We start from the raw sequence: 57,671 nt of genomic DNA, 5'->3' as shown, positions 1-57,671 counted from the left end.
TCGCATCCATGTACCGCAGGGCGATGATCCGGTTGAACCACCGGTAGGCGTGCCGTTCCGCGGTTCTGGCACGCCCCTGCTCGCCGCCGCCGTTGCCGAGAATCTCATCCTGCAGCTTTGCGAACGCGCGCGGATTGTCCACACTCGCCGCCGAATCCGGCTCCATCGCCGCATCCAGCTTGGCCCGCACCGCCTTCATCAGCTCCATGCGCGCCCCGGCCGCAAAAGCCTGCAACTTACTCGTGTTCATGCTCACTGCTCCTCTCCATCGTCAAGCAGCCAATCCAATGCGTATATCTGTTGAATCCCTTCATGGGAAACCGGACGTTCATCATCCAGTGTGATCAGCATCTTCGGATAATTATCCCGTACCGCACGCAGCGACGACAACTCACGCTCCAATGTATCCGGATCATGCACGGATTCGCTCACTTGGTAATAGCGCGGGCCGTCGGCACCATGGGTGATGAAATCAATCTCACCACCCGCGCTCTGACCGACATACACATCACCTTCCCTGCGCATCAACTCGAAAAACACCACATTCTCCAGAAGACGACCAGTGTCGCGCACCTTGTTGGAACACAACATGCGACGCATGCCTAGATCTACGGCATAATACTTACGCTCCTGCCGCAGAGCACGCTTGCCTTTGACGTCATATCGCTGCACCGGATAGAAGATGAATGCCGCCGCAAGTCCTTCCACATAGTTGGACACCGTAGGCGGCGATATCTTCGTGCCCATCGAGGTCATGGCATCCGCGATGGACTTGGGATTCACGAGATTGCCGACATCGTCGAACAGATAGCGGGTCACCGTTTCCAGCGCCGCAATGTTGGAGACGCCCAATCGTGCGGCTACATCCTTGAACAACACGGTGTTGAGTATGCCGTCAAGGTAATCGTGCAGCATCGTTTCGTTGCCGGAAAAGCCCACCGTGGCGGGAAGCGCACCATCATGCAGGTATTCGGACCATGCGCGCCGCATGGTCGTCCTTGTGTCGGATTGCGCACTCCAGTATTCAGCAAACGAAAGGGGCGTCATGGCGATCTCTACGTATCTGCCGGATATCAAGGTTGCCAGCGTTCCGGATAACAGCATGGCATTTGATCCGGTGACATACAGATCGATGCCGCCCTTGGCCTGCAAGCTGTCAAGCGTTTTCTGAAAGTCCGGCACATTCTGGATTTCGTCGATCAGCACATAACGCGTTCCCTCTCCTTCGCCGCAACGGCGGAGAATTTCCTCATACAGGCGGCGGTACTCGAGAAACGGTTCATTCTCCAACAGTTCGAGGTTGATGTGGACGATAGCCTCCGGCGCAACGCCATACCGTTCAACCAGACGTTGTTTCCAAAGCGTCATCAACGTCGACTTGCCGCATCGGCGCACGCCGGTGATTACCTTGACTACGTCATGGTCTTTCCACATGTCGAGTTTGCGCAGGTACTTCGGTCGGTCGATCATCCACACCATCCCTCATTGAAAACGTATTTTCAATACTATCAGTTTTTGCGTGGATTTAAAACTCATTTTAAATCCACGCAAAAACTGACTCACAGTAAAATGCGTTTACCTTCGCGGATGACGGCCATGAGCTTGCGCCGGTATTCGTCGAGGAACTCATCCACATCGTCTTCCGTGCGCAGCATCGGCTTGGGGCGCGGCGGTGTGACGCGGATGGTGCGCTCGACCGGCTTCGACTCGGCCTGTACCGTCTCGATATGCTTGGGACCGGGCTCGACTGGCGCAACGGTATCGGGCAGCGTCTCCCCAGCTGATGGATTCCGTAAGTCCCGAGACTCCACTGGCTTCCCCGGCTCGTCGTGAACGTCAGCCGGTTCCTGCGGTTCCGGCTGTTCCTTGGCAGCGTCCAACTGGTTGACCAAGGTCAGGTACAGGCTGCCGCGCACGGTGTCCGCGGTCTGCCGGATGTCGGCGATGTACTTCGCCGACTCGATCTTCGCGGCCGCATCATCCAGCGAGCGCAGGGCCTGCCGTTGGGCATCCTCGCGGGCGGCACGGTACGAATCGATGCCGGTGAGGGATTCTCGCACGGCGGCGACGGCTGCCAGCGCCTGTTCGCGTTCCGTGTCGACGAGTTCGCCGAGATGCTGCTGGAGGTCGGTCAGTCGGGTCTTGAACAGGTTGACCCGGTTGCCTTGGAACAGTTTCGGATCGTCCGCCGTGGCACGCGCTTCGTCACGTTCCCGTTGCAGATCGGCGGATGCGAGTGTGAAGTTGGAGTCGTTGGTTTTGATCCAGTCCAGGCCGTTGGCCAACACGTCACGCTGGAAGCCGTTGAGGACCTTGCGGATCGGGGCGATCACGTCCTCTTGGTCGTCCAGCAGTTGATCCGTGTTGTCGTCTTCGTTCTTGGAGGGGAAGGTTTCCAGCATCCACTCCTCCGGCTTGGCGGCAACGGTCTTCAGCCGTTCGAGCGGCTCATCAAGCGCCGTGACGAACGCGAACCGTCCGTTGGCGGCCTTGAGCTGTTCGATCGCGCGTATCTGTTCGCGCAACCCGTCCCTGATGACGCGAGCCATGTCTTCGGCGTCGCCGGGCAGCCTGTCTGCGGTCAGGCCAAGGTAATCGTTGGCGAAATTGCGCAGTTCCCTGAGTTTGGCGGCATCGTAGCGCTTCGGGATCTCCACGCGCATGTTTTCGGTCTTTTTCTGATTGGTCAGATATTTGACCACATCGGTGCGCGGTATCCGATTGCTGTCGATCGTCAGTCGAATCCGTTCGTTGCCATACAGGTAGCACAGACATGCGAGCGTGTCCGCCAGCGGCCAGCCGTACGGTTCGTTCTCGTAGTGCGCAATGACGTCTCTGACCGTCGGCACGAGATTGCGGCGGATCTGCCCGGCCGCATAGTCGTACACGTCCTGTGCCGGCAGATCCAGACGATTCTGCACGGAATCGGTGCCGTCCAGCGACGGCTTGGAGTCCGAAGCATCGGCGAGTACGGCGGGGAGATCACGCTCGGTGTAGGAGAGATCCTCCACCAGTCGGAAGTTGGTGTACAGGCGTCCGATCAGCGTCTGCATCGCCTCCGTGATGATGCCGGTCGCGCTTTCGCGCGCCTTCGTGTCCAACGTGGCGCCGTTGTAGGCGATGACGGCCGAGCACAGCGCCTTGGACACCGTGGACTTCAGTTCCCGTTTCATGATGTTGAGATCGCCGCGCTTGGCGTCGAGGATGTGTTTGCGGGAACCCTGTTCGTTGGCGTGCAGACGGAGATACTTCTCGGTACGTTCGACCATGGTCAGGTCGTTCATGAAATTGGAGTCGTCGTCGTCGAGGATCACGCGCAGTTCCCCGCGTTCGCCGGATGATCGCATGATCTTGGCGTCCAACGGTATGTCGTCCATTGGGGTGACGATGTGCAGCGTGATCGGATAGGTCCGTCCCTGCGCCACGTTGTCGATGGTCAGACCGTACCGGAACCTCACCTTCTGCCGTCCCTGCCCGTATTCGACGGTCAGCGGCTGGCCGAGAATATCCTCGCTGACGATCCTGCCCAAGCGGTCGCGGATCTGCCGGTCCTCGATGTCGACGTTCTTGATTTCACTTTCGACGGCCTGCTCGTCGTTGGTCAGATACTCGTATTCGTCGCCGGTTCGATGCACGTAGTTCTGCCGTTCCAGCATGTTCAGCGTGTCTTGGATGCGCCGTTCCAGTTCGGGCAGATCCTCGCCGAACCGGCCGAGCACAAGAATGCGCAGGTTACGCACGTTGGCCTTGAAGTCATCGACCTGTTTGACCAGCAGCAACGCCTTGAGCAGTGGCAGCGCCAGCTTCTGGACGTCCGGGGCGAGCTCGCGTTCCGCTTCGATGATGCGATGGTTCACCGAGCTCTGGATGGTGCCGGAAATGCCGTCGTACAGGGCACTGAACGGTATCAGACCGCCGATCGCATCGGTTTTGTGTTCGACCAGCGCGCTGCTGATCGTGGACAAGAGCGAACGTTCGCCGACCGAACGATGCTGGCCTTCGAAAAAGCCGGCGTCGCTCATGCCGCGCATCGCGTCCTGGAACAGCAGGAACTGGTAGTTGACGAACGGATAAGTGGCGATGAAGTCCTCTTGGGTGCCGAATCTGAGGTTGTTGAACTGGCGTGCGCCGCCTTCGCCCTGGAAGGTGAACAGGGCGTCAAGCTCGTCGCGGTGGGCCTGCCACAGTTCCTCCGTGGCCGTCTCCCCCTGCTCGTTCTTGGCCAGCAGTCGTTTCTGGATGACCTCGATGGCGTCAGCGCTGGACAGTTTCAGGTTGACGGCGAACCGGCCCTTGATCTTCGTGAAATCAAGCCCCTGACTGACCGAACGGTCGCCGATCACAGCGTCGATGTCCTCCTGCGAGGTGACGATCACCCACACGCGGCCGTTGGTGCGCGCGAACAGCTCCTCCGTCACGGTCTGTAGATTGAGCATGAGATCCGTGCGAGAACCGATGAACTGGCCTACCTCATCCACCAGAAAGATCAGACGACGACCGTCATCCTGCTGCTGCAGCCAGTCGTTCACATCGTCGGCGAAATCGGCGATGGTCGGATTGTACTGTTTCTGGTAATCCTTGAGAATGTCCCTGACCTCGTCGCCGGTGGCCGCGGCGAACGCCCTATCGATCTTCGGTCCGGAAAACGCGGCCTGAGCGCGGCCCTTGGACCACGGTTTGCCGGCGATCGATTCGAACTGACGCACGAACTCAGTCAGACACCCGTTGGCATCGAGATCGCGTTCCATCTTCGCCACGTACTTGTTGGCGCCGTAATAGCCACGGGCCTCGTCGAACACGCGGATGAACGCGTCCATGAGCACCGTTTTGCTGCCCTTCTGCGCCTTGCTGTCGATGTTGAACAGCAGCGAGGTGGCGGGAATGCGCAGGTTGGCGTCCAGCAGTCCCTCAAGCTCGTGATTCTCGGCGTCGCGGGCCTTGGCCTTCATGATGTCGATGACCTGTTCGCGGCTCAGCGATTCGGCGTCGTCCGCGATGAACGGCGCGGGAATATCGCCCAGAATATGCGAGAGCATCTTCAACAGATGGGATTTACCGGAACCGAAGAAACCGGAGATCCATACGCCGTTCGTGTAGTCGGCTGCCGGGTCGTTGTACGTGTCGAGGAACCGTTCGAGATTGGTCTGGATCTCGTTGGTCAACACGTATTCGTTCACCTCATCGGCGAGGTTCCTGTCGTCGCTGGCCTTGATGACGCCGTCGATCTTGTCTTCGATGTTCCTGACGAAGATGTTCCTGAACTGCAATGCGCCGCCTCGAGATTCGCTCGTGTCGTTCATGTCGCTCATGCGTCGGCTCCTTCCATGATCGCGGTGTTGAGACTGAATGCACGGTAGTAGTTGTCCGCGTCGAGCCGGTCGAACAGTCGCATCACCGATACGGTCGACGCGGTCTTCTCGTAGGTTCCCGGGAAGAACACCACCACGGGCGTATGTTCGTCGATGATCTCCTGCACGCAGTTGAGCAGCGCGTGTGTGCGGATGTACGGATACACCTGGCCCACGCCGGTCAGGAACACCAGATCGGCTTCGTGATTCGCCTTCGCCTGCTGGTATCGCGTCTCGAGCGCGTCCTTCAGATCGTCGTTGTCGGGGCCGAGCATGCCGGCGAGCGCCTGATAGAAGTCGTCCTCCTGCAGCGACGGCCATGCGTCGGCTCCGGCATCGTCGGCTTCGCCGTGCATGTCCGGTTCCTGTTCGATGGCGGAGTCGAAGACGTCGTTGTCCTGCATGATCCGGATGGCGAGCTCGTACAGGTTGATGACCAGTATGGCCGGCGCGGCATCATCATCGTCCACGGGGTCCATGCCCTGCAGACGGTTGACGAGAATCGGGATGCGACGTTCGACTTCCAGCTCCTGCTGCGGCCGATACGCGTAAATGTAGTTCGCCGGCTCACCGCCGGTGTCCTCGCCGTCACGAAAACGTTTGGAACGCATGCAACGAAACAGTCCATCGAAGTCCTGCTCGATGTTGGATGACTGCCGTCGTGCGGTGTTGCCCGTCATTGCCTCCCCGCTTCCTTCTGCCGTGCGGATGTCTTGCCTCAACGTTCCCCGATGGGGAAGAATCCGAATGATTCCGGTCTGTGTTCCAGAATACCGGTCAGGGTGTTGCCCAGCAGCGCGGGTTGCAGCGTGTTGTCGGTTTTGTCCACCAATCCGGCTTCGTGTATCGCCTTGAACAGGTTCGAGCGCAGTTTGGCTGCCGTGGTTGTGCTGAGCGTTTCCAGTTCCGGATGCCACATGGCTTTGGCAAGTATGAACCGGTCGTAGTCCTCATAGGTGACGGTCGGCATGCCCATCAGATAACGGTCGCGCAGCACGTCATGGGCGAACTGCCCCACTAGGGCGTAATAGCGGCACATCGCCACCCACATCAGCGCGTGACGATCGGCCGCTGGCGTATCGGCGCTGGCCAGATGGCACAGTTCCGTTCCGCTCAGCGTGCTCAGCCGTTTGATCACTTCGCTGACCATACGCGAGTTCGCCGCCTGCGTGCGAATGGTCAGCGCGTTCTCGTCGATGGCACGCCGGCGGATTCTCGCTATACGTTCCCCCAGTTCGGTTTCATCATGCGCGAGTACATGGGGATCGGCACAGTCCTCATCGTCCACGAACAGCGCGGCGACGATACGCCCCTGCGGCGCGAGCAGTCCGCCGACCGTAAACGACAACCGGTATCGCTGCTCGTTCTGCATCGTTTCGCTTCCGTACGATCCCGGCATTGTCTCTCCTCGCGTCGTATCGTTGCCCGATCTGACAAGAATATTTCAGACTACCCTTTGGACGGGATATATACGAATCGGCATCCACTCATCCGGCACTCCCGCTTTCCATCCGTTTCGCATCTAGTATCATCGTGTTCTTGCCCAGCCAGCTCACTCACTACACTCGTTGGCAGAGGTGATGATCATGCGTTTGCAAATGGCCAGTCGGATCGAGACCGATGGAACAGGGCCGCTGTTCGTGATGTTCCACGGATATGGCAACGATGAGAGCGAGATGATGCGGATCATCGATGCGGTGTATGAGACACGTGAACGCACCGACACCGGCGATGCAACCGAAGTTGGCTCGCGCACCGGACTCGCGGATCATCCAAGTTATCTGTCGTTGCGCGGCATCTATGAGAGACCGTACATGGGCGGCAACTATTGGTATCCGGACGGCTGCGGGGTCGAGGAACGGCGACGCGAATGCGCGGCCGTCGGCAAGGCCGTAGCCGCTCTGCTTGATTGCGCGCTGTTCGCTGGGCGCAGGAAGATACTGGTCGGATTCTCGCAGGGCGGATATCTGTCGTACCGGATCGTCCGGGATTATCCCGATCTGTTCGATGCGGCGATTCTGCTCAGCCCGTCGTTCAAGGGCGAGGAAGGAAACCGGCTGGACTCCACCACGCGATTCTTCCTGGCGTACGGTTCCGAAGACCGTACGATTCCCCTTGCCGACCAGCATACGGCCCGTGCCGTGCTGAGCGCCGCCGGACATCTGACCTTCCATGAATATGCCGGCATGGGCCACGCGATCAGCGATGAGGAAATCGCCGATATACGCGGTTTCGTGCGATCGATATGATTCCGCGCCTCATACGGCCGAGGCGCTGCGAGGCACAGGTCAGTTGCCCTGCCGACTGATACCGCCCTTATGACCGGTGGCCTTGAACGGTTTGGCTCGAGACGAACCGGCCATCACTGGCGACCGGTTTCCTATGATCCCGTGGCTGGCAGCGGCTTCGGCCTTATGCCCGTCCTGGGATTGTCCGCCGACTCCCACGTTAATGCCTTTGGCGCGCAGCGCCTTCATCCATCGTTCGTCCATGCCGTTCATCATACGTCGGAACGGGTGCGGCATCTCTATAGTGGGCAGTGCAGTACCTCATCGGTTCGATAATAGGAGCGATCATGACATTGATGGAACCGCCGGTCATCCCGGTGCGTCGCGCGCATGACGGGCTGGAATTGCCGGCGATCGGGTTCGGCACGTACAAGGTGAACGGCTTCGCCGGCGCCGAGGCGATCAGATCGGCGTTGGAGGTCGGCTACCGGCTCATCGATTCGGCGTTCAACTACGAGAACGAGGGCATCGTCGGCAAGGCGATCCGCGAATCCGACGTGCCTCGCGAGCAGATCATCGTCGCGTCGAAGCTGCCCGGACGCCACCACCAGTACGACCAGGCGCGAACCACCATCGAGGAGTCCGTGGCGCGCATGGGACTTGATTACATCGACCTGTACCTCATTCACTGGCCGAACCCGTCCCAGGGCCAGTTCGTCGAAGCGTGGCAGGCGCTCGTCGACACGCAGCGACAGGGCATCGTCAAGCACATCGGCGTGAGCAACTTCCTGCCCGGCCATATCGATCTGCTCATCCGCGCCACCGGGGTCACGCCATCGGTCAACCAGATCGAACTGCACCCGTTCTTCCAGCAGAACGAACAACGCGCATATGACCAGGCGCACGGCATCATCACCGAGGCGTGGAGCCCGCTGGGCCGCGCCAACCAGATGCTCAAGGACCCGACCATCACGCGCATCGCCGCCAAGCACAGCGTGTCCCCGGTGGCCGCGATCCTGCGCTGGCACCTGCAATTGGGAGACGTGGCGATCCCGAAGTCCATGCACCGCGACCGACAGCGCGCCAACCTCGACCTGACCGGTTTCGCACTCGACGAGCAGGACATGCGCGACATCGCCGCGATGGACAATCCCGAAGGCTACACGTTCGGACAGAACCCCCGCTGGCACGAGGAAGCCTGACACTCAAGCGGGATTCCGGTCACGGATTCGTCAGTGGCGTTCGTCTGGCTATGCGAATCGGGACATTCCGGTTCGCATAGCCAGACGAACGCCACTTTTTGCTTCGTCGCCCAGTCTTCTCTCACACCGTATAGGCGGACCAGCGGCCGCGGGTGTGCTGGACTTCGATGGGCATGCCGAACAGGCTGGACAGCCGTTCGTTTGTCAGGCCGTCTTCGAGCGGACCGGAGTAGACGATGGTGCCGGCGCCGGGGTTGCCCATGACGTCGACGCCTTCGTCGGTGGCGTCCTCGGCCGGGATCGGTTTGCGGCCCATGATGGCGATGTGGTCGAATCCGGCCGGGATCTCCTCGAGCCGGTGCGTCACCAGCACGACGGCACGGTTGGAATCCTCTTGGCCGATGCGGCTCAGCGTGCGCATCACCTGTTCGCGGCCGCCCAGGTCGAGTCCGGTGGTGGGTTCGTCCATGATGAGCAGTTCGGGATTGCCCATGAGCGCTCGGGCGATGAGCACGCGCGTGCGCTCGCCTTCCGACAGTCTCCACATCTGTTTGCCTTCGAGGTAGCTGACGCGGAAGTCGCGCAGCAGCTGACGGGCGCGGGCATACTCCTCGTCCGTGTACGTATCCTGCCAGCGGCCGGTCACGGCGCTCAGTCCGGTGACGACCGCGTCGAGCGGATCCTCGAAGTCCGGGAACTGTCGGCCGAGGTCGGCGGAGGCGAGACCGATGCGCGTGCGCAGTTTGAACACGTCGTATTTGCCGAGCTGGTGGCCGAGGATGAACACGCGGCCTTCGGACGGGAAGGTGCGTGTGGCGAGCATGCCCACCGCGGTCGATTTGCCGATGCCGTTCGGGCCAAACAGCACCCAGCGTTCTCCCGCGTTGATCGTGAGGTTCACGTCGGTGATGATGACGCGTCGGTTGCGGCGGAATTCGACGTTCTCGAGTTTGAGGACTTCGGTGGGCATGGGAGGTTCCTTTATGTACGGATGATCGGAGAAGCAGCCGAAAGCCGTTCTCTCCATATGGATGTATGGGATGTATGAAGAAGAGGGAGAGACGGACTACGCACTCGTCTCTCCCTCCGTCACGCTTCGCGTGCCAGTCCCTCATCGGGAGAAGGCACGGACACGGTTACTTCTGCTCGTCGAGCACGGACTGGTAGACCTTGACGGTCTCGTCGGCGATCGACTCCCAGCTGAACACGTCGCGGGCGCGCTCGTAGCCGGCCTGGCCCATCTTCTTACGCAGCTCGGGGTCGGCCATGATCCTGTTGATCGCATCGGCCATGTCATGCACGAACTTGTCCGGGTTGGTCGGAGTGCCGGTGCCGTCATGCAGCTGTTCGATCGGCACCAGATAGCCGGTCTCGCCGTCCACGACGACCTCGGGGATGCCGCCGGTGGCGGATGCGACGACCGGCAGGCCGCAGGCCATCGCCTCGAGGTTCACGATGCCGAGCGGCTCGTAGATCGACGGGCAGATGAACGCGTCGCAGCCGTGTTCGAGCGCGCTCAGTTCGTTCTTCGGCAGCATCTCCTCGATCCAGATGATGTTGCCACGCTCCTTGTCGAGTTCGGCGAAGGCGTTCTTGACCTCCTCCATGATCTCCGGGGTGTCGGGCGCGCCGGCGCACAGCACGATCTGGATGCCCGGGTCGACGAAGTGCAGCGCCTTGAGCAGGTACGGCAGTCCTTTCTGGCGGGTGATGCGGCCGACGAACAGGAGGGTCGGCTTGCTGCGGTCGATGTGGTAGCGGTCGAACACGCCCCAGCCCGGATCGTCATCGGCCGGCGTGGCGAATTCGGACATGGTGATGCCGTTGTACACGACGACGACCTTGTCCGGGTCGAGGTTCGGGTAGGCGGTGAGGATGTCGTTGCGCATGCCCTTGGAGACGGCGATCACGCGGTCGGCGTGCTCATAGGCGTCCTTCTCGGCCCAGGAGCTCAGGTTGTAGCCACCGCCGAGCTGCTCGCGCTTCCACGGACGGAACGGTTCGAGGCTGTGCGCGGTGATGACCAGCGGCGTGCCGTGCAGCATCTTCGCGAGGTATCCGGCGAGGCACGCGTACCACGTGTGCGCGTGGATGATGTCGGCGTCCACGTCGTTGGCGATCTGCAGGTCGACGCCGAAGGTCTTGAGCGCCGGGTTCGCGTCGGCCAGTTCGGCGGGCGTGTTGTATCCGACGACCTTGAGGCTGCCCTTGGCTTCAGCCGCGTTCGGGATCGCGGGAACGTCGGCTTCGGTGCGCGGGCCGTCGAACGCGCGCACGGTCACGTCGATGCGTTCGGCCAGCGCCTTGGACAACTGTTCGGCATGCACACCGGCGCCTCCGTAGACGTGCGGCGGGTATTCTCTTGTGAGCAGATCAACCTTCATTGGTACACCTCTCCAATCTGTGTAGACAGTGTTATGCCACCAAGTCAACTGTAAGCCATCAGGCAAGAAAAAACGCACAACCGACGCGTTCGTGTTGCGTCAGGCTGTGCGTTTTCCTGATATGCGTGCGGCCAGTCCGATCAGATGGCGGTGCCGTTCTGGTCGAGGTTCGGATTGTGTTTGGAATCGCCGGCCGTGAAGAACAGGCTGAGCACGCCGACGATGAACACGACCGCGACGGTCGCGATCAGCCAAATCGGATGCTGCGGCAGCCACATGACCACGCAGAACGCGACGGCGGCGAGCACGATCAGCACCCAGCTGACCACGCGGAACCATTGGTGTACTGAATGCGGCGCCTTGAACGCCTTCGGATCGCGGTAGTTCGGGTCGGTCTCGAACGTGGACGCGACCTCGTCGGAGTCGAAGTGCGCGGTCGGCTTCCACGGACCGTCAGTGCCCTCCTGGATACGACGGGACTTCTCCTGCAGCGCGTACTCGTCGACCATATGCGCACGGCCACGGCCACGCGTCTGATCGTACTGCTGCGGTACTCCCCTGCGCTGGTCCTTCGCGGCCTTGCGACGTTCTGCACGGTTCGGCATTCCACTACTCCTCTACTGCGAGACGGATAACACTGTGTGCCAGTGTACCGCGCTCCCCCGCCGTACATCGCGCATTGCCCATCGGCACGCCTGCATCGTCACCATCCCATGACGATCATGACGGTGAGTGTCATGATGCCGACGACCGGAAGCGTGACAACGATCATGCCGATGGTGACAAGAACAGCGGCGATGCGCAGAGGCAACGGACGCGCCGCATTGCCGGGCGCATCGTTCGCGCCCGCCTCGACGACGCGCAGCACGGCGACGGCGATCCACGCCGCGTAGCCGACGACGGTGAGTAGCAGCAGTCGCCATATGCCGGGCATGGTGTCGCAATCGGGTTGGGTGAGGTCACAGGACAACGGCAATCCGGAGAATATGTTCGAGACGGCACGGTCGTCGATCCAGCACCATGCGGTCGGCAGTTGGCAGATCAAACCTGCCCACCACAGTATGCGCAGGGCCATACGTTTCGGCATCATCGTTCCGTTCACGTTCACCAAATATAGGCGGGTTCCTCGTTGGATACGATCGCATTGACCATCTCGTGCGCGGTGGCGATATTCAGACCAGCGTAGGCTTCGCCCTGCACCCGATACCACGGGTCGCGATATGTCCAATGGGTGACGGCGCCGGTGGCGTCGGCGTCATATCCGGTGATGACGATCATGTGGTTGGCGTGGGCGAACGACGGATAGAGCGTATGCACATCGATGGCGACGAACACCGGGTATCCGTCGTCGATATCCGTTTTCGCACGTTGCGCGAACGTGCGGGCCACGGCGGGGTCCGTATCCCCTATCTCGACGGTCTGTACACGGTAGCCGGCGTCACTCGGGTTCGCATCGCCGACGCCGAACAGGTACTTGTTGACGACGCGTGCCAGGTCAACGTATTCGGTGCCGGTCTGCGGCTTGGCGCTCATTTCGGAGGCAAGCGCGGATTGGCTGACGTCGATCCCCTTGTACCGCAGCACCATCTGCACGGAGGCCGGCACGCACCAATACCCGGTTTCCTGCACGCTTTGCGGCACGTCGAGACGAACGCTTGTCGCGTTCGCCGACGGGCGACCGTCCGATTCCGGCGGCTGGGCGGTCTCGTCCGATGCATCGACGATTCCTTCTTCTCCACTGGCTTCGCGGAACCATGCGTCGCCGGGATACGAATCGTCCACGCCCATGTTCAGTCCGGCGAGCACGCTCGGATCGAGCAGTTCCGCAGTATTCTCCGTCGGAACATCTGCAAACGGCGGCACGACGGCTCTGTCAAGATCGTCGTGATCGGGTTCGGTCACTTGCGGTGAAGATGGTGACCCGGGTTGAGCCGCATGATGGTTTGTGTCGGCCATCTTCGCGTGCCACGCCGCACCGCCCGCCGCCATTACTGCCACGACGAACAGCGAGCCGATGATCACGGTAAGTTCACGTCGCCTCATCGCGCACCGCCTTCCCTATGGTTCTAGGGTATCCTCCAAACTCATGCGCCACGCGAACCAACCGTGCCCGATATGTGAAAAGCCCTTCCGTCTCGTCGACGGAAGGGCTTTGCGATCATGTCGCCGTCGGAAACCGACGGCGACGGCGCGACGTAACCGATCAGCGCGGCAGCATCATCGGGCGCTGGGAGGCGACGATCGGCGCGGGCAGCTCGGTGGAACCGGTCAGGTACTCGTCCACGGCGGCGGCGCAGGAGCGTCCCTCCGAGATTGCCCACACGACGAGGCTCTGGCCGCGGCCCGCATCGCCGGCGACAAACACGCCGTCCTGCGAAGTGGCGAACTTGTCGTTGCGAGCGACATTGCCACGCTTGTCGAGCTCGACCGGCAGCTGATCCATGAGCGAAGTGGTGTCCGGGTGCAGGAAGCCGACGGAGATGAGCACCAGGTCGGCGGGCAGCACGCGTTCGGTGCTGGGCTGACGGGTGAACGGGCCGTTCTCGCCGGGTGCCACGTCGACGACCTTCAGACCGGTCACGTGACCGGTTGCGTCGGCCACGAAGCCTTCGGTCGCGGTCGAGTTCTCGACGTGCACCTTGGCCTGCTCTTCTTCGGAACCGACGAAGTTGACCGAATCGGTGCTGTACACGTAAGTGCCGCCCTCCTCCATCGAGGAGGTCTTCTGGTACAGGCGGGCGAACGTCGGCCACGGCTGACTGTCGGGTCGCGAGGACGGTTCCTTCGGCATGATCTGCAGCACGGTCACGTCCTTCGCACCCTGGCGGATGGACGTGCCGAGGCAGTCGGAACCGGTGTCGCCGCCACCGATGATGACGACGTGCTTGTCCTTGGCGGTGATGTCGTTGACCGGCTTGACGCCGTACACGCGGCGGGTCGCATCGGGCAGGAACTCCATCGCGAAGTGGATGCCCTTGAGCTCGCGGCCGGGGATCTTCATGTCGCGCGGCACGGTCGAACCGATGGCGACGACGACCGCATCATAGCGGGAGCGCAGATCGTCCCAGCTGATGTCCTTGCCGATCTCCACGCCGGTGCGGAAGCGAGTGCCTTCGGCCTCCATCTGCTTGACGCGGCGGTCGAGCAGTCGCTTGTCGAGCTTGAAGTTCGGGATGCCGTAGCGCATCAGGCCGCCGATCGCGTCGTCGCGCTCATAGACGACGACGGTGTGGCCGGCACGGGTCAGCTGCTGCGCGCAGGCCAGTCCCGCGGGGCCGGAGCCGACGACCGCGACGGTCTGGTCGGTCAGGCGCTGCGGCGGCAGGGGCTTGACGTAGTCGAGATCCCATGCCTGGTCGATGATCGTGCACTCGTCGTTCTTGATCATCGTCGGCGGCTGGTGGATGCCGAGCACGCAGGCCTGTTCGCACAGGGCCGGGCAGATGCGGCCGGTGACCTCGGGGAAGTTGTTGGTGGTGGACAGGCGGTTGTACGCATCCTCCCACTTCTCCTGGCGCACGAGGTCGTTGAATTCGGGGATGATGTTGCCCAGCGGGCAGCCGGTCATGCAGAACGGGGTGCCGCAGTCCATGCAGCGAGCCGCCTGCTCGGTGGTCCACGGCTGCAGGCCGGATTCGGCGTGCACGTCGAGCCAGTCCTTGATGCGCTCGGCGACCGGGCGTTCGGCGAGTTCTCGGCGGGTACGGACCTTCAGGAATCCACGAGGATCTCCCATGTCAGCGCGCTCCTTCCATCACGTGCTCGTACACCTGTTCCCAGGCGCCGGGCGCATTGAAATCGATGTTGTCCTCTTCGGCCTGCTTCATGGCCGCGGTCATGGCGAGGAAGTGCTCGGGCACCACGCGGGTGAAGCGCAGCACGTTCTCGTCCCAGTTCTCAAGCAGTTCCTTGGCGAACGCGGAACCGGTCTCCTTGGCGTGCTGTTCGACCAGATCGCGCACGATCGGCGCGGTCGTCTCGTCGAGCGGCTGGAACAGCAGCGAGCCGTTCTTGCGTCCCTCCGGGTTGACCTGGTTCATGTCGAGGTCGAGCACGTAGGCGTTGCCGCCCGAGAAGCCGGCGCCGAAGTTACGGCCGGTGGAGCCGAGCACGACGACGGTGCCGCCGGTCATGTACTCGCAGCCGTGGTCGCCCACGCCTTCGACCACGAACGTCGCGCCGGAGTTGCGCACGGCGAAGCGTTCGCCGGCACGACCGGCGACGAACATCTGGCCGGAGGTCGCACCGAAGCCGGTCACGTTGCCCGCGATGACGTTGGTATGCGGGTCGAACGTCACGTCGTCGTTCGGACGCACGATCAGTCGGCCGCCCGACAGGCCCTTGCCGGCGTAGTCGTTGACCTCGCCGATCACGCGGATCGTCTCGCCGCTCGGGATGAACGCGCCGATGGACTGGCCGCCGGCACCGTGGAACGTCATGTCGATCGTGTTGTCCGGCAGACCGGCCGCGCCGTAACGGCGGGTGATCTCATAGCCGACCATCGTGCCAAGCGTACGGTTCACGTTGCGGATCGGCAGGTCGATCGTCACCGGCTCCTTGTTCTCGAGCGCCGGCCGGGCGAGCTCGATGAGCTTGTTGTCGAGCGCCTTGTCGAGCTCGTGGTTCTGCGGCTCGGTGTTATGCAGGATGGTGCCGGGAACCGGACCGGGCTGCATGAGCACGTTGGTCAGGTCGATGCCGTCGGCCTTCCAGCGCTTGATGGCCTCGTTCTGGTCGAGGCACTCGACGTGGCCGACCGCCTCCTCGAGCGTGCGGAAACCAAGCTCGGCGAGGATCTCGCGCACCTCCTCGGCGATGTACATGAAGAAGTTGATGACCGACTCGGGCTTGCCGCGGAAGCGGGCGCGAAGCTCAGGATCCTGGGTGGCGATGCCCTGCGGGCAGGTGTTCTTCTGGCATGCGCGCATCATGACGCAGCCTTCGACGATCAGCGCGGCGGTCGCGAAACCGAATTCCTCGGCACCGAGCAGCGCGGCGATGACCACGTCGCGGCCGGTCTTCAGCTCGCCGTCGCACTGCACGACGATGCGGGAGCGCAGGCCGTTGAGGATCAGCGTCTGCTGGGTCTCGGACAGGCCGATCTCCCACGGGGTGCCCGCGTGGCGGATCGCGTTGAGCGGGGCCGCACCGGTGCCGCCGTCGTAGCCGGAGATCAGCACCACGTCGGCATGGCACTTGGCCACGCCGGCCGCGATGGTGCCGACGCCGAACTCGGAGACGAGCTTGACGTGGATGCGCGCCTTCGGGTTCGCCATCTTCGCGTCGTTGATCAGCTGCTTGAGATCCTCGATCGAGTAGATGTCGTGGTGCGGCGGCGGGGAGATGAGCTCCACGCCCGGGGTCGCGTGACGGACCTTGGCGATCCACGGCGGGACCTTCGCGCCGGGCAGGTGGCCGCCCTCGCCGGGCTTGGCGCCCTGCGCGAGCTTGATCTGCAGGTCGGTGGCATGCACGAGGTAGTCGGAGGTCACGCCGAAGCGGGCGGACGCGATCTGCTTGATGCGGCTGTAACGCAGCGGGTCCTCGATGCGGTCGTCGGACTCGCCGCCCTCACCGGAGTTGGAGCGCGCGCCGAGCGTGTTCATGGCGATGGCGAGCGTCTCGTGCGCCTCCTGCGAGATGGAGCCGTAGCTCATCGCGCCGGTGGAGAAGCGCTTGACGATCTCAGAGGCCGGCTCGACCTCGGAGATGTCGATCGGCTTGCGGTCGTGCTTGAACTTCATCAGGCCGCGCAGGGTCATGATGCGGTTCGACGTGTCGTTGATGTGGTGCGAGTACTTCTTGAACATCTGGTAGTCGCCGCGCGCGGTGGACTGCTGGAGCAGGAAGATCGCCTCGGGGTCGTTGAGATGGTCCTCGCCGGTGCGGCGCCACTTGTATTCGCCGCCGGTCTCAAGGTTCATGTGCGGGGTGGCCGTCCACTGGTTCGGGTAGGCGACGCGATGGCGGATGGCGACCTCCTCGGCGATCTCGTCGAGGCCGACACCGCCGACCTGGGAGACGGTGCCGGTGAAGTACTTGTCGACCGTTTCCTTGCTCAGGCCCACGGCCTCGAACAGCTGCGCGCCACGGTAGCTCATGATCGTGGAGACGCCCATCTTGGCCATGATCTTGAGCACGCCGATGGACAGCGCCTTGGTGAGGTTCTTCACGGCGGTGGGCGCATCGACCTTGAGGTAGCCGGTGCGGGCGAGGTTCTCGACGGATTCGAACGCGAGGTACGGGTTCACACAGGCCGCGCCGTAGGCGATGAGCAGGGCGACATGGTGGATCTCGCGCACGTCGCCGGCCTCGACGGCCATCGAGATCTGTGTGCGGGTGTGGCGGCGCAGCAGATGGTGCTGCACGGCCGCGGTGAGCAGCAGCGACGGGATGGGGCCCCACGTGTGGTTCGATTCGCGGTCGGAGAGCACGATGAAGTTGCTGCCGTTCGCGATGGCCTCGTCGACTTCAGAGAAGATTTCCTCGAGACGCTCCTCGAGCGCCTTGCCGCCGCCGGCAACCTGATAGAGGCCCTTGACGACGAACGGACGGTAGTAGCCGCCGAGCACCTTGGCCTTGTCAAGCCGCTTGAGCTGGGCCATCTCGTCGGAGTTGATGACCGGCAGCGGGATGAGGATCTTCTTGGCATGCAGCTCGGAATCCTCGAGCAGGTTCGGTTCCGGGCCGATCGCGGACTCGAGCGAGGTGACGATCTCCTCGCGCTCCCAGTCCAGCGGCGGGTTGGTGACCTGCGCGAACTTCTGGTGGAAGTAGTCGAACAGCATGCGGCTGCGCTTGGAGAGCACCGGCAGCGGGTTGTCGTTGCCCATCGAGCCGAGCGGCTCCTTGCCGGTGTTGGCCATCGGGGCGAGCAGGAGCTTCAAGTCCTCCTCAGTGTAGCCGAACGCACGCTGGCGGCGCTGCACGGACTGGCCGGAGTGGCTCACGTGCTCGCGCTGAGGCAGGTCGCTCATCTCGACCGAGTTGCCTTCGACCCACTGGCGGTACGGGTGCTGCGATGCGAGGCTCTTCTTGATCTCCTCGTCGGGGATGATGCGGCCTTCGTCGGTGTCGACAAGGAACATCTTGCCCGGTTCCAGACGGCCCTTCTCGACCACGTGCGCATCGTCGATCTCGGGCAGCACGCCCGCCTCGGAGGCGAGTACGAGGTAGCCGTCGTCGGTGAGCTGCCAGCGGCCGGGGCGGAAGCCGTTGCGGTCGAGCAGGGCGCCGACCTGCGTGCCGTCGGTGAAGATGATGTCGGCCGGGCCGTCCCACGGTTCGATCAGCGTGTTGTTGTACTCGTAGAACGCCTTGACGTCCGGGTCGAGCTGGTCGTTGTTCTCCCAGGCCGGCGGCAGCATCATCGAGATCGCGTGCGGCAGGGAGCGGCCGGCGAGGTGCAGCAGTTCGAGACATTCGTCGAACGTGCCGGAATCCGAATAGCCGGGCGTGGTGATCGGCAGCAGCGGCTTGAACTCGCCGAGCAGTTCGGAGCTCAGGCGGCCCTCGCGCGCGGACAGCCAATTGCGGTTGCCCTGGATGGTGTTGATCTCGCCATTGTGGGCGAGCAGGCGGAACGGCTGGGCGAGCGGCCAGCTCGGGAACGTGTTGGTGGAGAAGCGCGAGTGCACGATCGCGATCTTCGCCTTCATGAGCGGGTTGCTCAGGTCGGGGAAGAACGGGGTGAGCTGCATCGTGGTGAGCATGCCCTTGTAGGTGATGGTGCGGGCCGACAGCGACGCGAAGTAGATGCCGACCTCATGCTCGACGCGCTTGCGGATGCGGAACGTCTTGCGGTCGAGGTCGATGCCGGCGAGTTTGCCGTCCGGGTCTGCCACGACGAGCGTCTTGAAGCTCGGCATGGAGGCGAGGGCCTGCAGGCCGAGGCCGTCCGGGTTGGTCGGCACGACGCGCCACGCGAGGACTTCGAGGCCCTCCTCGCGCACGATGTTGGCGATGGCCTGCTCCTGCTGGCCGGAGGTGGCAATGTCGCGATCGAGGAACGCGATGCCAGCCGCGTAATGGCCCGCCTCGGGCAGTTCGACGCCGGCGGTGGCGCGCATGAACTCGTCAGGCATGCTCATGAGGATGCCCGCGCCGTCGCCGGTGTTCTCCTCGGCGCCGACCGCGCCGCGGTGGTTGAGGTTGACCAGCACCTCGATGGCGTCGTCGATGATCTTGCGTTCGGGCTGCTTGTTGAGCGTGGTGACCATGCCGACGCCGCAGGCGTCATGTTCGGCGCTGGGGTCGTACAGACCTTGTGATGAATGAATGCTCAGATCGAGCGGGGCGTGGAAAGTCACCGAAACCACCTTCATGTCTATGATTCTTTTTCGGCAGGTCTTGACAACCTACGGTTCTTTAGGTAATGCGTAGGACAGAGTACCGCTGGGATATGTCAAATACGTTTCCCTGTCCATATACCGAGTCGGAGCAAAAGTCAATACCCAATTCTAGAGGATTTTACGAATGTGCGCGGTCACGGTGTCGTCGTGGCGGCCGACGTCTCAGGATATCCCGTATGCCGCGACGCTCCCAGCGAACCGCCGGGCCGGCTGTGGGATAATGGCGGGCAGCGCAATGGCAGACCGTGCCGCACCGGCGGCGCGGGCGCAGGGAACGGAAGTGACGGATATGGCAAGACACAGCGCACGGGCGAACGAGTCTACGGCCCCCTCGGAAGGACTGATGGACTGGCTTCCTTGGATCGTGGTGCCGGTGGTCGCGGTGGCGCTGATCCGCATGTTTCTGCTGGGCACGTACGTGATTCCGTCCGGCAGTATGCTTGACACGATCCAGCTGAAGGATCGCGTGGTCGCGGTCAAGGTGATGAAGCCGCAACGCGGCGACATCGTCGTGTTCGAGGATCCGGACAACTGGCTGTCGGCCGGCAAGGGCAAGTATCTGATCAAACGGGTGATCGGCCTGCCGGGAGACACGGTCAGTTGCGACGGCGACGGCGCGCCGCTCAAGGTCAATGGCGTGGCGATCGACGAGTCGGCGTATCTGAAGTCCGGGGTGAACCCGTCTGATCAGGCGTTCAGCGTCACGGTCAAGGACGGGATGATGTGGATGATGGGCGACAACCGTTCGGGCAGCGCCGACAGCCGGGCCCATCAGGACGATGCCAACGGAGGTCAGGTGCCGATGAGCAACTCGGAGGGCGTGGCCGTGTTCACGTTCTGGCCTCTTGATCGCGTCCATGTGCTCGATTCGCACCATGAGGTGTTCGCGGCCGTACCCGACGCGCGGTGACGACTGGCTCGTTCCGTTTCATATGCGTGTGGCCTTCCCCATCCGGAGGAAGGCCACACGCATATTGTCTTGGATGCCTCGAATCGCTCTCGGCCCGCCGCGGATCACTGGTGGTAGTACGACAGGAAGTCAGTGAGCTTGTCGACCGCGTCCTTGAGCACTTCGATGCGCGGCAGATAGACGATGCGGAAGTGGTCCGGCTCCTGCCAGTTGAATCCGCCGCCTCGCGTGATGAGAATGCGCTTGTCGTGCAGCAGGTCGAGCGCGAACTGTTCGTCGTCGGTGATGTTGAACTTCTTCACATCGAGTTTCGGGAATATGTAGAACGCGGCCTTCGGCTTGACTGCGGTGACGCCGTCGATCGAATTGAGCGCGTTGTAGATGTAGTCGCGCTGGTCGTGGATGCGGCCGCCGGGCACGATGTAGTCGTTCACGGATTGATGGCCGCCGAGTGCGGTCTGCACGATCGACTGGGCGGGAACGTTCGAGCAGATGCGCATGTTGGCGAGCATGTTGAGTCCCTCGATGTAGTCCTTGGCTATGCGCTTGTTGCCGCTCAGGACCATCCAGCCGACGCGGTAGCCGGCGATCATGTGCGACTTCGACAGGCCGGAGAACGTAACGCAGAACAGGTCGGGCGCCATCGAGGCGATCGAGACGTGCTTGAGGCCATCCATGACGAGACGGTCGTAAATCTCGTCAGAGAAGATCATGAGCTGGTGTTCGCGGGCGAGGTCGACGATCTGCTGGAGCACTTCGGGCGGGTAGAGCGCGCCGGTCGGGTTGTTCGGATTGATCAGGACGATCGCGACCGTGCGGTCGGTGATCTTGGAGCGCATGTCGTCGATGTCCGGATACCATTCGGACTGCTCGTCGCACACGTAGTGCACGGCGGTACCGCCGGCAAGGTTCACGCACGCGGTCCACAGCGGGTAGTCGGGGCTGGGCACGAGCACTTCGTCGCCGTCGTCGAGCAGGGCGGACATGGACAGGTTGATGAGCTCGCTCACGCCGTTGCCGGTGTAGATGTCCTCGATGCCGACATTGGGGATGTTCTTGAGCTGCGCGTACTGCATGATGGCCTTGCGCGCGGAGAACAGGCCCTTGGACGCGGAGTAGCCTTCGGTGTCGGTCAGCTGGCGCGACATGTCGTAAACGACCTCGTCGGGCGTGCGGAAGCCGAACGGCGCGGGGTTGCCGATGTTGAGCTTGAGCACGTGCATGCCCGCTTCCTCCATGCGGGCGGCCTCGTCGACGACCGGGCCGCGCACGTCGTACAACACGTTGTCGAGTTTGGTGGATTTGTGGAACTGACGCATGGGGATTCCTTCTTCCGTGAGGATGGTCTGGTGGTCTGACGCCGTGTGCTGAGATGATGCCCGTGTGGTCAACGCCGGTGCGGCGGGTGCCGTGGATAGCTGCGGACCGCTTGACTGCGACATATCATGGCCGAGCAGCCATTCCTCGTCGACGCCGAGCGTATCGGCGAGGAAGCGCAGCGTTTCCGTACGAGGTATGGTCTTGCCGCCGACATACTGGCTGATGTGGCTTTTGCCGAGTTTGATCCCAGCCCGCTGGGCCGCATGGACGATGTCGACCTGTTTGAGATGACGGGCGCCCATCGCCGTCTTCAATCGCGTCGCGAAACTTTCCATGTCACTCCCCCGATCCCGGAAAGTTCAAAGTTCAAAACCATTGGTTCAAACCATAGCACTACATCATCCCCGAAAACACCGTAAGTTCAATTCACGTCACATTCCGGAAACACAAATTGAACCTTTCGATCGGCGTGTGCCCCTCCTCTGCAGGCCGTGTGCAATCAGCGCCCCACGCACCCGGACACGGTGCGAGGATAGACGGACGAACACCCAACCCCGTCAATCGACCGGATCGGGCACATCGGACACGCCGGCATCGCGCAACGATCCGACGAACGCCGCAGCCGAGGGATTGAGCGTGCGCCCTCGTTTCCACACGACGGCGGACGGCACGTCGAGACGCGGCGTCAACGGCACGAACCGCAGGCCGTCTCCCACCTGCCCCACATCGATGCACAGGGCGATGCCGAGGCCGTGCCGCACCGCGGTCGCCGCGTTCAACGGCAGGTTGTAGGTGCCGGCGACGATGATCTCGTCACGCACGCCGCCGAGCCAGCTGTCCAGCATGCCGCGCACCTGCGGACGGTACTGCATCAGCACTTCTCTCCCCCTGAGATCGACGGGAGCGATCTCGCCGCGACCGGCCAATGGATCGCCGTCACGCATCATCACGCCCCAACGGTCCTGATGCGGTAGATGCAGGAAATCGAACCGTTCCGCATCGATCGACCCGCCCATCACGGCGACGTCGGACAACCCCTGCTCCAACCGCTCCTGCATCACGTCGGCCGTCGCGGAGAACAGCGCGAACCGCACGTGCGGGTGCCGCGCCCGAAACGCGACCATGCGATCGGCCAGCCAATCAACGCCACGCAGCTCACCGCAACACACCGCGATCTCGCCGTTCAGCTCTTCAGCCGAACGGTTCGTCACATCGTTCACGGTCTTGTCGGCGAGTTCGACGAGTGCCCGTGCCCGATCGCGCAACAGCATGCCTTCAGGCGTCAGCGCGACGGACCGTTGGCCCCGTTCGAACAGCGTCACGCCAAGCTCGCGTTCGAGCTGCTGCAGTTGGCGCGACATCGTGGGCTGGGATATCCGCAGCAGTTCGGCGCCGCCGGTGATGCTGCCTTCCTCGGCCACCGCCAGAAAATACCGCAACACACGCAATTCCATGCCCCGCTCCATTTCCTCATCGCCCGCATCGTCCCACGCATCGACAGGATGACACTACGACGTCAGCCATACACTCTAAGCATAGACAACCATATGCTCATGCTATTGGACAATGGATGATAGTGGCGGTTCAATGATGGCGATCGTCGGAAGGAATGCATCATGACCGCCAACGCAACCCTCGCCGTCGCCGCCGACGCATCCACTGTCCGCGACGGCATCTCCGATACGGAACCATCGTCCGAACCGTCTTTGCAAACGACGGATCTGCTTGCCCGTGACCGCGGCGGCGAACCGGTCGATCCGCGCGAGCCCGGCTACGACGCCGCCATCGGCACCATCATCCGCGCTACGAAACGTCTGTGCATCGAACTGAACACCGGATACCACGACTCCGAGGAGACTCATGCGCTCTTCGAACGGATCGTCGGCCATCCGGTCGATCCGTCGTTCCGACTCAATCCGCCGTTCTACACGGATTTCGGCCACAACATCACGCTCGGGCGCAACGTGTTCATCAACTGGGGGTGCATGCTCATGGACCGTGGCGGCATCAGTATCGGCGACGATTCGTTCCTGGGGCCGAACGTGCAGCTCATCACCATCAACCATATGAAGGACCCGGCCCGGCGGGCCACGACCGTCAGCCGGCCGATCACGATCGGCAAGCGCGTATGGATCGGCGCGGGCGCAATCATCCTGCAGCACGTGACGGTCGGAGACGGCGCGATCGTCGGCGCGGGCGCGATCGTCACGCACGACGTGCCGGCCGGCACGATCGTCGCCGGCAATCCGGCACACGTCATCGGCCACGTCTGATCGTGGCATCGCTCACATAATGGCATGGCGAAAGGAACGCATCATGGAAACGAATACCGCGACCGCCCCCACAGCGGCGATGCCGACTCGCATACTGGGCACGGGCCCGGCCGCATTGGAGGTGTCGGCGATCGGCTTGGGCTGCATGGGGTTCACGATGAGCTGGCCGCCGTTCCTGCCGCACGATGAGTCGATCCGCGTAATCCGCGCGGCGTACGAGATGGGCGAACGGTTCTTCGACACGGCCGAAGTGTACGGGCCGTTCACGAACGAGGCGCTGGTCGGCGAGGCGTTGGAGCCGTTCCGCGACGACGTGGTGATCGCCACCAAGTTCGGATTCGCCTTGCACGGCGACCCGAACGGCGACGGCTCCGACGGGAGCGCGGCGTTGGACGCGTCCGGCCGCGTGCAGCAGACCGATTCGCGTCCCGAAACGATCCGCAAGGCGGTCGAAGGGTCGCTCAGACGACTGCGCACCGATCACATCGACCTGTACTACCAGCATCGCGTGGACACGACCGTGCCGATCGAGGATGTGGCCGGAGTGATGGGCGAGCTGATGGCCGAAGGCAAGATCCTGCACTGGGGGCTGTCGGAGGCGGCGCCCGCCACGGTGCGCCGCGCGCATGCGGTCACGCCGGTCACGGCGGTGCAGAACGAGTATTCGATGTGGTGGCGGCGTCCCGAACGAGAGCTGATGCCGATGCTCGAGGAGCTGGGCATCGGGCTCGTGCCGTTCAGCCCGCTCGGCAAGGCGATGCTGGCAGGCCGGTTCACCGCGGCCACGCGCTTCGCCGCCGACGACTATCGCAGCAAGATCCCGCGCTTCTCCCCCGAGCATATGGCGCACAACATCCGCATGAGCGAATACGTGCAGTCGTTGGCGGACGAACGCGACGTCGCGCCCGCGCAGATCGCGCTCGGCTGGCTGCTCGCGCAACGCCCGTGGATCGTGCCGATCCCCGGCACCAAGCACGTCGACCGGCTGCGGCAGAACCTCGGCGGCGCGGCCGTCACGTTCACGCCGGACGAACTGGCCGAGATCAACCGCACGCTCGACTCGATCACCATCGAAGGCGCCCGTTACGCGCCCACACAGGAGGCGCTCACCAACCGGTGACGAACGCAGTTCGACCGACTATCATGAACAAGCATACAAAACTACTCATATGGCTTCTCCATCACCCCATTGAGCCTGCCCCTGCGGGAAGGGGTGTTCGTCTGTCCACTGTGATGCATTACACCGCACATCAATCGCCATGTCCAATAGGCTCTTTCAATGGCCGGCCATACGGTTTGTGAATGGAATCGGACGCGGCTTATACGATGGGATCATGCAGTTGACGGTGAAACGGCTGGAAGAGCTGAGCGCGGCGGAGTTGTATGAGATCTACCGGGCGCGCGTGGCGGTGTTCGTGGTGGAGCAGCGGTGCGCCTATCAGGAGGTGGACGAGGCGGACCGGCATTGCTGGCATGTGTTCCTGCATGACGAGGATGGCATCGCCGCCTATTGCCGCGTGATCGATCCGGGCGTCACGTTTGCGGAAGCGTCGATCGGCCGTGTGCTGGCGACCCGCCGCCGGCAGGGCCTCGGCACGCGGATCGTACGCGAGGGATTGCGCGTGGCACAGGAACGCATGCACGCCGACGTCGTGCATATCGAGGCGCAGACCTACGCGCGCGGCCTGTACGAGCAGCTCGGCTTCACGCAGATCTCCGACGAGTTTCTCGAGGACGGCATCCCCCACATCGGCATGATGTGGCGGGCGCAATAATACGTGCAAGTTTCGCAATCACTCTCTAATCTTCACTCCGGCAACACAGGACGCCGCAAAACCCGTCCGGCAACGGGCACGATATTCCCTTGGCGTGCATCCATAGCGCTGCCGAAACCGTTTGGCGAAATAGCTGGCGTCGTTGAACCCGCAGACATGGGCGATGAGCGCGACGGAATCGTCGCCGGAGACGAGCATCGCCGCGGCCCGACGCAGACGGTAGGAGATCAGGTACTCCCCCGGGCTGACTCCGGCGAGACGTGTGAACAGCCGGAAGCATTCGGTGCGACCGATGCCGGCGCTGGCCGCGATGTCGAGCAAACCGATGCCGGCATCGAAATGCCGTTGAATGAACGTCATCATGGTGCGCATGCGCCGTTCACGAAGCAGTTCCATCTCGTCCGGCCGCTCGTCCGGCACCTTGTCGATCGCAGACAACGTCAGCCGCCACAGTCTCGCCACATGTTCGACGTATTCCAGCGGTGCAGTTGTCTCGCGTTTGCCGATCGACGTAACCGTCAGTATTTCCGCAAGCATGTCACGGTTTCGGCTCGCGTCGAGACGTAGTCCGGCGAGCGGCCGGTTCACGACCGGCAGTATGTGTTCGCCGTAGATCGTGCCGGACGGCTGCCCGGTGAAGAACAACGGAGAGAACGTGACGCAGCTCATGATCGCACCCGGCGTGGGATTGTCTGCCGAGTGCAGCGCTTCGGAATTGACGAAGATGCCATCGCCCTGTTCGAGCCGTATCGCGTCGCCGCCGCCCAGATGATAGTTGCAGGCGCCACGCAGCATGATCGCGAACTCGAAGTCGCGATGCCAGTGCACGTTGATCTCGTGGCCAGCAAGCGTGTCGAAGTAGTCCATGCAGAAGTGGATCGGCAGAGTGGGGTCATCGTACTGCACGTCCTCCAGATAGTCGGAGTTCACCCGAACCGCAATGTTCGCCATGCCACGTCACCTCCATACATCTTCGCGCAGTGAATCCATCAGGGAATGATCCTTCTATATTTTGGAATCATCATACCAATATTTCACCAAAGCAAGCGGAATTTGAGAGAGCTTACGGAATTATCATCATAATCAATCATCCCAGCCAAACGGGGATACGCAACCGGGCACCGATCCCGGATCACCGATAGAAAGGAATCCCATCATGCTGCGCGCAAACTCAGACAACGTCACATTCAACATCAGCGGCAACGTACTGACCATCGAATCCATACCAGGCAAGGACTTCTTCGTCAATCCCGTGGACGACAGCGTGGTAGCCGACGCGGCATTCGTCTACCGTCCGGTCGTGGGCGACTTCGTTTGCCGAGCCAAGATCTCGCTCGAGCACAAGGCGAAGTTCGACGGCGGCGCACTGTTCGCCTATCAGGATGACACCCATTGGGTGAAGGCCTGCTTCGAGCAGGGCGATTACGGGTTCAAGTCGGTGGTCACCGTGGCGACCGACGGCGTTTCGGACGACTGTTACGGCGTCACCGTTCACGGTGATTTCGTCTGGCTGCAGCTCGCCCGCACCGACGATGTGTTTTCGATCCACTACTCCTTCGACGGCATGCAGTGGTTCATGTCGCGCCTATGCTCCTCCATGCCGTTCGACCGGCTGCTCAAGGTCGGGTTCGAGGCCCAGTCCCCCACCGGCGAAGGCGGCACGCGCACCTTCACCGACTTTGAGATCCTCGACCATCGCCTGTCCGATCCGCGTGCCGGACAGTGACCGCGCAACTCCCGGGTCATGTTCGGCTTATCCGATTCGATCCGGGTACATCGAGCATGTCACCTATAATGTACGACCGTACACAACTTCGGCGAAGGAGCGAACAATCATGACCACGAACACCTACGACGTCACCGCGGATCTCACGCCCGAGGGCCGCGTCGAATGGGATCTTATGGTGGCCGGCGAGGTCTATCAGGACTCGCATCCGGAGATCGAGCGCAAGCGCGTGGAGGCCAAGAAGCTGTTCCGCGCCTACAACACGCTCGACTACGATCAGGAGGCCGAACGCCGGGCGATCATGGAACAGCTGTTCGCCGAGGTCGGCGACGACGTGTTCATCGAGCCGAACTTCCGCTGCGAAATGGGCCGCAACATCTCGATCGGCTCGCACGCGTACATCAACTTCGACTGCGTGATGCTCGACAACGCGCCGATCACGATCGGCGACTACGTGTGGATCGCGCCGATGGTCGGCCTGTTCGCCACGAATCACGCGCTCGACTTCGAGGAGCGTAAGGCAGGCGCATGCCAGGCCAAGCCGATCGTGATCGAGGACGGCGTGTGGCTGGGCGGCCATGTGACCGTGCTCGGCGGCGTGACCATCGGCCGCGGCTCGGTGATCGGTGCGGGTTCGGTCGTCACGCACGACATCCCGGCCGGCGTGGTCGCCGTGGGCAATCCGGCCCGCGTGCTGCGCCCGATCACCGAAGCGGACAAGACCGGCTTCTGCGAGCGCATCACCGCCCGCGACGCGGCCCGCTGACGGCGCGGATGGATAAAAGAGCGACCGACTATCAGCGAACGATTACTTCCTGTCGCGCCGTCGATCCGACTATCACTTCGGAGGAGGAGACGGCCACCGACACCTTCACGCCGGCGTTCGCGATCCCCATCGTCATAGTCGTTATCACCGCAACGTTCGTTCGGTGCACTGACGCCGGGACTTCCCCACGTTTCGCCACGGCAATCAATCCAAGACCATTCCGCACACCCACCCATCAGTGGAGCCGTACGGAATGGTCTTGCCCCGTTCACGTCAAGCATGACGACGAGACGGTTCGCGTTCCCGGACACCATCCCGTGCACCCGAATCGCACACGGTCTAGTCGCAACGGCACAGTCCGAGGCCGACCTCTCCACACCAAGTCGACACCATAATCCGTCCTCGCAAAGTTCGCATGATTTCAAGGGTTGCGCGAACTTTATGAGGTTTGGGAGGCCTTTTTCCTCGCAAAGTTCGCAAGGTCGTCAAATCATGCGAACCTTGCGGAGCCGGGACCGAGCCGAACGATACAACACGCCGAAGCATACCTTTCGACCACATACCCCTGTTTTCATTGCGCGGGTAGCCGCATGCGCCCATCATTAGCCGTATGCGCAAGAATACGGACATCGACAACCTGTGCAACGAAGCCGAAACTTTCCGCCGCTGCTTCTCCCCTGCAACCGGCGCGCAACGTCACGCCGTGATCACACGGCTGCGATCGGGGCTGCTGGTCCGCCCCCATCGCGGCATCTACGCGCGAGCCGAGTACTGGAACGACCTGAATGCCAGCGAACAGGCACGTCATGTCATCCGCTCACTGGCGTACCGGCAGCCATCCCGCGTATTCGCCGGACTCAGCGCCGCCGCCATATTGCAACTCGAATACAGTTGGCGGCTCCACAGAGACGATGCGGTGTTCATCGCCTCGCCCACCGGCGGCAATTCCCGCTGTCACACGAACATCCGCCGCATCTTCATGCGGCATATGCCGGTGGTCCGGGTAGCGCATCGTCCGCGTCCCGGAGGCCTCACGATCTCCGTCACGCCGGAGCATGCGTTGTCCGCCGCGCCGGCTGATCCGGGGACGGAGATCGTGCGAGTCACTTCGCCGGCAAGGACGCTGGTCGATTGCGGTTTGCGATATCCGTTTGCGCAGGCGATGCCCATGTTCAATTCGGCGTTGCGCAGGGGGCTCGTCACCTTGGATGAGGTAATGGAGACGTGCGACGGATTGCATACGGACCATGGCCCCGTGCTTCGCTTGTTGCATTATGCGAACCCGTTGTGCGAGAACGGCGGCGAATCGTGGTGCTACGCGACGGTCCTCGATCTGGGGTTCGCGGTGCCGCAATTGCAGCATGTGTTCGTCGACCCCGATGCCCCGTGGAAACGGTACCGCGTCGACTTCGTATGGCATACGCAGGACGGACGCATCATCGTGCTGGAATATGACGGCACGGGCAAGTACGTCGATCCGAAGATGACGGGACGACGCGGCGTACAATCCGTGGTACATGACGAACGCGAACGCGAGGACGCGTTGCGCCGCGCCAAGGTGACCACGATTATCCGGACGACGTTCGACGAGGTTGCACAACGATCGCCGCTGATGCACAAATTGTTAGACGCCGACGTGCCGATGACCGGCATGCATCCGTTCTACGAACGACGGACGGACGTCAAAGGACGTGAGTATTGACTTGGAAGACCGGCAGGTATGGGCTCGAGCACGCCGTTCTCCTCGCAAAGTTCGCATGATTTCGTGAGATGTACGAACTTTGCGAAGTTTGATCCACTTGTTTCCTCACATAGTTCGCACGGTCGACGAAATCATGCGAACTTTGCGAGGAGAAACTATGGAGATTACGACGAAAGCGGACTCCGGACAAAACAGGACCAGGAACCGCATAACAAATCATTCCGAACGAACGATGACGTTCAGCTCCGCACCATGATCAGGACCATCTTGGACGCTTCCGCGGCGTACACCGCATGCGGCAGCCGGGTCGGGAAATGCAGGATGCCGCCCGGCACGAGATCCACGGTCTTGCCGCCACCGGTGACCTTGAGATGTCCTTCGAGACATTGCACCAGCACCGGCACTGCGGCGGTGTGCTCGCTCAATTCCTGCCCCTTGTCGAAGGAGAAGAGCACCACGTTGGCGCCTTCCACCTGCATCACGGTACGCGAGACCGTGGCTTCGGGCTGCACCGCCACCAGCGATCCCAAATCATCGATGAACTCCATCACCTCAGACGGCTGCGGGCCACTCGTCTGTTCGCTCATCTTCGAAATCCTTTCATTCATCGCCGCAACGCACCGTGTTTAGTTGTTTGATGGGTTGAGTGGCGACGCTGACGCTCGCACCATGCGTGGTGTTGTTTGAAAACCTACGCGTGGGAGCGGACGTGGCGTGTTAGCGTGTGCCTCGTCGGATGGCTCGTTTGCGGTTGCCGGCCGTGGCGACGCGTGCCTGTTTGCCGGTCGTGCCGTTGCCGTCGTGCAGGCGGTTGGCCTGCGTGGCGGTCAGCGGGGGTTTGAGCTGGTATTGCTCGGTTTGTTCGAGCGTGACATGGGTCGTGGGACGTTTGTCCGCGGGAGCGCATGGCGCGGGCGCGAGGGTGAGTCGGCCGGTGCCGGCCAGGCTCGAGCGGCAGCGGACCATGCTGTCGAGCCCCGTCACGCTCCACGCGAGCCCGGTGTGTTTGGTGCGCGCGCAGACCACGTGCGCGTTCGTGGCCTCCATCGTGCCCAGCGAGGCGTCGGCGATTCTCGCCTGGTTGGACGCGATGTACTTGTACAGTTCGGTCAGTTTGCCCATGGTCGCGGCGAACCGGTCGTTCTCGCGGCCGGCGCATTCGTGCGCGGCGACGCTCATCCAGTCGGCTATGGTCTTGAGCGCGAGGTCGGGGCGGATCGCGTCGATGGCCTTGAGGATCGGCGTGACGAGGGGTCTGGGCGCGAGTTTGCGGGTCTTGTCGCTCAGGTGCCAGCGGTCCATGACGCCCGCCGCGTCGGCCCTGACGAGTTCGCCGATGTCCCGGTAGGCTTTCTCCCCGTCGCATCCCCAGTACGCGCGTTTCACGTCGCTCAGGTCCCATTTCATGTTGACGAGTCCGGCGAGCCGGTCCGCGAACGTGATCCCGTCCTCGACGGCCGCGTACACGAGCGCGTTGCGGCACCGGTTGGACGTCGTCCCGCCGTCCGTCTTCGCGACAGACGTCTTGCCCTCGTACGCCTTCGCGTCGCGTACCTGCGCCCATTTCGGCATGTTCGCCTTTTTCATGGCCCGGGTGCGCTGCAGATGGCAGTACACGCCGTCGGCCTCCATGAACAATGTTGCGGTCTTCTCCTCGCCGACGACCTCGCCGCCCAGCCACCGCCTGCTGGCCTCCTCGGCCCGGGCCGTGAGCGGTGCGGCGCATGTTTCGATCGCGTCCTTGACCGCGGACGGGCTCAACGCCTCCCGGGAGAACACGGCCACGTGCGCGGCCGCGGGACGATACGCCTGATCGCACGCCATCGACGCGACGAACGCCTTCAGACCCCGGCTTGCCTTCTCGCGCGGCATGCACATTCCCGTGTCCTCGAACAGGAGATACCGCGGCCTGCCGTCCGCGTCCCGGTAGCGGCGCACGCGGAACTCGACCGTGCCCGCGATCGTCAGCAGCCGTTTCACGTCCCGTCCGATCACCCTCAACGAACGATCGCGCGAGGCGAAGATCTCGTCGTCGCGCGCGCTCAGACGCGCGCCCAACGCGGTCAGGGACAGGCGGGTGAACGGCGCGACCGAACGCGATTCGAGATCCAACGCGTCCGACGCCGCGCCGATCGCCCCGCCGGACTCGCGCCACGCGTCCGCCAAGCCACGCACCATCACCGAAAGCATGTCCTCGTCACCGGCGAACGCGCGCTGCAGGCAACGCCACGCACGCGCATGCTGCTGACTCATCGACACACTAACACTGCTACCCTTGACCACGGAGGCTCCTTCGCTAGAACGGTTAGGTTTAAGGCACCACCCATTCTGCCTAGAAGCCTCTCGTCATACCAACCCCACCATCAAAACAACAAACACGGTCGCCGCAACGGTGCGTCTGACGGCAAGCACCGTCCAATGCTACGATCATGCATCACACGACGACCGATCCGTCGCCGGACGCATCTTCCAAGCGTATCCGCTTCCCGACCGGACATTGTTTTCGGCGCGCCACGAACGCCGATCCGGTATCGCTTTGGTTTGTTACCCCATCGGACCGTCGGCCGAGGAGCCGCGCGCGTCGAGCAGACGCTGGCCCCATTTCTCGAATTCCTTGAGGGCGGGGATGATGGCGTAGCCGTTGGCGGTGAGCGCGTATTCGACTCGCGGCGGCACCTCGTTGTATTGGGTGCGGCTGACGAGCCCGTATTCCTCGAGGTCGCGCAGCGTGTTGGTGAGCATCATGTTGGTGATGCCGAGCTCGCGTTTGATCTCGTTGTACCGGGCGGCGCCGCGCACGGACAGCACGTACATGACCGGCAGCTTCCACTTGCCCTCGATCGCCTTGAACGCGTAGCCGATGGCGCAGGTCGGCGCGGTGAGACTTACGTCGGCTTCCGCGGCGACATGTACGTCAGGCAGCGTGGCCGTTTCGTTTGATTCGACTTGCTCGTTCATGGTTTCCCATCCTAACATCGTTGCCATATTCCAAAAATCAGTTTTTTATTCTAAGAACGAAAAGTATATGTACTCATGCATACTGTCCTTATCGGAACACCGCGGAACACGTATCCGCGGCAAGACAACCAAACCGATCGAAAGGACCGATCATGGCCAAGCACATTCTCGTCATCCAGGGCAGCCCGACCAAGGGCGGCAACGCCGACATGCTCGCCGACGCGTTCATCGAAGGCGTCGAGTCCGCCGGCAACACCGCGACCAAACTCACGCTCGCCGACATGAACATCGCGCCGTTCACCGGCTACGACCAGCCGGCCGACGACATGACGACCGTGATGGAGCAGATGAAGGCGGCGGACGGCATCGTGATCGCCACGCCGACCTATTGGATGCAGTTCTCCGCGCAGATCAAGGCGATGATGGACCGCCTGCCGTTCGACGCGCACGACGATCTCGCCGGCAAGGAGTCGGCACTGCTGGTCGCCGGCGCCAGCCCCGAGGAGGTGCTCGCCAAGAACGTGCTCGGCTACTACGAGATGTGCTTCGGCGAAAGCCTCGGCTGGAAGATCAAGGGTTCCGTGCTGGCCGCCGGCGTGTTCGCGCCCGGTCAGGTCGCCGGCACCCCGTATCTCGACAAGGCGCGCGAACTCGGCCGCGAGTTCTGAGCCGCGCATTCCACGCATCCCCCATCGCACCGCATACCGAACAGCACGCCCCGAAGGAGCATCATCATGCAGATCGCACTCATCACCGGCTCAGGCCGCAAGGGCGGCCTCGGCTACGAGACCGCCCGTCAGCTCGGCGAGGCCGGCTATCACGTCATCCTCGCCGCACGCCGGCCGGAACTCGCGCAGCTCACACAGAAACTCATCGACGCCGGCATCTCCGCCAGCTATGTGCGTCTCGACACCACCGACGAGGCAAGTGCCGCCGCGGCCGCCGCGGAAGTCGACCGCCGCTTCGGACGGCTCGATGTACTGGTCAACAACGCGGCGTCCATGCGCGCCGGCGCATCCGTCGAACAGCAGGACATCGCCGAGATGCGCGCCGTGCTCGACACGAACGTGATCGGCACGTGGATCGTCACGCAGAAGTTCATTCCGCTGCTGCGCAAGTCGGAGCACGGCCGCATCGTCAACGTGTCCAGCGGCGCCGGCTCATACGGCGACCCGCAGTACGGGTTCCTGCACGGCGCGATGGGCATCCCCGCGTCCGGATACGGCATCTCCAAGCTCGCGCTCAACGGGTTGACGATCAAGACGGCGAAGGAGCTTGCCGCCGATCGTATCCTCGTCAACGCGGTCTGCCCGGACATCACCGACACGTTCGGTTCGGGCATGTTCGGCCGTCCGGTCGAGGTGAGCGCGAAAAGCGTGACGTGGGCGGCGATGCTGCCCGACGACGGTCCGACCGGCGGCTTCTTCCGCGACGGCCGGCCGCTGCCGTGGTGACGGCCTACTGAGCGTCAGTCTCCCGAATCGATCGTCCCATGCGGTACAGTAGTGGCAATACGCGCAAACCGTATGATCGCCACCGCCACAACGCAGTCGAAGGAGACATCATGAAAACGCTGGTCCTCGTCTTTCACCCCGATCTGAGCCGCTCCCGCGCGAACGCCGCGCTCATGGCCGCCGCGCAACAGGACACCGATGGCAACGTCACCGTGCGTGACGAATACGCGCTCTACCCGAACGGCAAGATCGACGTGGCCGCCGAACAGCAGCTCGCCGAGCAACATGATCGCATCGTGCTGCAGTTCCCGCTCTACTGGTATTCCGCGCCCGCGCTGCTCAAGGAGTGGGAGGACAAGGTGCTTGAATACGGCTGGGCGTACGGCACGGACGGCGAGGCGCTTACGGCCAAGCAGATCATGGTCGCCACGACCGCCGGCGGGCCGGAATCCGAATACCAGCCGGTCGACGACGGTGCGACGATCGACGAGGTGCTCTCGCCGTACCGCATGATGGCCCGGTACACGCATGCCGTGTGGTTGAAGCCGTTCGTCGTGTTCGAGTCGATGGAACTGGACGATGCGGCGCTCGCCGACGCCGGACGGCGGTATCGCGAGTCGCTGCTGGCCGAATAGCACAGTCGGCGATACCTTCGTCACATATGATTCCGCGCGCTCAGTGCTCTCATACGCATTGGGCGCGTTTCTATTGCAGCACGGCGCCGATCGCGTCCACGAACGCCTGGACGGCGGCGGACGGTTCCTTGGGATAGAACAGCCCATAGGCGATGGTCAGATCCCAGTCCACCGGCATCGGGCGGATCATGGGATGGATGCCGGTGCCGAAGGTGCGGGCGAGGATCAGATCGCCGCTGGCCGCGCACGCGTTGAAATCGTCGAACGTATACGACCGCATGTCAATCAGCGTGACGCCCGGCACCGCGGACAGCACGGCCCGCGCCCGATCCATCGCATCGTTGACGCCGGGCGCGGGGATATGGATGCGCTGGCCTTCCAGATCATTCAAGTGCAGCGTCGAGCCGGAGCGGACCGATAGCTGATTCGACAGGGGCACGCCCATGCGCAGCGGATACTCGCCCAGTTTGAGCACGTTGCAGTCATGCTCCCGACGCCCCGGAGAGAAGCCGTTGGCCGTCATGTCCACGTCCTCGCCGAGATGGTCGAGCGCAGTCATGAATCCGTCGGGGCCGTCCGCCAGCGAGACCAGCTCCAGACTCACGTGACGTCCCTGGTTCGCGAGCCAGACCGATGCGCGCGGCCACAGTTCGAGCAGCGGGGTCGCCGGACGCAGCATGGATACGGCGAGCCGGACCGTCTCCCCCGCCGTTCGTTCCAGTTGCCGAGCATGCTGCAGCGACCGTTCGCTTTGCCGGATCAGGCCGCGCGCGTCCTCGATCAACGCGCGTCCGGACGCCGTGGGGGTCACGCCGTTGTTGGTCCGGTCGAACAACGTCAATCCGTATTCGTGTTCGAACCCGGCGATCTGTTTGATCACCGCGGTCGCCGACAGATGCAGCCGTTGCGCCGCCCGGCTGAAACTGCCGCATTCCTCCGCCGCGATGATGGCGTCCAATCGCCTGTCGTACATGCCGCCTCCGTCCCGCGCGCGCCTGTTGCATTCTTCCCAACATCAGTTATAACCAAAAGAGCGCACTCGAATACCACAAGGCGTCACGATACAGACCGGACGCATAGCCGGCGACCATACAATGCGATATCGGAAGCATCCGTCGATCATCATGTCCGACGCGACGGACGATATCGTGAAGGGAAGTCGTTATGCCGGCAATGGCAAGGAGACAGCGCATAACCGAACGTGCGAACGAACGCGGATTCATGACCGTCGACATCGCGCTCATCATGGCCGCGGCATTCTTCTACATGGCCGGCACCATGATGGGCACCACATTGATCGTCGGATACTCGCACTCTCTGGGTGCGAGCGCAACGCTGGCGGGCACGATAGCCGGCACGATGAACATCGTCTCGCTGCTGTGCCGGCCGTGGGCGGGGCGACTCAGCGACCACGCCCCGCTGCGCCGGTTCGCGATGGTCGCGATCATGCTGCTGATCGTCGCCAACGCCGGCTACGCGGCCTCGCCCGATGCGACGTCGATTCTGGCGGCCCGCATCGTCAACGGCGTCGGTTTCTCCGGCCTGTCCGTATGCCTTGCGGCCTGGCTGACCGCATTGATTCCGTTGGACCATATCGGCAAGGGCATGGGGTACTACGGCATGGTCAACGCTCTGGCCATGGCGCTCGGTCCCGCCGCCGGCATCCGCCTGCGTTCGGAGTTCGGATATCATGTGACGTTCGCGGTCGTCGCGGCGGCGATGATCGTCGCGCTTGTGCTGGTGTCGTTCGCGCGCGACGACACGGCGTGGCGCAACGCAGCAACGACATCGACGGCGGGGGCTGCGATGCCGCAGGCCGATACCGGTCTTCGGGGATTCGCCGAACGGACGATTTCGGTGCGCGTGATCCCGGTGGCGTTCGTGTTCATGCTGTTCGCCATTCCCTACTGCGCCACGCAGTCGTACATCGTCACCTATGTGGAGGCACGGCGGCTGCCGGTGGACGTCGGCCTGTTCTTCCCGCTGTATGCGGTCGCGTTGCTGGTGTTGCGCGTGGCCATGCGCAACCTGTTCGACCGGCGTTCGTTCCGGTGGTTCCTATGGTTGTGCGCGGCGTGCATGATGGTTTCGCTCGGTGCGCTCACGGTCATGCGCGGCAACGGGGTCATGCTGGTCGCCGCCGTGTTCATGGCGGCGTCCTACGGCATCATGAGTTCGGTCAGCCAGTCCGCCGCCGTGCGTCTGGCCGGGGCCGGTCATGGCGGGCGCGGCAACGGCACGTACTACATCGGGCTGGATCTGGGCATGGCGTTGGGGCCGATCATCGGCGGCGTCCTGTATGAGCGGGTCGATCCGGCGTGGTTCTATCCGATGCTGATGATCGCCATGCCGGCGGCGGTCATCGTGTATCTTGTTGCGGGGCGTGCCCGCGGACGGCGGTGAAGAAGAACCTCGGGAACGGGAAGATGATGCTGCCGTCCGACTGCGTCGGGTAGGCGTCGCGGACCCGGTCGAACACCGCGGTCTCGAATGCCGCCCGTTCGCCGTCGTCCGCAAGCACCTGCAGGTACGGGCGCAGCCCGGTGCCTCGATACCAGTCCATGATGGCTTCGTGCGAGGGCAGCGTGTGCAGGTACGTGATCTTCCAGATGCGGAAGGACACGGCGTTCGCGTGCAGCAGCTCCCAGTATTCGGGTGGCGTGAGGTTGTAGAACTCGCGGCTCTGCGGCAGCCGGTCCGCGTATGCCGGCGAGTGCACGAGGTCCGCGATGATGCGGTGGATCGGCTCCTCGTAGTTCATCGGCGTCTGCACGGCCAGCGTACCGCCTTCGCGCAGGAGGCCGAGCATCGCGGGAATGAGATGTTCATGGTCGGGCACCCATTGGATGCATGCGTTGGAGAACACCACGTCGAAGTCGTGCGGCAGCGCGGCCAGTTCGTCCGGCTTCGACACGTCGCACAATGCGAAGTCGATGTCCGGATGGGCGGCGCGCGCCGCGTCGATCATGTCCGGCGAATTGTCGACGCCGAGGATCGTCGCGTGCGGATAGCGTTCGCGCAGTACGGCGGTGCTGTTGCCCGGCCCGCAGCCGATGTCGAGCACGCGCGCGACCGTCCCGTCGTCCGGCGGCAGTTGCGCGGCGAGATCGCGCGACGGCTGCGTGCGTTCCGTCTTGAATCGCAGATACTGTTCGGAATCCCATACGACCATGCGATTCACGCTAGTCCCGCGCCTGCCGCGCGTCCATAATGCCGTCCGCATGTCGGTCATCGATCGTCGAACCACTCCACGTCACGCTCCGAAAAGTTATTGCTACACGTTGCGGAACGGATCGATCCGATCGGATGATCACCGACGGCAATCGTTGTCCCGTCTGGCGCAACGACGATTCCGCCAGGCGGACATTCAGTGTCGCATCATGATGAGCATCATCTTGGACGCTTCCACGGCGTAGACCGCATGCGGCAGCCGGGTCGGGAAATGCAGGATGCCGCCCGGCACGAGGTCCACGGTCTTGCCGCCGCCGGTGACCTTGAGATGGCCTTCGAGGCATTGCACGAGCACCGGCATGGCGGCGGTGTGCTCGCTCAATTCCTGCCCCTTGTCGAAGGAGAAGAGCACCACGTTGGCGCCCTCCACCTGCATCACGGTGCGCGAGACAGTCGCTTCGGGCTGCACTTCGACCAGCGGTTTCAGATCGTTGATGAACTCCATCACTTGGGACTGCTGCGTTTCGTTCTCATTGTTCGTCTGTTCGCTCATCATCGAACTCCTTCATGCTCGTTGTCTGCCTGCCGGTGCCGGCTCCGCGAAAAAGCCGGCACCGGCACGGTCATACGGTCAATCTTCGTGAGGCGACCGACCCGTCGCCTCACGCATCCTTCCAGCGTATCCTGTCGCGCGGAACGCTATCGTCGGCGCGCCACGAACGCGACGCCGGTCAGCTTGTCGCCGTACGTGTTGAACACGCGACGCATCTGCATGACGCGCGCCCGCAGATCACGATGGGTCAGCACGTTGCGCATGATGCGCAGCACTCCGACCACGCCCTCGTCCGCCAGATTGCGGCGCATCTTCAGCAACGCCATCGGCTCGCCGCCGCTCCACAGCACGTCGAATCCGGCGGATTCGAGCAGTGCGCGCCATTCGGACTCGGTCAACGGTCGGGCGTTGACCTTGATGGCCCGGGCGAGATCCTTGCGGATCGCGTCCTTGACGGATTCGTCGAGATCGTCCGGCGCGAGGCTCATTTCATGGATCGCGTACAGTCCGCCCGGGGAGAGCAGACGATGCGCCTCCCCGATGATCGCCCGCTTGCCGCGTTCGGACTGCATGGTGAGCATCGCCTCGCCGACCACCACGTCCGCGGACGCGTCGGGCAATCCGGTCTGCGCGGCGTCGGCCAGCACGCAGGTGCCGTTCACCGATGCGGCCAGCGGCTTGATGATGTCCACCACCTGCGCATCCCGGTCGACGCCGGTGTATGCCGACGGTCCGGCTTCCATGATCAGCCGCGTGGTGCGGCCCAGTCCCGGCGCGAATTCCACCACACGACGGCCGGCGATCGTCACTTGCGCGAGCATGCGCTTGGTGAGCCGTTCGCCGCCCGGCCTGAGCACGCGTTTGCCAAGCTGGGCCAGCACCCAGTGTCCCTGCATGTGTTCCGCATCGCGATCGGCTTGCGGAAGATTTGCGGACGGAATATCCGCGCCCGCGGCGCGTTCGGTCTTCGTATGTTCACTCATTCGTCCCAGCTTACGGGATCGATCCGTCGCACAACAGACTGGTGTCCCGCGCCAAATTGTGATATGCGGCGCCCCACCGGCTCACTGCGCGACGTCGGTCAGGTACGGCGCGCAGACTTGTGCGCAGTAGTCCCAGATGCGGCGTTCTCCGTCCGGCGATATCCACTTGGCGTCGATGCGCTTGCGCCGCATGTTGCCCCAGAATTCGCCGCTGACGCCTTCGACGGCCGGCGACGAAGCCATGAGCACGCTCGTGCGCGCGCCGTGCCGGGCGGTGCGGATGAACGGCAGCCATAGGATGATCAGCGGCAGCATCCACGGCGACTTGCGGAGCGATTCGCGTTGCAGCGCGGTCGCGGCCGAGCCGGGTTCGACCGTGTTCACGGTGACGTTGCGCACGCCATCCGCCTTGAGTCGCGCATCAAACTGCCGCATGAGCCACCAGACGTACAGTTTGGAGAATCCGTAGGCCCGTGCCATTGAATAGTGACGTTCCAGCTCGATGTCAGCGAGGATCGGCCGGCCGGCCTGACGGTAGGATTCGCTGGCGACGGTGACGATGCGCGCGGACGGGCTGCGTCGGAGCTTCGGCAACAGCAGGTTGGTCAGCAGGAACGGCGCGAGCGTGTTGATGGCGAATGTCTTCTCGTGGCCTTCGGCGGTGACCTCGCGGGTGGAGCCGAACTGTCCGCCGGCGTTGTTGACGAGCACGTCGAGCCGGTCGTAGGTCGCGTTGATGTCGGCGGCGAATCGTGCGACTTCGCTCATCAGCGACAGGTCGGCGACATGGGCGTGCACGTCGCGGTTGCCGGTGCGTTCGATGATCCAGTCGCGCGCTTCCTGTGTTTTGCGCGGGTTACGGCCGTGCATGATGATCGTGTGGCCTTGTGCGGCGAGCGCGAGCGCGGTCTGTTTGCCGATGCCGCTGGAGGCGCCGGTGATGAGGATGGTTTTCTTGGGATGGGTTGCGTTGGATGATTCGCGGTGCATTGTTGTCGGATGCCTTCCGGTTATGATGGTACAAGTGTGACATCAACGACGGTAATCGGCGACTGGCGGCCGGCGCAAGTCACTCGGGTACGGCGATGACAGAACGGGAGGAAGTGTGACATGACATACGACGACCAGTCCGGCGATCGGACGCTCCCCGATGATCAGGCCATTGGCGATCGACCCGAAAACCGCCGCTCCGCCAACGATCAAGCCAGCGACCGCCGGCTCGCCACACTGCATCGCAACAACGAGGAGTCGAACGCATTCGTTCGCGACTGTATCGAGGGCGCGCTCATCCAGCTCATGGAAACGAAGCCGTTCGAATCGATCACCGTCACCGACATCGCACGTCGCGCCGGCGTCTCCCGCAACGCCTACTACCGCAACTACGCGTCGAAGGAGGCGATTCTCGACGGGTTCCTCGCCACCATCTTCGAGGAGATCAACCGCAGCCTCGTGCAATACGATCCGATGACGGACACCCGCGAGGCGTGGCTGGCCCTGCTGGCCGGCGTCCGGCGCATCGCCCCGCAATACCGGCTGATCCTGCAGGCCGGCCAGTCGGATCGTATCCGCGAGCGCATGCGTGCGAGCATGAACCGCAGCGTCGACCGCCATAAGATCGGCCCGCGTTATGCCGCGGCCTTTTGGGCGGGCGCGATCTGCGAGACGGTCGACCAGTGGGTGCTGGCCGGCATGGACGCGCCCGACGAGGAACTGGCCGACGTCATGACCGATCTCATGCTGCACGGCGTCGCCACCGCCGGCCGATATCATACTGGCTGTCAGGCCGGCTGAATCAGCACACCTACGACATCATGCGCACACACGAATAACACACAGTCCGATCCGCCCCCGCCGGCAAACGAATCACAGCTCGGATCCGCCTTCCCCCTATTCTGATTGCGGCAAGGTCACTATTCAGGTGAGCGCGACCACGAGGATGGAAGCAATGCACAGCACGGCGGCGACAACAACCATGCCGATCCATACGGGCGTCCGGTTTCGGTCGGAGAACAGACTGCATGCGGCGATCGCATCCAACGAGAGACCGACCACTCCGAACACGCTCACTTTGTCCCATAACGGCATCAGGGCGAACACCGCGGCCATGACGGCGAGCACGAGCCCCGCCACGGCGAAGCTGCGTGAAACTTCGTTCGGCTTCTGCCTCTGCGGATCGACCGGTGGAATATACGGCGACATCGTGGGCGGATAATCATACGGCTGACCGGACGCGGGTTCGACCGACGGTTGCCGGCACTGCGCCTGCCGCTGATATTGCGGCGGCAACGAAGCCTGTGGCTGGCGGGACGGCTGGGATGACGGCGGGTATGGGTTCGGATTCATCGCGAACTCCTTCCAATTCGGCATGCGTACGCCATTGCGTTTCCATTATCTCGCCGATTCGACGTCATCACCATACTTGCCAACGCTGAATTTGCGGGGACGAGTCCGCAATAACCCAGAACACGGGAGGGCGATCACCGCCGGCCTTTGCGGCGGCGCGGGGCGAGAGCGGAAGGACCGTGCTGTTTGACGGCGAACAGGAGCGCACGCATGCCGCCGATATGCGGGCCAGGGCGGCGTCCGCGCGCGATGCGGTGCATCTGCAGTTCGAACCAGCTGATGACGAGAATGCCGCCGAACGCCTTGTCGAGCGGCTTGATGCCGGCCGTGATGCGAGGCAGGTCTACAGAGCCTTGCCAGCCGTCACAGATGATGCGGTTCGGCAGGTCGGGCACGAGTGCGAGCGGCCGCGCGATGCCGATCATCTGCGCGATGCCCTCATCCAGCGCACGGTTCATGTCGGTGGCGTTGCGGAAGCCGCCGGTCAGGGCGACCGGCACGCTCAGTTCGCCTTTGACGCGACGCGCGAAGTCGGTGAAGTAGACGCCGCGACGGCGGTCCTCGGCCGCGCCGTCATTGGTTTGGATGACCGGTTTCGCATAGGTGCCGCCGGAGATGTCGATGAGGTCGACGCCGCGCGCCTCGAGCTGTTTCATGACCCAGATGGATTCCTCCTCGTTGAAGCCGCCCGGAGCGTCGTCGTGATCGCCGACTTTGACAGCGATCGGCACGTCGGACGAGTTGAGCTTCACCGCAATCGGGAATTCCGGCCCGACCGCTTTGCGCACCGCGTCGAACACATCGAACAGGAAGCGGGCGCGGTTGGCGAGACTGCCGCCGTATTCGTCGGCACGCCGGTTGTCGAGCGGCGACAAAAACTGGTTGACGAGATAGCCGTGGGCCGCATGGATCTCCACGCCAGTGAAGCCGGCCTTCTTCGCGATGCGCGCAGTGTTGGCGAACCGGCGGATGATGTCGCGGATCTGCTCATGGGTCAGTTCGGTCGGCTCGGCGAAGAACTTGCCGTACTCGCCGTCGACCTTGCCGGCGCTCGGCGCGAGCGGGTGCGGATTGATGGTGATAGGCGACTGACGGCCGGGATGGTTGATCTGCATCCAGCAGCGCGCGCCGTTCTCAGTGCCGGCGGCGGCCCAGCGGCGCAGCATCGCAAGGTCGCGTTCGTCCTCGACGGCGACGTTGCCGGGCTCCCCCAGCTGCGTGCGGTCGACCATCACGTTGCCGGTGACGAGTACGCCCGCACCGCCTTGCGCCCATGCGCGGTAGAGGCGCACGTGCGCTTCGGTCGGCGCGCAGTCGCGTCCGGCGAGCGCCTCGTTCATCGCGGATTTGTAGAACCGGTTCTTCACCGTCACGCCGCAGGGCAGGGTCAGCGGTTCGGCTATCGGCGTGTTCACGGTGTCTGTCATCATCATCACCTTTTCATTAGTCCAGTTTTTTACAACTGTCCAAACAGTAACACAAAGTTGGACAACTGTAAAATTATGGACGATAGGCTATGATGCGGAAACGGACGCAAGTACGAGAACCACGAACAGACGCCGAAGGAGAGCGGACCATGAAGAAAGACCTCAACGGCAAGATCACACGCGGCACGCAACGCACACTCGACGCGTTCTTCGACGCGATGACGGCACTGCTGCAGACCAAGCCGTTCGCCGACATCAGCGTCAACGAACTGTGCGAGCGCGCCGGTTATCCGCGCGCCACGTTCTACAACTACTTCGAGGATCGCGACGACCTGCTCACCTACTGTTGGATCGCACTGTCCCAACGGGCGGATTCCGCGGATCTCGCATCGGTCGAATCGTCACGCCGAGTGGACGTCGCACTCGACGCGATGGCCGATCTGCTGGAGTCGAACACCGCCATGCTGCACGCGGTGCTGGCGCACAATCCGCCCGACGGGCCGCTGTTCGCCAGTCTGCACCGGTTCATCGAACACAACGCCCGGCAGCTCATGCTCACCTGCGTCGACCGCGACCGCTTCGATCTGCCGGCCGACCTGATCGCCGACCATTACGCGAACACGCTGCTGCTCGTGCTCGACTGGGCGTACCTGCGCGGCCACACGCTCACCCGCGCGCAACTGCACGACTACGTGCACACGCTGCTTCGCGGAGTGGAATAGAGCAACTACTCACCTATTCGAACAGCGTCGTCCAGTCGGGGTCGCGGTGGGCGGCGAAACACATGGCGATCTGCTCCGCGGTGTTTCTTGTCGTGGAGAGCCGGGGAAGCCGATCTTCGTCGAAGTAACGGATCTCCGTCGTCTCGATATTCGATTCGAAGCACCCGCCGACACGCGTGCAGAGCACGAAGAACTTGATCACCCCATATGGGAATGACAGACCGTTGTGGTTAGCGCAATCCTGCACTGCGACGAGCCGGTCGGCGGTCACGTCAAGCCCGGTCTCCTCCTTGACTTCCTTGATCGCGTTGGAGCGTACGGATTGATTCTCATCGACCCAGCCACCGGGAAGCGACCATTCGCCGCTGTTTTCGTAAGTGAGCAGGATGCGTCCGTCAACGTCGAAGATCGCCGCCCTGGTGTCGAGTCTCGGCGTCGGATATCCGGCGCTGATCAGGCCGCGGCCGAGGATTTTCTGGTAGAACTGCGCCGGATAAATGCCGCGATACCGCGCATAGTCGTCTGACACACGTCCCCAATCAAAGGGAACACCGTTATCTATGCTCTCATCTGATATCATCCGGCCGCCTCCCGTGGATGACTTGCACCATCAGCAGATATACCAACTTCAAGCGCTCGAAGTCAATATCTCGGCAATGTAATAGGCACAGGCGCCCCACCCCCGGTGGCGAAGGACGCGGCCGACGGATCATTCGCCCCGCGTCTCGCGCACGAGTTCGTCGTCGGCGAAGGTCATGCCTGGGCGGTATTCGGTCATGTCGCGTTCGTCGATCTCACGCAATACGCGGCAGGGCACGCCGACCGCGACGACATGCGCGGGAATGTCGTGCGTGACGACGCTGCCCGCGCCGATCGTCGTGCCTTCGCCGATGGTCACACCGGGGCAGATCGTCACGTTCGCACCGATCCAGCAGTCGTCGCCGATCACGACCGGATCGGCGAACATGAACTCGCGCATGGCCGGGTTGATCGGATGGCTGACGGTCGCGATGTTCACCGACGGACCGAACATGACGCGCTCGCCGATGGTGATCCGACCGTCGTCGATGAACGAACAGTTGACGTTGACGTATGTTCCGGCACCGAGCGTGATGTTCGTGCCGTAGCAGAAGTAGAACGGCGGTTCGATCCATACATCCGAGGAGCATCCGAGAATCTCGCCGATCAACGCGGCGCGGCTTTCCATATCACCCGGGTCGAGTTCGTTGAACCGCTTCATGCGGCGTTTGGCCGCGAGACGATCCTCCGGCAATCCTTCGCAGTAGTCGGTGAACAGTTTGCCGGCGGCGATGCGCTGGCGCATGGTTTCCTTCACGATGGTTCCTTTTCCTCGGGGTCGGCCCGGCGTCGTGCGATCGGTCATGCAAGCGGCGACGAGCACGCATCATTGTCGTCTGCCAACCATTACACACGATGCATATGCCGCACAACACATGACTACTGGTAGAATTTACGTCAGTTTTTGCACTATTTACCGAGGACTTGAGAAAATGAACGACATTGGTCGCATATGCGTCGATCACGGCAACCGCAGCGCCTCGGTCGACGGCGGCACCGCCGGGCCAACCATCGTGCGCGCAAACGGTTCGGAACGGGTGCGCTACGACTATCCGTCGTTCTTCTCGTATGCACGGCGGGGACGGCTCTCCTCCTATCCACTCATGCGCGCGCAATGCCATTGGCATGACGATTGGGAGTTCCTCCTAGCCGAACACGGTCATCTAACGTATTTCGTGGATGGAGAGCACGTGCCGGTCCGTGAAGGTCAGGGAATTTTCGTCAACGCGCGGCGGTTGCATTATGGCTATTCGGACGACGGTTCCGATTGCGAATTCTTGTGCGTGCTGCTCAATCCCATGCGTGCAGGCGCGGCCAAGGACATACTGGAACGCTACATATTGCCGATCGGCATCGCATCGCGCCCACCGTACCTACTGCTCGACGGAGACGATGCCGACTCGGCCGCCATCCTGCATACGATGAACAGTATCGTCTCCGCGCGCGAAGCCGACGAGCCGACCGCACCGTTGACGGCGTTGAGCGGATTCTATGCGATCGCCCGACATCTGACACTGATGACGAACGACGTCGGAACGAACGCGGACGCGCAACGGAACGGCCGCGCGAACATGCCCCGCACGCGTGAAGGACGGCACCGCGCAGACAGGATCTCTTCGCTGACGGCAATGGTCGACTTCATCCAGGAGCACTTCGCATGTCAGTTGACGCTGGCCGAAATCGCGAGCGCCGGTTCGATCGGTCGCAGCAGTTGCGCATCGATATTCCGTGACTATCTCAATCAATCGCCCATCGAATATGTCACCGACGTGCGTATCCGTGCGGCCATCGATCTGCTGGCCGGAACCGAATTGCCGATCGCCGAGGTGGCCGCCCGCTGCGGCTTTCATTCCCCCGGCTTCTTTTCGCGCACGTTCCGCAATATCATCGGCGTGCCGCCGTTCGCCTACCGCAAGCAGCGGCGAGACCGCGCCGTTTAAGCACGAGCGGGATCGCACGACCGCATGCTCACGTATGGCAGCGGTCATGCGTGCGGCAATGCTCCGTCGGCGTCCCGTCAATTTGCATGACGATCCGCCATCTCGCCGCGCAGGAAGACGAGCGGGATGATGATCAGTGGGACCGCGCATGCGCCCATCGCCAGGAACGTCAGGTTCAGGCCACGCATGTCCGCTGCGGCCAAATCCATGCCGCCGGAATGCGCAGAGGCCGCCAGCGCGGTCATCATCCCGACGAATACGGCCTGGCCGATCGCGCCGGCGATAGTGCGTAACGCGGTGAGCAACGCGTTCGCGTCGGCGAGTCGCCCCTCGCCCGCGCAGCTGGTGCCCCAGGTCACGAGCGGCATCATCAGGCAGCCGATCGCAAGCGAACGCGCCACGTTGATCGCGCCCGCGACCCAGATCGATGCCGCCAACGGCAGCAGTCCCATGCACAGGTTGCTCACGGTCAGGCAGATTCCGCCGATGAGGAACAGCCGCCTCACGCCGAACCGGTCATACAGCCTGCCGGCCATCGGGCTGATGACCGCCATGGCGAGCGAGCCGGGCAGACCCACCAGGCCGGCCATCGATGCGGAACCGCCTTTGATGGTCTGCACGTAGAGCGGCAGCATGACCGACGAACCCATCATCGCGAAGTACAGCAGCATGCTGCCGATCACGCTCAACGCGAAGCCGCGGTTGCGCAATATGCGCACGTCGAGGAACGGGCGCTCGCGCTTGAGCTGCAGCATCACGAACCATACAGAGGCCGCGACGCCCAACACCAGCGGCAGCAGCACCGTCGTGCTCACGAACGGCATGGAGCCGATATTGCCGATGCCGAGCGTCACGCCGCCGAACGCGACGACGCTCACCGCGAAGGACAGCATGTCGAACGATCGCCGCGAGGTCTTCAGCACGTCGCAGAACACGAAGCATGCCGCGATCAGCGACACCGCCATCACCGCGATCACCAGGTAGAAGATCGACCGCCAGCCGAACGTGTCGACCATCAGGCCGGACAAGGTCGGCGCGATCACCGGCGTGACGCCGACGGCGAGACCGTACCAGCCCATGATCGTGCCGCGGTTGTCCGGATAGATGGTCATGAGCACGACCTGTGCCATCGACATGAGCAGTCCGTTGCCGCACGCCTGAATCACGCGTCCGATCATGATGACGGCGAACGGCACCGGCGCCACGCAGACCAGCGAACCGACGATGAACAACGCCGCGCCGGCGAGGTACAGCGGTTTGGTCGGGAACCGGGTGATGAGGAAGGCGGTCAGCGGCATGACGATGCCAATGGCGAGCGAGTAGCCGCTGGTGAGCCATTGGCCGGTTTGCATGTTGATGCCAAGGTCGGCGACGATGGGCGGCAGTGCCGTGGTGAGCGCCGTGGCCATGATGGTGGTGGCAATGCACGAGAGCATGATGTTGGCGAAGATGAGCGCACGGCGGCGATCGCTTAATGAAAGTTGTTCGGGATCTGACATGGTGTTGCTTCGCATGGTTGATGGTGTGTGATGACGACGTGTCCGAAGGAAGCGGACTAGCGCTCGCGACGGTCAAGCTCCTGATAATGGCATTTGATCGCGGTGAGGATCTCGCCGAATTGTTCACGCTGGTCTTCGTCGAGCGCCGCGAGCAGTTCGCCGGAGGCGCCGTTGCCGGCCGATCGCCGGCGCATTGCCTCGGCCTTGCCTTCCTCGGTGAGCGCGACCATGTACGTGCGCCCGTCCTCGGGATGCGGGGTGCGCGTGATCCAGCCGCGCATTCCCATCTTGCCGAGCAGTTCGCTCAACGACGCCGACCGGATGCCAAGGATCGCGGCGAGCCGGCGCTGACTGACCGGACCAAGACCGCTGAGCGTCAGCAGACAACGCGACTGCCCGCTGCCACGCGAGAGCGCGTCGTTGTGGCGCACCTCCCGCTGGTGGCTGATACGCGCCACGTCATGGAATAGCTCCACCAGTTCCCGTTCATCCATCGGCATGATTCGCGCCAGCCTTCCCGGAAATACAAAATTGCTAGGTACCTTGCAAATAATACAAGGTACCTAGCAAAATGCAAATCGGCGTCACCAACCACACGCCAACGAGTGCACGTCAATCGCGTTTAGCAACCCAACGTTTGCAGACCTCGCCGCACTGCCGATACGCAACGATGGCGGGCTATCGCACATCGGCCAGATCCGAATGCGAAACACGTCGCGGCGTCAGGGAGACTCAATCTTCCTGACGCCACGTCATGCTCGCAAACAGCACGACAGGTCTTCCGCCGCCGGCCTTTATTCCACTGATTTGAGGGCTGCGAGCATGTCCACGTTCTTGAGCTGCCGGTAGACGACCACGCCGAGCGCGGCCAGCACCGCGGCGACGAGCACGGCGGGCGCCACGAACGCGGACCAGCCGAGTGCCGGGTCGAACATGACCTCGTCCGGCGGTACCTCGTCGATGATGTACCGGTGCAGCCCGGCGCCGAACCCGTAGCCGGCGAGGATGCCGAGCACGGACAGCACGATGGTTTCGCGGTAGATGTACATGGTCGTCTCGTTCGAGTGGAAGCCGAGCACCTTGATGGTCGACAGTTCGCGGATGCGTTCGGACACGTTCAGGTTGGTGAGGTTGTACAGGATCACCACGGCAAGCATGCCGGCCACGAGCACAAGCACCTCCATGATCTGGTTCAGGGAGTCGACGATCGTGGTGGTTTGGTTCTTCATCGTGGTGTTCTGCACCACGCCGCGCACGCCGTCGTTCTTCATGAATCGCGCACCCTGCTTCTCGGCGTTCTCGATGGAGCTGTCCTTGAGCCGCACCAGATACGCGTTCGACTGGTAGTCTTCGCCGAACACGTGTTCGTAACCGCCGGACGTCATGACCATGAGATGCCCGATGTACATTTCGCTCACGCCGTCCACGCGCACGGAACGCTCGGTGCCGTCCTCTCCGGTGACGCGGATCGTGTCGCCGGTTTTCGCGTCGAGCATCGAGGCCATGCGTTCGGAGATGACCGCGCCGCGGTCGGTGAGGATCTGCGGTTGGTGGCTGACCCGCGAGCGCAGGGTCACGTAGCCGTTGAAGTTGTATGCGTCGTCGGTGACGAGCAGTGTGATCGACTGCTTGTCGCCCTGCTTGCCGGCGGTTTTGGTGAGTTCCTCGTAGCGGATCGGCATCGCCTCATCCACGGCCTTATCAGTCATGTCCTTGGCGACAGCGTCGCGCTGTTCGTCGTTGTTGTCGGATTTTTCGGCGACGATCATGTCGTAGTGGATCACCTCGTCGAACTGGCGTTCGCTGATCTGGTTGATCGACCCCTGCACGCCGAGTCCGGCGACGAGCAGCGATACGGCGCCCATCACGCCGAAGATCGTCATGAAGCCGCGCGTCTTGTAGCGCAACAGGTTGCGCGCGGTGACCTTGCGCGTGAAGCTGAGCCGGTTCCAGATGAAGCCGAGCCGTTCGAGGAAGATCTTCGACCCGTTCGCCGGCGGTTTGGGCAGCAGGAGCGCGGCCGGCTTGTCCCTGAGCTCGCGTGCGGCGGCGAGCATGGCCGGCACGACGGCGCTCGTCCAGGCGAGCAGGAACGCGGCCACGGTGACGGCCGGATGGAACCTCAGTTCGATGACCGGCATGGTGAACCCGTCGCTGTACGCGCGGTAGACGATAAGCGGCAGGATCGTGTGACCGGCCGCGACGCCGAGGATGGTACCGACGGTGGATGCGGCGAACCCGTAGACGACGAACTTCTTGAGGATGTCCGCGTTGCCGTAGCCGAGCGCCTTCAAGGTGCCGGAGTTGACGCGTTCCTCGTCGACCATGCGGCCCATCGTGGAGAACGTGACGAGCGCGGCAACGAAGTAGAGGAACACGGGGAAGATCATGGCGAGTTTGCCGACGATGTTCGCGATGATCTCGTACACGCGGTAGCCATTGGACGTGAGCCCTTCGCGTCGGCCGTCGATCGAATAGGCGGGCACTTCGAGCGTGTCGATCTTCTCGCGGGCGAGCGCGATGTCATGTTCAGCAGTCTTGATCTTCGCTTCGGCGGCGGGTTTCGCGTCGTTGAATTCCTGGAGTTTTTCGGCGTACTGGTCTTCGGCCTTTTCGATGTCGCGCTGGCCTTGGATGAGCTGCATGGCGCCGGACGAAATACTGCCGGCCGAAGCATTGCCGTCGCCCGACGTGCTGGCCGGTGCGGTGGAAATGGCCTGGCCGAGTTCGGTCTGCTTGTCGGCGAGCTGCCGGGACGCGTCGGCGAGCGCGACCGCGTTGTTGCGGTATTCCTCGCTGCCCTCCTTGAGCTGTCTCGCTCCGTCGTTCCATTGTTGAAGCGCGGTGTTGTAGGCGTTGAGCTGGGCGTTGTATTGCGAGACGGCGTCGTTGTAGGCGGCGAGCGCTTTGTCGTACTGCGCCTTGACGGTGTCGTACACGCTGCCGGTCAGGCCGCTGTTCGCCCAGCCGGCCAGTATCGTGCCGGTGTTGTCGAGGACGGGTTTGACCGATTCGAGGACAGTGCGCGCGGCGTCGAGCTGCGTTTTGGCTTGCGTGAGCTGTTGCCATGACGAGTCAAGCTGCGCCTGGCCTTGGGTGAGCTGTTGGGCGGCGGCCGCAAGCTGGGTCTGCCCGGAGGTGATCTGCGAGCCGGCCGCGGCGATCTGTGCAAGAGCACCGGACAGTTCGGCGGCTGCGGCGGAGCCTTGGTCGACGGCAGTGATCTCGCCTTGGGTCATCTGATCTTTGGCCGATTCGATCTGCGTTTTGGCGTCCGCGAGCTGCTGTTCGGCGTCGGCGAGCTGCTGTTTCGCGTCGTCGACCTTGGCTTGCGCCTTGTCGATCTGCTTGCGTCGGTCTTCGCGGATCGAGGCCTCACGTGCTTTGGGCTGGCCGGCGAGACGCTTGGTGAGTATGTTCTTGTGCGCCTGCACGCGGTCGCGGTATTCGCCGGTCCAATAGTCGACGTGCTGAGTGTTGTCGAAGGTGACGCGGCCGATCATCGTCACGTCCGAATCGAACGTATCCGGTACGACCACGCCGTAGCCGTCGAGTTCGCCGGTGCCGGCCGTGGATTGGCCCATGTTGAGGTTGGAGACGATTTCGCTGGCGTCGACGAAGCCGACCACGGTGTACTTGGTCTGCTTGAGGATGGTGTTGCCGGCGATGTCGGGCAGTTCGGTGACCTGCACGGTGCTGTCGATCGCATACCGGTCGCGTTCGGCCGAATCGAGCGCGATCTCGCCGGTTTTCTTCGGCAGTCGGCCTTCGATGACGCGGTATCCGGAGACGGTGTTCGGCTTGGAGTAGATGCGTAGGCTGTGGTTGCTGCCTTTGATGGTCACGTCCTTGAAGTAGCCGAATTCGGTCTGACGTACGCCCGCGGTGTCGCGAATGATCTTCTCATCGTCTTTGCTCAGTCCGTAGTCGCTGATGATGGTCACGTCGGCGAGATTGTGCTCACCGTAGAAGGTGGTGCCGGTCGCCTGCATATCAGGGCCTGTGACGAACAGGCCGACGAGTGCGAACGAGCCGAGCATCATGAGACTGACGATCGAGATGAACCGGCCCTTCGATTTGGCAAGGGTGACGCGGATGTCCTTCCACAGCATGTGCTTGCGGACGAGTCCGCCGTTGCCGCGCTGTTTGCGTGTGGAGATGCGGCGGTGCGCGGCGACGGTCGAGCACTGTGCATCGTCCGGTTCGATGAAGTCGGTGAGTTCGGTCATGGTTACCACTCCAGGTCCTTGATGTCCATCGGATGTTCGTTGACGTCGATTGATTTGACGCGCGCGTCGTGCATGTGGATGACGCGGTCGGCGATCGGCGCGATGGCCGAGTTATGGGTGACGATGACGACGGTCGCGCCCTTCTTACGGCTTTGATCCTGCAGGATCTGAAGCACCTGCTTGCCGGTGTTGTAGTCGAGCGCGCCGGTCGGCTCGTCGCACAGCAGGATCTTCGGGTTCTTGGCAACCGCTCGCGCGATGGCGACGCGCTGCTGTTCGCCGCCGGACAGCTGTGCCGGGAAGTTGTTGATGCGGTCCTTCAATCCGACGTCGATGAGCGTGCGCACCGGGTCCTGCGCATCTTTCACGATTTCGGAGGCGAGTTCGACGTTCTCCTTGGCGGTGAGGTTGGCGACGAGGTTGTAGAACTGGAATACGAAGCCGATGTCGTAACGGCGGTAGTCGGTGAGCTGGTGGGCGGTGTAGTTCGAGATGTCCTTGCCGTCGATGATGACCTGCCCTTCGCTGTTGGTGTCCATGCCGCCGAGGATGTTGAGCACGGTCGACTTGCCCGCGCCGGACGAGCCGAGAATGATCGCGAGCTCGCCTTTCTCGATGCCGAAGCTCACGTCGTTGTTGGCGGTGATGGTCGTGTCTCCCATGTGGTAGCGCTTGAAGCTGTGCACCATCTCGATATAGGCCATGGCTTATGTTCCTTTCACCCTTACCTTGGCTCCCCTTGCTAGGAGAGCTGTCGGCGTAGCCGACTGAGGGGTAGTCATACGTTTTGCGCAGTCATTCATCAGCATCTTGTTTGAACAACATGTTGATTTAACTGCCGCAATGGTAAGAACAGCCGTAAACCCAAGTCAATCAACGATTTTCACCGATCTGTTCAGATTAAACAGATCGAAAAATATTGTTGATTCAGTCACTAAACAGACAACGTGTTGATAGAATATCGGTCAGCATCATCCCGCATCGGATCATCCGGACACATCAGTCAAGGAGAGTTCATCATGGCAATCGCAACGACGGACGCAACCGCCACACCAACCAAACGCAACACGAAAACCGAGGCCAAAATCAAGGCCGCGTTCACCACGCTCGTCAAGACCAAGGGCTTCGACGCGATGACCGTCAGCGACATCGCGCGTACGGCCGGCATCAACCGCGGCACGTTCTACATGCATTACGTCGACAAGTTCGACCTGCGCCGTCAGCTCATCGACGACACCATCGACGATCTGACCGAGATCCTCATCGCCAACGCCGAAACGGACACGCAGATCACGACTCGCACCGGCAAGGCGATCTGCGACGCGTTCCAGACCCGCGCCATCGCCGAGGCGCTGCGCTACATCAAGGCCGATTTCGCGTTTTTCGACGCGGTGTCTCGGTCCGGCAACGACTTCCAGCTGTACGACCGGGTCAAGGCCGTGCTCAAGAGACTCATCGTCGCGCAGGCCAAACGATTCGGCGCGCAGCCGCAGCCGTCATATAACGGTATCCCCGCCGACTACGCGATGGAGATCCTCGTCTCGGCCGTCGCCTCGATCATCTGGCTATGGCTGCGCCGCGGCTGCAAGGAGTCACCGGACGAGATATGCCTGATCATCGAAAAGAACAAGACCACCGCGCCGATCGACGTGCTGTGGTGACCGGTCAGATGCCGGCAAGGTCGAAGAAGCGTTCGATAACGGCGTCGTTGAGCAGACGGCCTTTGCGGGTGGGGATGACGCGGTCGGTCGCGGAGTCGATGATGATGAGGCCGTCGTTGACCATCGGACGAAGTTCGGCCGGGTCGATATGCCGGAACGGCGCGGTTTCGCCGTTGGATTCGGATGCGGCGACGGCCCGGTTGATGAGGTTCAGGTCGAGTCCTTCGCGCAGTCGCAGACCGAGCATGATGAGTTCCTCGAGGTTTTCGCCCGGTGTGATGGTTTCGCTGCCGTCCCACGGGATGCGATGTTCGTTGATGGCGGTGCCCCATAAGCGCGGGTGGGCGATGTCCCAGCTGCGCAGGCCGTGCGCGGTAGCGTCACTGTCCGCATTACCGTTGCCGGTTGCACGGTTGTAGTGCGAGTGCGCGCCCGGCCCAAGTCCGGCCCAGTCGACATTGCGCCAGTAGCCGAGATTGTGCCGGCTCTCGTAGCCGGGTCTCGCCCAGTTGGACACCTCATACCATTCGAGGCCGGCGGCTGTGAGCATATCGTCGGCGATCTCGTATTTCGCCGCCTCATCGTCGTCATCCGGCTTAGGCAAGGTGCCGGCGGCGATCTGACGGCCCATTTTCGTGGTCGGTTCGACGGTGAGCGCGTACGCGGAAATATGGTTCACGCCGAGGTCGATGGCCGTGCACACGGAGGTGCGCCAGTCATCCAAGCTCTCCCCCGGAGCTCCGTAGATCAGATCGACGCTGGATCGCAGACCGACCCTGTTCGCCGCTTCGACGCCGGCGGCCACGTTCGCGGGCGTGTGCGTGCGGTCGAGTGTGCGCAGTACGTGCGGCACGGCGGACTGCATGCCGAAGGAGATGCGCGTGAAGCCGCCTTCAGCGAGACGGTTGATGTAATACTCGTTGACAGTGTCCGGATTGGCTTCGGTCGTAATCTCCGCACCCGGCGCGATGCCCCACGTCTTACGGATCGCGTCCAGCATGGCCACGAGGTCGTCCGCGGAGAGGATCGTGGGCGTGCCGCCGCCGAAGAACACGGTGTCGGCCGCCGGCTCCTCGATACCGTGGTCGAGCTGCCACCGCCTGGTCAGCTCCATCTCGCGGACGACCATATTCGCATAGTTGCCGCGCGAGGCTCCCGCGCCGAGATCGACCGCAGTGTATGTGTTGAAATCGCAGTACCCACAGCGACGGAGACAAAACGGAACGTGGATATAGATTTCGTAGGTCATCCTGCAGAACTCTCCTCGGTCACCCAAACGGATCTCCGTGGAACGGAGAGCCAACCTACTTGGAACAATCAGACACGAACGTTGAAGAGCAGTCAGCGGCTTCTGCACGTCAGCCCTCGACGCTCCCCCAGTCAGCTGCGCTGACAGCCCCCTCAGCCGAGGGGGCCAAGAAAAGGATAATCAGCCTTCCGTCTTCTGGGCGGCGCGGATCTTGTCCTTGGTGTCGCGGTCGTTGCCGCCGTCGCCGGTGGACAGCGCGGCGATGAACGCCTCCTGCGGCACCTCGACATGGCCGAGCATCTTCATGCGCTTCTTGCCGGCCTTCTGCTTTTCAAGCAGCTTGCGCTTGCGGGAGATGTCGCCGCCGTAGCACTTGGCGAGCACGTCCTTGCGCAGTGCACGGATGTTCTCGCGTGCGATGATGCGCGAGCCGATCGCCGCCTGGATCGGGATCTCGAACTGCTGGCGCGGGATCAGTTCGCGCAGCTTCTTCGTCATCATCACGCCGTAGCTGTACGCCTTGTCGCGGTGCACGATCGCGCTGAACGCATCGACCTTCTCGCCCTGGATGAGAATATCGACCTTGACCAGGTCGGCGGCCTGCTCGCCGTCCTCATGGTAGTCAAGCGACGCATAACCCTTGGTGCGCGACTTCAGCTGGTCGAAGAAGTCGAACACGATCTCCGCGAGCGGGATGCGGTAGTGCATCTCCACACGGTCGGCGGAGATGTATTCCATCGTGCCCATGATGCCGCGGTGATCCTGACACAGATCCATGACCGCGCCGATGAACTCCTTCGGCGTGATGATGTCGGCGGCGACCATCGGCTCGACGATCTTCTTGATCTTGCCGTCCGGGAACTCGCTCGGATTGGTCACGTGGTGTTCGCTGCCGTCCTCGGCAGTCACATCGTACGGCACGTTCGGCGCGGTGGAGATCAGGTCGAGGCCGAACTCGCGATCGAGTCGCTCGGAGACGATCTCCATGTGCAGCAGGCCCAGGAAGCCGCAACGGAAGCCGAAGCCGAGCGCGACGGACGTCTCCGGCTCGTAGATGAGCGCGGCGTCATTGAGCTTGAGCTTGTCGAGCGCGTCGCGCAGTTCGGGGAACTGGGCGTTGTCGATCGGGAACAGGCCGGCGTAGACCATCGGCTGCGGGTCGCGGTAGCCGGGCAGCGGCTCGGTGGCGGGGCGCACGGCGGAGGTCAGCGTGTCGCCGACCTTCGACTGGCTCACGTCCTTCGCGCCGGTGATGATGTAGCCGACTTCGCCCGCGCCGAGCGCCTTGGTGGGCATCATGTCGGGGCTGATCACGCCGATCTCGATCGGGTCGTGGGTCATGCCGATGCCCATCATGTGCACCTTCTCGCGGGCGTGCAGTTCGCCGTCCTCCATACGGATGTAGGTGACGATGCCGCGGTACGAGTCGTACACGGAGTCGAAGATGAGCGCGCGGGCCGGGGCCTTCGGGTCGCCGTGCGGCGCGGGGATCTCCATGACGATGCGGTCGAGCAGTTCGGCCACGCCTTCGCCGGTCTTGCCGGACACGCGCAGCACGTCGCTCGGCTCGCAGCCGATCAGGCCGGCGATCTCCTCGGCGTGCTTGTCCGGTTCGGCGCTCGGCAGGTCGATCTTGTTGAGCACGGGGATGATGGTCAGGTCGTGGTCGATGGCCATGTACAGGTTCGACAGGGTCTGCGCCTCGATGCCCTGCGTGGCGTCGACGAGCAGCACCGCGCCCTCGCATGCGGCGAGCGCGCGGGAGACCTCGTATGTGAAGTCGACGTGGCCGGGGGTGTCGATCATGCCGAGCGTGTATTCGGTGCCGTCGAACGTCCACGGCACGCGCACGGCCTGCGATTTGATGGTGATGCCGCGCTCCTGCTCGATGTCCATGCGGTCGAGGAAGCGGTCGCGCATCTCGCGTTCGGGCACGATGCCGCTCAGCTGGAGGATGCGGTCGGCCACGGTGGACTTGCCGTGGTCGATGTGCGCGATGATGCAGAAGTTGCGGATCAGCGACTGGTCGGTATATCCGGGCTTGTTCTTCGGTTCGATCACCTGATCCGTCTCCTTACGGTCGTCGTTCACGGTTGTATTCGCCAAATATTCTAGTCTACCGGTGCCTATCGGCATTTTCCCGGCGACACTCCTAGCACCGTGTTTGGTTGTTTGATGGGTTGAGTGGCGACGCTGACGCTCGCACCATGCGTGGTGTTGTTTGAAAACCTACGCGTGGGAGCGGACGTGGCGTGTTAGCGCGTGCCTCGTCGGATGGCTCGT

Annotated in this window: 50 protein-coding genes and 1 pseudogene (1 of these 51 running past the window's edge); 17 read left to right on the top strand and 34 right to left on the bottom strand. The window is 62.8% G+C overall.

Annotated features, from left to right (window positions below; all coding sequences use genetic code 11):
• From pglX to JS541_RS11250, 5 genes are all read right to left on the bottom strand, one after another.
• Positions 1-250, bottom strand: partial view of a BREX-1 system adenine-specific DNA-methyltransferase PglX gene (gene pglX / locus JS541_RS11270; protein WP_214374602.1) — the start only. 3,452 nt of this gene lie to the left of the window's left edge; 250 of the gene's 3,702 nt are visible here — the first part of the coding sequence; it begins with the start codon at positions 248-250; its stop codon lies beyond the left edge, outside the window.
• A gap of 2 nt (positions 251-252) precedes the next feature.
• The gene (locus tag JS541_RS11265) at positions 253-1,479 is read right to left on the bottom strand and encodes an ATP-binding protein (protein WP_214374601.1); all 1,227 of its coding nucleotides are present in this window, start codon (positions 1,477-1,479) and stop codon (positions 253-255) included.
• An 80-nt stretch (positions 1,480-1,559) separates the two neighbouring features.
• Positions 1,560-5,309 (bottom strand): BREX system P-loop protein BrxC, encoded by a 3,750-nt coding sequence (gene brxC, locus JS541_RS11260; protein ID WP_214374600.1) that lies wholly within the window; start codon positions 5,307-5,309, stop codon positions 1,560-1,562.
• On the bottom strand, positions 5,306-6,028 hold the full coding sequence (locus tag JS541_RS11255) for a DUF1788 domain-containing protein (protein WP_214374599.1): 723 nt from the start codon (positions 6,026-6,028) through the stop codon (positions 5,306-5,308). The genes brxC and JS541_RS11255 overlap by 4 nt, the downstream gene beginning before the upstream one ends.
• Positions 6,029-6,066: 38 nt before the next feature.
• Positions 6,067-6,720, bottom strand: a complete 654-nt coding sequence (locus JS541_RS11250; protein ID WP_236036988.1) for a DUF1819 family protein — start codon at positions 6,718-6,720, stop codon at positions 6,067-6,069.
• Positions 6,721-6,934: 214 nt separating this feature from the next.
• On the opposite strand from JS541_RS11250, the gene JS541_RS11245 reads away from it, so the two are divergent.
• Entirely contained in the window at positions 6,935-7,597 is a 663-nt protein-coding gene (locus JS541_RS11245) for a dienelactone hydrolase family protein (protein WP_214374597.1), read from the top strand.
• A 39-nt stretch (positions 7,598-7,636) separates the two neighbouring features.
• On the opposite strand, the gene JS541_RS11240 is transcribed toward JS541_RS11245, so the two are convergent.
• Positions 7,637-7,840, bottom strand: coding sequence for a hypothetical protein (locus tag JS541_RS11240; protein ID WP_214374596.1), 204 nt, complete (start codon positions 7,838-7,840; stop codon positions 7,637-7,639).
• An 89-nt stretch (positions 7,841-7,929) separates the two neighbouring features.
• On the opposite strand from JS541_RS11240, the gene JS541_RS11235 reads away from it, so the two are divergent.
• Positions 7,930-8,778 (top strand): aldo/keto reductase, encoded by an 849-nt coding sequence (locus tag JS541_RS11235; RefSeq protein WP_214374621.1) that lies wholly within the window; start codon positions 7,930-7,932, stop codon positions 8,776-8,778.
• Between the two features lie 121 nt (positions 8,779-8,899).
• Here JS541_RS11235 and JS541_RS11230 read toward each other — a convergent pair whose 3' ends face one another.
• The 7 genes from JS541_RS11230 to gltB form a co-directional block, all read right to left on the bottom strand.
• Positions 8,900-9,748 carry an ATP-binding cassette domain-containing protein gene (locus JS541_RS11230; protein ID WP_214374595.1) on the bottom strand — a complete coding sequence of 283 codons (849 nt, stop codon included), beginning with the start codon at positions 9,746-9,748 and terminating at the stop codon, positions 8,900-8,902.
• Between the two features lie 166 nt (positions 9,749-9,914).
• On the bottom strand, positions 9,915-11,162 hold the full coding sequence (gene glgA, locus JS541_RS11225; RefSeq protein ID WP_214374594.1) for a glycogen synthase: 1,248 nt from the start codon (positions 11,160-11,162) through the stop codon (positions 9,915-9,917).
• Positions 11,163-11,302: 140 nt separating this feature from the next.
• The gene (locus JS541_RS11220) at positions 11,303-11,767 is read right to left on the bottom strand and encodes a tripartite tricarboxylate transporter TctB family protein (protein ID WP_214374593.1); all 465 of its coding nucleotides are present in this window, start codon (positions 11,765-11,767) and stop codon (positions 11,303-11,305) included.
• A 98-nt stretch (positions 11,768-11,865) separates the two neighbouring features.
• A complete protein-coding gene (locus JS541_RS11215) occupies positions 11,866-12,252 on the bottom strand; it encodes a hypothetical protein (protein ID WP_214374592.1) in 387 nt (128 codons plus the stop codon).
• A gap of 14 nt (positions 12,253-12,266) precedes the next feature.
• On the bottom strand, positions 12,267-13,205 hold the full coding sequence (locus JS541_RS11210; RefSeq protein ID WP_214374591.1) for a C39 family peptidase: 939 nt from the start codon (positions 13,203-13,205) through the stop codon (positions 12,267-12,269).
• 160 nt (positions 13,206-13,365) lie between these two features.
• Positions 13,366-14,898, bottom strand: coding sequence for a glutamate synthase subunit beta (locus tag JS541_RS11205; RefSeq protein WP_214374590.1), 1,533 nt, complete (start codon positions 14,896-14,898; stop codon positions 13,366-13,368).
• 1 nt (position 14,899) lies between these two features.
• Positions 14,900-19,471: a glutamate synthase large subunit gene (gene gltB, locus JS541_RS11200; RefSeq protein WP_214374620.1), complete on the bottom strand. Its 4,572-nt coding sequence runs from the start codon at positions 19,469-19,471 to the stop codon at positions 14,900-14,902.
• 331 nt (positions 19,472-19,802) lie between these two features.
• On the opposite strand from gltB, the gene lepB reads away from it, so the two are divergent.
• Positions 19,803-20,423 carry a signal peptidase I gene (gene lepB / locus JS541_RS11195; protein WP_240539343.1) on the top strand — a complete coding sequence of 207 codons (621 nt, stop codon included), beginning with the start codon at positions 19,803-19,805 and terminating at the stop codon, positions 20,421-20,423.
• 104 nt (positions 20,424-20,527) lie between these two features.
• On the opposite strand, the gene JS541_RS11190 is transcribed toward lepB, so the two are convergent.
• Together JS541_RS11190 and JS541_RS11185 are read right to left on the bottom strand one after the other, a co-directional pair.
• The gene (locus JS541_RS11190; RefSeq protein ID WP_214374588.1) at positions 20,528-22,078 is read right to left on the bottom strand and encodes an aminotransferase class I/II-fold pyridoxal phosphate-dependent enzyme; all 1,551 of its coding nucleotides are present in this window, start codon (positions 22,076-22,078) and stop codon (positions 20,528-20,530) included.
• A gap of 222 nt (positions 22,079-22,300) precedes the next feature.
• Entirely contained in the window at positions 22,301-23,197 is an 897-nt protein-coding gene (locus JS541_RS11185; protein WP_214374587.1) for a LysR family transcriptional regulator, read from the bottom strand.
• 162 nt (positions 23,198-23,359) lie between these two features.
• Between JS541_RS11185 and JS541_RS11180 the strand changes: the two genes are divergently transcribed.
• The 3 genes from JS541_RS11180 (at position 23,360) to JS541_RS11170 (ending at position 25,791) form a co-directional block, all read left to right on the top strand.
• Positions 23,360-24,016, top strand: coding sequence for a sugar O-acetyltransferase (locus JS541_RS11180; protein ID WP_214374586.1), 657 nt, complete (start codon positions 23,360-23,362; stop codon positions 24,014-24,016).
• Positions 24,017-24,059: 43 nt separating this feature from the next.
• Positions 24,060-25,136: an aldo/keto reductase gene (locus tag JS541_RS11175; protein WP_214374585.1), complete on the top strand. Its 1,077-nt coding sequence runs from the start codon at positions 24,060-24,062 to the stop codon at positions 25,134-25,136.
• 214 nt (positions 25,137-25,350) lie between these two features.
• On the top strand, positions 25,351-25,791 hold the full coding sequence (locus tag JS541_RS11170) for a GNAT family N-acetyltransferase (RefSeq protein WP_214374584.1): 441 nt from the start codon (positions 25,351-25,353) through the stop codon (positions 25,789-25,791).
• A gap of 18 nt (positions 25,792-25,809) precedes the next feature.
• On the opposite strand, the gene JS541_RS11165 is transcribed toward JS541_RS11170, so the two are convergent.
• Entirely contained in the window at positions 25,810-26,742 is a 933-nt protein-coding gene (locus JS541_RS11165) for a helix-turn-helix domain-containing protein (protein ID WP_214374583.1), read from the bottom strand.
• Positions 26,743-26,947: 205 nt separating this feature from the next.
• On the opposite strand from JS541_RS11165, the gene JS541_RS11160 reads away from it, so the two are divergent.
• From JS541_RS11160 to JS541_RS11150, 3 genes are all read left to right on the top strand, one after another.
• Positions 26,948-27,517: a DUF1349 domain-containing protein gene (locus tag JS541_RS11160; protein ID WP_214374582.1), complete on the top strand. Its 570-nt coding sequence runs from the start codon at positions 26,948-26,950 to the stop codon at positions 27,515-27,517.
• A gap of 109 nt (positions 27,518-27,626) precedes the next feature.
• Complete coding sequence (locus JS541_RS11155; protein WP_214374581.1) at positions 27,627-28,283, top strand: sugar O-acetyltransferase; 657 nt, start codon at positions 27,627-27,629, stop codon at positions 28,281-28,283.
• 610 nt (positions 28,284-28,893) lie between these two features.
• Positions 28,894-29,985 (top strand): CTP synthase, encoded by a 1,092-nt coding sequence (locus tag JS541_RS11150; RefSeq protein ID WP_240539342.1) that lies wholly within the window; start codon positions 28,894-28,896, stop codon positions 29,983-29,985.
• A gap of 239 nt (positions 29,986-30,224) precedes the next feature.
• Here the strand turns inward: JS541_RS11150 and JS541_RS11145 are convergent, their stop codons facing one another.
• From JS541_RS11145 to JS541_RS11135, 3 genes are all read right to left on the bottom strand, one after another.
• The gene (locus JS541_RS11145) at positions 30,225-30,572 is read right to left on the bottom strand and encodes a cupin domain-containing protein (protein WP_236036984.1); all 348 of its coding nucleotides are present in this window, start codon (positions 30,570-30,572) and stop codon (positions 30,225-30,227) included.
• 130 nt (positions 30,573-30,702) lie between these two features.
• On the bottom strand, positions 30,703-32,268 hold the full coding sequence (locus tag JS541_RS11140) for a UPF0236 family protein (protein WP_214374580.1): 1,566 nt from the start codon (positions 32,266-32,268) through the stop codon (positions 30,703-30,705).
• A gap of 261 nt (positions 32,269-32,529) precedes the next feature.
• Positions 32,530-32,943, bottom strand: a complete 414-nt coding sequence (locus JS541_RS11135) for a helix-turn-helix domain-containing protein (RefSeq protein WP_214374579.1) — start codon at positions 32,941-32,943, stop codon at positions 32,530-32,532.
• Between the two features lie 152 nt (positions 32,944-33,095).
• Here JS541_RS11135 and JS541_RS11130 point away from each other — a divergent pair, with 152 nt between their 5' ends.
• From JS541_RS11130 to JS541_RS11120, 3 genes are all read left to right on the top strand, one after another.
• Positions 33,096-33,611 carry a flavodoxin family protein gene (locus JS541_RS11130; RefSeq protein ID WP_214374578.1) on the top strand — a complete coding sequence of 172 codons (516 nt, stop codon included), beginning with the start codon at positions 33,096-33,098 and terminating at the stop codon, positions 33,609-33,611.
• Between the two features lie 66 nt (positions 33,612-33,677).
• Positions 33,678-34,397: an SDR family NAD(P)-dependent oxidoreductase gene (locus JS541_RS11125; protein ID WP_214374577.1), complete on the top strand. Its 720-nt coding sequence runs from the start codon at positions 33,678-33,680 to the stop codon at positions 34,395-34,397.
• 110 nt (positions 34,398-34,507) lie between these two features.
• Positions 34,508-35,032: an NAD(P)H-dependent oxidoreductase gene (locus JS541_RS11120; RefSeq protein WP_214374576.1), complete on the top strand. Its 525-nt coding sequence runs from the start codon at positions 34,508-34,510 to the stop codon at positions 35,030-35,032.
• A 70-nt stretch (positions 35,033-35,102) separates the two neighbouring features.
• On the opposite strand, the gene JS541_RS11115 is transcribed toward JS541_RS11120, so the two are convergent.
• Positions 35,103-36,005, bottom strand: a complete 903-nt coding sequence (locus tag JS541_RS11115) for a LysR family transcriptional regulator (RefSeq protein ID WP_214374575.1) — start codon at positions 36,003-36,005, stop codon at positions 35,103-35,105.
• Positions 36,006-36,253: 248 nt separating this feature from the next.
• Between JS541_RS11115 and JS541_RS11110 the strand changes: the two genes are divergently transcribed.
• A complete protein-coding gene (locus JS541_RS11110; RefSeq protein ID WP_214374574.1) occupies positions 36,254-37,435 on the top strand; it encodes an MFS transporter in 1,182 nt (393 codons plus the stop codon).
• Here JS541_RS11110 and JS541_RS11105 read toward each other — a convergent pair.
• The 4 genes from JS541_RS11105 to JS541_RS11090 all read right to left on the bottom strand — a co-directional run bounded on the left by JS541_RS11105 (position 37,392) and on the right by JS541_RS11090 (position 40,729).
• Positions 37,392-38,204, bottom strand: coding sequence for a methyltransferase domain-containing protein (locus JS541_RS11105; protein ID WP_214374617.1), 813 nt, complete (start codon positions 38,202-38,204; stop codon positions 37,392-37,394). The two genes, JS541_RS11110 and JS541_RS11105, sit on opposite strands and share 44 nt — an antisense overlap.
• 195 nt (positions 38,205-38,399) lie before the next feature.
• Complete coding sequence (locus JS541_RS11100) at positions 38,400-38,756, bottom strand: cupin domain-containing protein (protein WP_346428312.1); 357 nt, start codon at positions 38,754-38,756, stop codon at positions 38,400-38,402.
• A gap of 146 nt (positions 38,757-38,902) precedes the next feature.
• Complete coding sequence (locus JS541_RS11095; RefSeq protein WP_214374572.1) at positions 38,903-39,739, bottom strand: class I SAM-dependent methyltransferase; 837 nt, start codon at positions 39,737-39,739, stop codon at positions 38,903-38,905.
• 81 nt (positions 39,740-39,820) lie between these two features.
• On the bottom strand, positions 39,821-40,729 hold the full coding sequence (locus JS541_RS11090) for an SDR family NAD(P)-dependent oxidoreductase (protein WP_214374571.1): 909 nt from the start codon (positions 40,727-40,729) through the stop codon (positions 39,821-39,823).
• A gap of 120 nt (positions 40,730-40,849) precedes the next feature.
• On the opposite strand from JS541_RS11090, the gene JS541_RS11085 reads away from it, so the two are divergent.
• Positions 40,850-41,530, top strand: coding sequence for a TetR/AcrR family transcriptional regulator (locus tag JS541_RS11085; RefSeq protein WP_214374570.1), 681 nt, complete (start codon positions 40,850-40,852; stop codon positions 41,528-41,530).
• Between the two features lie 123 nt (positions 41,531-41,653).
• Here the strand turns inward: JS541_RS11085 and JS541_RS11080 are convergent, their stop codons facing one another.
• Together JS541_RS11080 and JS541_RS11075 are read right to left on the bottom strand one after the other, a co-directional pair.
• Complete coding sequence (locus tag JS541_RS11080; protein WP_214374569.1) at positions 41,654-42,082, bottom strand: phage holin family protein; 429 nt, start codon at positions 42,080-42,082, stop codon at positions 41,654-41,656.
• Between the two features lie 134 nt (positions 42,083-42,216).
• The gene (locus JS541_RS11075; RefSeq protein WP_214374568.1) at positions 42,217-43,515 is read right to left on the bottom strand and encodes an NADH:flavin oxidoreductase/NADH oxidase family protein; all 1,299 of its coding nucleotides are present in this window, start codon (positions 43,513-43,515) and stop codon (positions 42,217-42,219) included.
• Positions 43,516-43,658: 143 nt separating this feature from the next.
• Here JS541_RS11075 and JS541_RS11070 point away from each other — a divergent pair, with 143 nt between their 5' ends.
• Positions 43,659-44,231 (top strand): TetR/AcrR family transcriptional regulator, encoded by a 573-nt coding sequence (locus tag JS541_RS11070; RefSeq protein ID WP_214374567.1) that lies wholly within the window; start codon positions 43,659-43,661, stop codon positions 44,229-44,231.
• Positions 44,232-44,244: 13 nt separating this feature from the next.
• Here JS541_RS11070 and JS541_RS11065 read toward each other — a convergent pair.
• Both JS541_RS11065 and JS541_RS11060 read right to left on the bottom strand, forming a co-directional pair.
• Positions 44,245-44,688: pseudogene (locus JS541_RS11065) on the bottom strand (NUDIX domain-containing protein); the annotation flags it as partial.
• Positions 44,689-44,940: 252 nt separating this feature from the next.
• On the bottom strand, positions 44,941-45,567 hold the full coding sequence (locus JS541_RS11060; protein WP_214374565.1) for a sugar O-acetyltransferase: 627 nt from the start codon (positions 45,565-45,567) through the stop codon (positions 44,941-44,943).
• Between JS541_RS11060 and JS541_RS11055 the strand changes: the two genes are divergently transcribed.
• Entirely contained in the window at positions 45,530-46,750 is a 1,221-nt protein-coding gene (locus JS541_RS11055) for a helix-turn-helix domain-containing protein (RefSeq protein ID WP_214374564.1), read from the top strand. The two genes, JS541_RS11060 and JS541_RS11055, sit on opposite strands and share 38 nt — an antisense overlap.
• 77 nt (positions 46,751-46,827) lie before the next feature.
• Here JS541_RS11055 and JS541_RS11050 read toward each other — a convergent pair whose 3' ends face one another.
• The 4 genes from JS541_RS11050 to JS541_RS11035 all read right to left on the bottom strand — a co-directional run bounded on the left by JS541_RS11050 (position 46,828) and on the right by JS541_RS11035 (position 53,182).
• Positions 46,828-48,249: a DHA2 family efflux MFS transporter permease subunit gene (locus tag JS541_RS11050; RefSeq protein ID WP_214374563.1), complete on the bottom strand. Its 1,422-nt coding sequence runs from the start codon at positions 48,247-48,249 to the stop codon at positions 46,828-46,830.
• Positions 48,250-48,305: 56 nt separating this feature from the next.
• Positions 48,306-48,749 carry a MarR family winged helix-turn-helix transcriptional regulator gene (locus tag JS541_RS11045; RefSeq protein WP_240539341.1) on the bottom strand — a complete coding sequence of 148 codons (444 nt, stop codon included), beginning with the start codon at positions 48,747-48,749 and terminating at the stop codon, positions 48,306-48,308.
• Between the two features lie 294 nt (positions 48,750-49,043).
• Complete coding sequence (locus tag JS541_RS11040; RefSeq protein WP_240539340.1) at positions 49,044-52,478, bottom strand: FtsX-like permease family protein; 3,435 nt, start codon at positions 52,476-52,478, stop codon at positions 49,044-49,046.
• A gap of 2 nt (positions 52,479-52,480) precedes the next feature.
• Positions 52,481-53,182, bottom strand: a complete 702-nt coding sequence (locus JS541_RS11035) for an ABC transporter ATP-binding protein (RefSeq protein WP_214374562.1) — start codon at positions 53,180-53,182, stop codon at positions 52,481-52,483.
• Between the two features lie 315 nt (positions 53,183-53,497).
• On the opposite strand from JS541_RS11035, the gene JS541_RS11030 reads away from it, so the two are divergent.
• Positions 53,498-54,139, top strand: coding sequence for a TetR/AcrR family transcriptional regulator (locus JS541_RS11030; RefSeq protein ID WP_214374561.1), 642 nt, complete (start codon positions 53,498-53,500; stop codon positions 54,137-54,139).
• A gap of 4 nt (positions 54,140-54,143) precedes the next feature.
• Here the strand turns inward: JS541_RS11030 and hemW are convergent, their stop codons facing one another.
• On the bottom strand, positions 54,144-55,388 hold the full coding sequence (gene hemW, locus JS541_RS11025; RefSeq protein ID WP_214374560.1) for a radical SAM family heme chaperone HemW: 1,245 nt from the start codon (positions 55,386-55,388) through the stop codon (positions 54,144-54,146).
• 180 nt (positions 55,389-55,568) lie between these two features.
• The gene (gene lepA / locus JS541_RS11020) at positions 55,569-57,449 is read right to left on the bottom strand and encodes a translation elongation factor 4 (RefSeq protein WP_214374614.1); all 1,881 of its coding nucleotides are present in this window, start codon (positions 57,447-57,449) and stop codon (positions 55,569-55,571) included.
• Positions 57,450-57,671: the final 222 nt, after the last annotated feature.

Source organism: Bifidobacterium sp. SO1, from assembly GCF_018555335.1.
GTDB classification, from domain to species: domain Bacteria; phylum Actinomycetota; class Actinomycetes; order Actinomycetales; family Bifidobacteriaceae; genus Bifidobacterium; species Bifidobacterium simiiventris.
Note: the sequence above shows the minus strand (reverse complement) of the source record. Positions and strands in the feature narration are given on the sequence as shown.

Bases quoted from the DNA above. Each gene is read 5' to 3' on its own strand.
- JS541_RS11265 (WP_214374601.1), bottom strand. From the start codon at position 1,479: ATGGTGTGGATGATCGACCGACCGAAGTACCTGCGCAAACTCGACATG.
- brxC (WP_214374600.1), bottom strand. From the start codon at position 5,309: ATGAGCGACATGAACGACACGAGCGAATCTCGAGGCGGCGCATTGCAG.
- JS541_RS11255 (WP_214374599.1), bottom strand. From the start codon at position 6,028: ATGACGGGCAACACCGCACGACGGCAGTCATCCAACATCGAGCAGGAC.
- JS541_RS11250 (WP_236036988.1), bottom strand. From the start codon at position 6,720: ATGCAGAACGAGCAGCGATACCGGTTGTCGTTTACGGTCGGCGGACTG.
- JS541_RS11245 (WP_214374597.1), top strand. From the start codon at position 6,935: ATGCGTTTGCAAATGGCCAGTCGGATCGAGACCGATGGAACAGGGCCG.
- JS541_RS11240 (WP_214374596.1), bottom strand. From the start codon at position 7,840: ATGGACGAACGATGGATGAAGGCGCTGCGCGCCAAAGGCATTAACGTG.
- JS541_RS11230 (WP_214374595.1), bottom strand. From the start codon at position 9,748: ATGCCCACCGAAGTCCTCAAACTCGAGAACGTCGAATTCCGCCGCAAC.
- glgA (WP_214374594.1), bottom strand. From the start codon at position 11,162: ATGAAGGTTGATCTGCTCACAAGAGAATACCCGCCGCACGTCTACGGA.
- JS541_RS11220 (WP_214374593.1), bottom strand. From the start codon at position 11,767: ATGCCGAACCGTGCAGAACGTCGCAAGGCCGCGAAGGACCAGCGCAGG.
- JS541_RS11215 (WP_214374592.1), bottom strand. From the start codon at position 12,252: ATGATGCCGAAACGTATGGCCCTGCGCATACTGTGGTGGGCAGGTTTG.
- JS541_RS11210 (WP_214374591.1), bottom strand. From the start codon at position 13,205: ATGAGGCGACGTGAACTTACCGTGATCATCGGCTCGCTGTTCGTCGTG.
- JS541_RS11205 (WP_214374590.1), bottom strand. From the start codon at position 14,898: ATGGGAGATCCTCGTGGATTCCTGAAGGTCCGTACCCGCCGAGAACTC.
- lepB (WP_240539343.1), top strand. From the start codon at position 19,803: ATGGCAAGACACAGCGCACGGGCGAACGAGTCTACGGCCCCCTCGGAA.
- JS541_RS11190 (WP_214374588.1), bottom strand. From the start codon at position 22,078: ATGGAAAGTTTCGCGACGCGATTGAAGACGGCGATGGGCGCCCGTCAT.
- JS541_RS11185 (WP_214374587.1), bottom strand. From the start codon at position 23,197: ATGGAATTGCGTGTGTTGCGGTATTTTCTGGCGGTGGCCGAGGAAGGC.
- JS541_RS11180 (WP_214374586.1), top strand. From the start codon at position 23,360: ATGACCGCCAACGCAACCCTCGCCGTCGCCGCCGACGCATCCACTGTC.
- JS541_RS11175 (WP_214374585.1), top strand. From the start codon at position 24,060: ATGGAAACGAATACCGCGACCGCCCCCACAGCGGCGATGCCGACTCGC.
- JS541_RS11170 (WP_214374584.1), top strand. From the start codon at position 25,351: ATGCAGTTGACGGTGAAACGGCTGGAAGAGCTGAGCGCGGCGGAGTTG.
- JS541_RS11165 (WP_214374583.1), bottom strand. From the start codon at position 26,742: ATGGCGAACATTGCGGTTCGGGTGAACTCCGACTATCTGGAGGACGTG.
- JS541_RS11160 (WP_214374582.1), top strand. From the start codon at position 26,948: ATGCTGCGCGCAAACTCAGACAACGTCACATTCAACATCAGCGGCAAC.
- JS541_RS11155 (WP_214374581.1), top strand. From the start codon at position 27,627: ATGACCACGAACACCTACGACGTCACCGCGGATCTCACGCCCGAGGGC.
- JS541_RS11150 (WP_240539342.1), top strand. From the start codon at position 28,894: ATGCGCAAGAATACGGACATCGACAACCTGTGCAACGAAGCCGAAACT.
- JS541_RS11145 (WP_236036984.1), bottom strand. From the start codon at position 30,572: ATGAGCGAACAGACGAGTGGCCCGCAGCCGTCTGAGGTGATGGAGTTC.
- JS541_RS11135 (WP_214374579.1), bottom strand. From the start codon at position 32,943: ATGAACGAGCAAGTCGAATCAAACGAAACGGCCACGCTGCCTGACGTA.
- JS541_RS11130 (WP_214374578.1), top strand. From the start codon at position 33,096: ATGGCCAAGCACATTCTCGTCATCCAGGGCAGCCCGACCAAGGGCGGC.
- JS541_RS11125 (WP_214374577.1), top strand. From the start codon at position 33,678: ATGCAGATCGCACTCATCACCGGCTCAGGCCGCAAGGGCGGCCTCGGC.
- JS541_RS11120 (WP_214374576.1), top strand. From the start codon at position 34,508: ATGAAAACGCTGGTCCTCGTCTTTCACCCCGATCTGAGCCGCTCCCGC.
- JS541_RS11115 (WP_214374575.1), bottom strand. From the start codon at position 36,005: ATGTACGACAGGCGATTGGACGCCATCATCGCGGCGGAGGAATGCGGC.
- JS541_RS11110 (WP_214374574.1), top strand. From the start codon at position 36,254: ATGACCGTCGACATCGCGCTCATCATGGCCGCGGCATTCTTCTACATG.
- JS541_RS11105 (WP_214374617.1), bottom strand. From the start codon at position 38,204: ATGGTCGTATGGGATTCCGAACAGTATCTGCGATTCAAGACGGAACGC.
- JS541_RS11100 (WP_346428312.1), bottom strand. From the start codon at position 38,756: ATGAGCGAACAGACGAACAATGAGAACGAAACGCAGCAGTCCCAAGTG.
- JS541_RS11095 (WP_214374572.1), bottom strand. From the start codon at position 39,739: ATGAGTGAACATACGAAGACCGAACGCGCCGCGGGCGCGGATATTCCG.
- JS541_RS11090 (WP_214374571.1), bottom strand. From the start codon at position 40,729: ATGCACCGCGAATCATCCAACGCAACCCATCCCAAGAAAACCATCCTC.
- JS541_RS11085 (WP_214374570.1), top strand. From the start codon at position 40,850: ATGACATACGACGACCAGTCCGGCGATCGGACGCTCCCCGATGATCAG.
- JS541_RS11080 (WP_214374569.1), bottom strand. From the start codon at position 42,082: ATGAATCCGAACCCATACCCGCCGTCATCCCAGCCGTCCCGCCAGCCA.
- JS541_RS11075 (WP_214374568.1), bottom strand. From the start codon at position 43,515: ATGATGATGACAGACACCGTGAACACGCCGATAGCCGAACCGCTGACC.
- JS541_RS11070 (WP_214374567.1), top strand. From the start codon at position 43,659: ATGAAGAAAGACCTCAACGGCAAGATCACACGCGGCACGCAACGCACA.
- JS541_RS11050 (WP_214374563.1), bottom strand. From the start codon at position 48,249: ATGTCAGATCCCGAACAACTTTCATTAAGCGATCGCCGCCGTGCGCTC.
- JS541_RS11045 (WP_240539341.1), bottom strand. From the start codon at position 48,749: ATGCCGATGGATGAACGGGAACTGGTGGAGCTATTCCATGACGTGGCG.
- JS541_RS11040 (WP_240539340.1), bottom strand. From the start codon at position 52,478: ATGACCGAACTCACCGACTTCATCGAACCGGACGATGCACAGTGCTCG.
- JS541_RS11035 (WP_214374562.1), bottom strand. From the start codon at position 53,182: ATGGCCTATATCGAGATGGTGCACAGCTTCAAGCGCTACCACATGGGA.
- JS541_RS11030 (WP_214374561.1), top strand. From the start codon at position 53,498: ATGGCAATCGCAACGACGGACGCAACCGCCACACCAACCAAACGCAAC.
- hemW (WP_214374560.1), bottom strand. From the start codon at position 55,388: ATGACCTACGAAATCTATATCCACGTTCCGTTTTGTCTCCGTCGCTGT.